General features: G+C 63.6%; 50 protein-coding genes (2 of these 50 cut by a window edge). 31 read left to right on the top strand and 19 right to left on the bottom strand.

Features of this window, described 5'->3' with window-relative positions; genetic code table 11:
• The 7 genes from DMX12_RS02760 to DMX12_RS02730 form a co-directional block, all read left to right on the top strand.
• Positions 1–994: the 3' end of a 2-oxoglutarate dehydrogenase E1 component gene (locus DMX12_RS02760; protein WP_029886713.1), read on the top strand. It extends 1,838 nt beyond the left edge of the window; only the last 994 of its 2,832 coding nucleotides appear in the window; the start codon falls outside the window, past its left edge; it ends in the stop codon at positions 992–994.
• Positions 995–1,036: 42 nt separating this feature from the next.
• Positions 1,037–2,260, top strand: coding sequence for a 2-oxoglutarate dehydrogenase complex dihydrolipoyllysine-residue succinyltransferase (gene odhB, locus DMX12_RS02755; protein ID WP_054881175.1), 1,224 nt, complete (start codon positions 1,037–1,039; stop codon positions 2,258–2,260).
• Between the two features lie 96 nt (positions 2,261–2,356).
• Entirely contained in the window at positions 2,357–3,793 is a 1,437-nt protein-coding gene (lpdA, locus tag DMX12_RS02750) for a dihydrolipoyl dehydrogenase (RefSeq protein ID WP_009684703.1), read from the top strand.
• 172 nt (positions 3,794–3,965) lie between these two features.
• Positions 3,966–5,132, top strand: coding sequence for an ADP-forming succinate--CoA ligase subunit beta (gene sucC / locus DMX12_RS02745; RefSeq protein ID WP_003254205.1), 1,167 nt, complete (start codon positions 3,966–3,968; stop codon positions 5,130–5,132).
• Positions 5,132–6,016 carry a succinate--CoA ligase subunit alpha gene (sucD, locus tag DMX12_RS02740; RefSeq protein ID WP_003254203.1) on the top strand — a complete coding sequence of 295 codons (885 nt, stop codon included), beginning with the start codon at positions 5,132–5,134 and terminating at the stop codon, positions 6,014–6,016. The genes sucC and sucD overlap by 1 nt, the downstream gene beginning before the upstream one ends.
• A 461-nt stretch (positions 6,017–6,477) precedes the next feature.
• On the top strand, positions 6,478–7,791 hold the full coding sequence (brnQ, locus tag DMX12_RS02735) for a branched-chain amino acid transport system II carrier protein (RefSeq protein WP_054911494.1): 1,314 nt from the start codon (positions 6,478–6,480) through the stop codon (positions 7,789–7,791).
• 217 nt (positions 7,792–8,008) lie between these two features.
• Entirely contained in the window at positions 8,009–8,758 is a 750-nt protein-coding gene (locus DMX12_RS02730) for a DUF599 domain-containing protein (RefSeq protein ID WP_009684701.1), read from the top strand.
• 64 nt (positions 8,759–8,822) lie between these two features.
• On the opposite strand, the gene DMX12_RS02725 is transcribed toward DMX12_RS02730, so the two are convergent.
• Positions 8,823–9,086, bottom strand: coding sequence for a hypothetical protein (locus DMX12_RS02725; RefSeq protein ID WP_009684700.1), 264 nt, complete (start codon positions 9,084–9,086; stop codon positions 8,823–8,825).
• A 152-nt stretch (positions 9,087–9,238) separates the two neighbouring features.
• Between DMX12_RS02725 and DMX12_RS02720 the strand changes: the two genes are divergently transcribed.
• The 4 genes from DMX12_RS02720 (at position 9,239) to DMX12_RS02705 (ending at position 12,957) form a co-directional block, all read left to right on the top strand.
• Positions 9,239–9,715 (top strand): PaaI family thioesterase, encoded by a 477-nt coding sequence (locus DMX12_RS02720; protein WP_029887684.1) that lies wholly within the window; start codon positions 9,239–9,241, stop codon positions 9,713–9,715.
• Positions 9,712–10,194 (top strand): PaaI family thioesterase, encoded by a 483-nt coding sequence (locus DMX12_RS02715; RefSeq protein ID WP_110676127.1) that lies wholly within the window; start codon positions 9,712–9,714, stop codon positions 10,192–10,194. The genes DMX12_RS02720 and DMX12_RS02715 overlap by 4 nt, the downstream gene beginning before the upstream one ends.
• A gap of 69 nt (positions 10,195–10,263) precedes the next feature.
• Positions 10,264–12,168: a molecular chaperone HtpG gene (htpG, locus tag DMX12_RS02710; protein ID WP_029887686.1), complete on the top strand. Its 1,905-nt coding sequence runs from the start codon at positions 10,264–10,266 to the stop codon at positions 12,166–12,168.
• A 63-nt stretch (positions 12,169–12,231) separates the two neighbouring features.
• Positions 12,232–12,957, top strand: a complete 726-nt coding sequence (locus DMX12_RS02705; RefSeq protein ID WP_009684696.1) for a dienelactone hydrolase family protein — start codon at positions 12,232–12,234, stop codon at positions 12,955–12,957.
• A 105-nt stretch (positions 12,958–13,062) separates the two neighbouring features.
• On the opposite strand, the gene DMX12_RS02700 is transcribed toward DMX12_RS02705, so the two are convergent.
• On the bottom strand, positions 13,063–13,926 hold the full coding sequence (locus DMX12_RS02700; RefSeq protein WP_110676125.1) for a pirin family protein: 864 nt from the start codon (positions 13,924–13,926) through the stop codon (positions 13,063–13,065).
• A gap of 117 nt (positions 13,927–14,043) precedes the next feature.
• Here DMX12_RS02700 and DMX12_RS02695 point away from each other — a divergent pair, with 117 nt between their 5' ends.
• Entirely contained in the window at positions 14,044–15,048 is a 1,005-nt protein-coding gene (locus DMX12_RS02695; protein ID WP_047149581.1) for an amidohydrolase family protein, read from the top strand.
• 498 nt (positions 15,049–15,546) lie between these two features.
• On the opposite strand, the gene fabB is transcribed toward DMX12_RS02695, so the two are convergent.
• The 5 genes from fabB to DMX12_RS02670 form a co-directional block, all read right to left on the bottom strand.
• The gene (fabB, locus tag DMX12_RS02690; RefSeq protein WP_029887743.1) at positions 15,547–16,767 is read right to left on the bottom strand and encodes a beta-ketoacyl-ACP synthase I; all 1,221 of its coding nucleotides are present in this window, start codon (positions 16,765–16,767) and stop codon (positions 15,547–15,549) included.
• A gap of 11 nt (positions 16,768–16,778) precedes the next feature.
• Complete coding sequence (gene fabA, locus DMX12_RS02685; RefSeq protein WP_008089108.1) at positions 16,779–17,294, bottom strand: 3-hydroxyacyl-[acyl-carrier-protein] dehydratase FabA; 516 nt, start codon at positions 17,292–17,294, stop codon at positions 16,779–16,781.
• A gap of 208 nt (positions 17,295–17,502) precedes the next feature.
• Complete coding sequence (locus DMX12_RS02680) at positions 17,503–19,437, bottom strand: ATP-binding protein (RefSeq protein WP_110676123.1); 1,935 nt, start codon at positions 19,435–19,437, stop codon at positions 17,503–17,505.
• Positions 19,434–20,324, bottom strand: a complete 891-nt coding sequence (locus DMX12_RS02675; protein ID WP_110676122.1) for an ABC transporter substrate-binding protein — start codon at positions 20,322–20,324, stop codon at positions 19,434–19,436. The genes DMX12_RS02680 and DMX12_RS02675 overlap by 4 nt, the downstream gene beginning before the upstream one ends.
• On the bottom strand, positions 20,324–22,471 hold the full coding sequence (locus DMX12_RS02670) for a TonB-dependent siderophore receptor (protein WP_174824168.1): 2,148 nt from the start codon (positions 22,469–22,471) through the stop codon (positions 20,324–20,326). Before DMX12_RS02670 ends, DMX12_RS02675 begins: the two co-directional genes overlap by 1 nt.
• Before the next feature lie 157 nt (positions 22,472–22,628).
• Here DMX12_RS02670 and DMX12_RS02665 point away from each other — a divergent pair, with 157 nt between their 5' ends.
• The 14 genes from DMX12_RS02665 to DMX12_RS02600 all read left to right on the top strand — a co-directional run bounded on the left by DMX12_RS02665 (position 22,629) and on the right by DMX12_RS02600 (position 36,644).
• Positions 22,629–23,654, top strand: coding sequence for an NAD(P)H-dependent glycerol-3-phosphate dehydrogenase (locus DMX12_RS02665; protein ID WP_110676118.1), 1,026 nt, complete (start codon positions 22,629–22,631; stop codon positions 23,652–23,654).
• Positions 23,655–23,678: 24 nt separating this feature from the next.
• On the top strand, positions 23,679–24,026 hold the full coding sequence (locus DMX12_RS02660; RefSeq protein ID WP_029887739.1) for a DUF4389 domain-containing protein: 348 nt from the start codon (positions 23,679–23,681) through the stop codon (positions 24,024–24,026).
• A complete protein-coding gene (gene sixA, locus DMX12_RS02655) occupies positions 24,023–24,481 on the top strand; it encodes a phosphohistidine phosphatase SixA (protein ID WP_110676116.1) in 459 nt (152 codons plus the stop codon). The genes DMX12_RS02660 and sixA overlap by 4 nt, the downstream gene beginning before the upstream one ends.
• A gap of 131 nt (positions 24,482–24,612) precedes the next feature.
• Positions 24,613–25,008: a hypothetical protein gene (locus DMX12_RS02650; protein ID WP_110676169.1), complete on the top strand. Its 396-nt coding sequence runs from the start codon at positions 24,613–24,615 to the stop codon at positions 25,006–25,008.
• 71 nt (positions 25,009–25,079) lie between these two features.
• On the top strand, positions 25,080–25,868 hold the full coding sequence (locus DMX12_RS02645; RefSeq protein WP_110676114.1) for an alpha/beta fold hydrolase: 789 nt from the start codon (positions 25,080–25,082) through the stop codon (positions 25,866–25,868).
• Positions 25,865–26,719: an alpha/beta hydrolase gene (locus tag DMX12_RS02640; RefSeq protein WP_009683168.1), complete on the top strand. Its 855-nt coding sequence runs from the start codon at positions 25,865–25,867 to the stop codon at positions 26,717–26,719. The genes DMX12_RS02645 and DMX12_RS02640 overlap by 4 nt, the downstream gene beginning before the upstream one ends.
• A gap of 108 nt (positions 26,720–26,827) precedes the next feature.
• Entirely contained in the window at positions 26,828–27,622 is a 795-nt protein-coding gene (locus DMX12_RS02635; protein ID WP_110676112.1) for a DUF4892 domain-containing protein, read from the top strand.
• Positions 27,623–27,634: 12 nt separating this feature from the next.
• Positions 27,635–28,687 carry an AI-2E family transporter gene (locus DMX12_RS02630; RefSeq protein ID WP_054904242.1) on the top strand — a complete coding sequence of 351 codons (1,053 nt, stop codon included), beginning with the start codon at positions 27,635–27,637 and terminating at the stop codon, positions 28,685–28,687.
• Between the two features lie 175 nt (positions 28,688–28,862).
• Complete coding sequence (kdpF, locus tag DMX12_RS02625; protein ID WP_033690477.1) at positions 28,863–28,952, top strand: K(+)-transporting ATPase subunit F; 90 nt, start codon at positions 28,863–28,865, stop codon at positions 28,950–28,952.
• A 9-nt stretch (positions 28,953–28,961) separates the two neighbouring features.
• Positions 28,962–30,656, top strand: coding sequence for a potassium-transporting ATPase subunit KdpA (gene kdpA, locus DMX12_RS02620; protein WP_110676110.1), 1,695 nt, complete (start codon positions 28,962–28,964; stop codon positions 30,654–30,656).
• A gap of 9 nt (positions 30,657–30,665) precedes the next feature.
• On the top strand, positions 30,666–32,720 hold the full coding sequence (gene kdpB / locus DMX12_RS02615; RefSeq protein WP_110676107.1) for a potassium-transporting ATPase subunit KdpB: 2,055 nt from the start codon (positions 30,666–30,668) through the stop codon (positions 32,718–32,720).
• A 10-nt stretch (positions 32,721–32,730) separates the two neighbouring features.
• Positions 32,731–33,294 (top strand): potassium-transporting ATPase subunit KdpC, encoded by a 564-nt coding sequence (kdpC, locus tag DMX12_RS02610; protein ID WP_110676105.1) that lies wholly within the window; start codon positions 32,731–32,733, stop codon positions 33,292–33,294.
• Between the two features lie 3 nt (positions 33,295–33,297).
• On the top strand, positions 33,298–35,952 hold the full coding sequence (locus DMX12_RS02605) for a sensor histidine kinase KdpD (RefSeq protein WP_110676103.1): 2,655 nt from the start codon (positions 33,298–33,300) through the stop codon (positions 35,950–35,952).
• Positions 35,949–36,644: a response regulator gene (locus DMX12_RS02600; protein WP_009683157.1), complete on the top strand. Its 696-nt coding sequence runs from the start codon at positions 35,949–35,951 to the stop codon at positions 36,642–36,644. The genes DMX12_RS02605 and DMX12_RS02600 overlap by 4 nt, the downstream gene beginning before the upstream one ends.
• 101 nt (positions 36,645–36,745) lie before the next feature.
• Here DMX12_RS02600 and DMX12_RS29740 read toward each other — a convergent pair whose 3' ends face one another.
• From DMX12_RS29740 to DMX12_RS29380, 10 genes are all read right to left on the bottom strand, one after another.
• The gene (locus tag DMX12_RS29740) at positions 36,746–37,516 is read right to left on the bottom strand and encodes a DUF6708 domain-containing protein (RefSeq protein WP_232108642.1); all 771 of its coding nucleotides are present in this window, start codon (positions 37,514–37,516) and stop codon (positions 36,746–36,748) included.
• A 138-nt stretch (positions 37,517–37,654) separates the two neighbouring features.
• Positions 37,655–38,434, bottom strand: a complete 780-nt coding sequence (locus DMX12_RS29735) for a DUF6708 domain-containing protein (protein WP_232108643.1) — start codon at positions 38,432–38,434, stop codon at positions 37,655–37,657.
• Positions 38,434–41,613 (bottom strand): T6SS effector BTH_I2691 family protein, encoded by a 3,180-nt coding sequence (locus DMX12_RS02585; RefSeq protein WP_110676098.1) that lies wholly within the window; start codon positions 41,611–41,613, stop codon positions 38,434–38,436. The genes DMX12_RS29735 and DMX12_RS02585 overlap by 1 nt, the downstream gene beginning before the upstream one ends.
• The gene (locus DMX12_RS02580; RefSeq protein ID WP_110676094.1) at positions 41,610–42,569 is read right to left on the bottom strand and encodes a hypothetical protein; all 960 of its coding nucleotides are present in this window, start codon (positions 42,567–42,569) and stop codon (positions 41,610–41,612) included. The genes DMX12_RS02585 and DMX12_RS02580 overlap by 4 nt, the downstream gene beginning before the upstream one ends.
• A 166-nt stretch (positions 42,570–42,735) precedes the next feature.
• Positions 42,736–43,641 carry a LysR family transcriptional regulator gene (locus DMX12_RS02575; RefSeq protein ID WP_047149926.1) on the bottom strand — a complete coding sequence of 302 codons (906 nt, stop codon included), beginning with the start codon at positions 43,639–43,641 and terminating at the stop codon, positions 42,736–42,738.
• Between the two features lie 144 nt (positions 43,642–43,785).
• The gene (locus tag DMX12_RS02570) at positions 43,786–44,619 is read right to left on the bottom strand and encodes an alpha/beta hydrolase (protein WP_054911512.1); all 834 of its coding nucleotides are present in this window, start codon (positions 44,617–44,619) and stop codon (positions 43,786–43,788) included.
• A gap of 11 nt (positions 44,620–44,630) precedes the next feature.
• On the bottom strand, positions 44,631–46,958 hold the full coding sequence (locus DMX12_RS02565) for a TonB-dependent siderophore receptor (protein ID WP_236184267.1): 2,328 nt from the start codon (positions 46,956–46,958) through the stop codon (positions 44,631–44,633).
• Positions 46,959–47,023: 65 nt separating this feature from the next.
• Positions 47,024–47,953 (bottom strand): DUF4880 domain-containing protein, encoded by a 930-nt coding sequence (locus DMX12_RS02560; RefSeq protein WP_110676091.1) that lies wholly within the window; start codon positions 47,951–47,953, stop codon positions 47,024–47,026.
• Positions 47,950–48,459: a sigma-70 family RNA polymerase sigma factor gene (locus tag DMX12_RS02555; RefSeq protein ID WP_082416093.1), complete on the bottom strand. Its 510-nt coding sequence runs from the start codon at positions 48,457–48,459 to the stop codon at positions 47,950–47,952. Before DMX12_RS02555 ends, DMX12_RS02560 begins: the two co-directional genes overlap by 4 nt.
• 131 nt (positions 48,460–48,590) lie before the next feature.
• Entirely contained in the window at positions 48,591–48,758 is a 168-nt protein-coding gene (locus DMX12_RS29380; RefSeq protein WP_009683150.1) for a DUF6026 family protein, read from the bottom strand.
• A gap of 201 nt (positions 48,759–48,959) precedes the next feature.
• Between DMX12_RS29380 and gnd the strand changes: the two genes are divergently transcribed.
• The 5 genes from gnd (at position 48,960) to DMX12_RS02530 (ending at position 54,439) form a co-directional block, all read left to right on the top strand.
• Entirely contained in the window at positions 48,960–49,943 is a 984-nt protein-coding gene (gene gnd / locus DMX12_RS02550) for a phosphogluconate dehydrogenase (NAD(+)-dependent, decarboxylating) (RefSeq protein WP_029887475.1), read from the top strand.
• Positions 49,940–51,445 (top strand): glucose-6-phosphate dehydrogenase, encoded by a 1,506-nt coding sequence (gene zwf, locus DMX12_RS02545; protein WP_110676089.1) that lies wholly within the window; start codon positions 49,940–49,942, stop codon positions 51,443–51,445. Before gnd ends, zwf begins: the two co-directional genes overlap by 4 nt.
• Before the next feature lie 140 nt (positions 51,446–51,585).
• Positions 51,586–53,382 (top strand): glycoside hydrolase family 15 protein, encoded by a 1,797-nt coding sequence (locus tag DMX12_RS02540; protein ID WP_110676087.1) that lies wholly within the window; start codon positions 51,586–51,588, stop codon positions 53,380–53,382.
• 80 nt (positions 53,383–53,462) lie between these two features.
• Entirely contained in the window at positions 53,463–53,819 is a 357-nt protein-coding gene (locus tag DMX12_RS02535) for a VOC family protein (RefSeq protein WP_110676084.1), read from the top strand.
• Complete coding sequence (locus DMX12_RS02530) at positions 53,819–54,439, top strand: TetR/AcrR family transcriptional regulator (protein ID WP_110676082.1); 621 nt, start codon at positions 53,819–53,821, stop codon at positions 54,437–54,439. The genes DMX12_RS02535 and DMX12_RS02530 overlap by 1 nt, the downstream gene beginning before the upstream one ends.
• Positions 54,440–54,515: 76 nt before the next feature.
• Here DMX12_RS02530 and preA read toward each other — a convergent pair whose 3' ends face one another.
• Positions 54,516–55,790, bottom strand: a complete 1,275-nt coding sequence (gene preA, locus DMX12_RS02525; RefSeq protein ID WP_054911519.1) for an NAD-dependent dihydropyrimidine dehydrogenase subunit PreA — start codon at positions 55,788–55,790, stop codon at positions 54,516–54,518.
• Positions 55,790–56,899, bottom strand: partial view of an NAD(P)-dependent oxidoreductase gene (locus DMX12_RS02520; RefSeq protein ID WP_110676080.1) — the 3' portion only. The gene runs 258 nt beyond the window's last position; only the last 1,110 of its 1,368 coding nucleotides appear in the window; its start codon lies beyond the right edge, outside the window; its stop codon occupies positions 55,790–55,792. The genes preA and DMX12_RS02520 overlap by 1 nt, the downstream gene beginning before the upstream one ends.

Here is a 56,899-nt window from a genome sequence, read left to right as displayed (position 1 = left end):
GTTCGAAGGTCACCCGATCCGCATGACCGGCCAGGACATCGGCCGTGGCACCTTCTCGCACCGCCATGCAGTGCTGCACAACCAGAAGGATGCCGGCACCTATGTACCGCTGAAGAACCTGTTCCCGGGCCAGCCGATGTTCGAGCTGTACGACTCCTTCCTGTCGGAAGAAGCCGTGCTGGCCTTCGAATATGGCTACTCGACCACCACGCCGAACGCGCTGGTGATCTGGGAAGCCCAGTTCGGCGACTTCGCCAACGGTGCGCAAGTGGTCATCGACCAGTTCATCACCAGCGGCGAGCACAAGTGGGGTCGCCTGTGCGGCCTGACCATGCTGCTGCCGCACGGCTATGAAGGGCAGGGCCCGGAGCACTCCTCCGCGCGCCTGGAGCGTTACCTGCAGCTGTGTGCCGAGCACAACATCCAGGTCTGCGTGCCAACCACGCCGGCGCAGATCTACCACCTGCTGCGTCGTCAGGTCATTCGCCCGCTGCGCAAGCCGCTGATCGTGCTGACACCGAAGTCGCTGCTGCGTCACAAGCTGGCCGTTTCGACCCTGGAAGACCTGGCAGAAGGCTCGTTCCAGACCGTGATCCCGGAAATCGACAACCTCGATCCGGCCAAGGTCGAACGCCTGGTCCTGTGCGGCGGCAAGGTCTACTACGACCTGCTGGAGAAACGCCGTGCCGAGGGCCGCGAAGACATCGCCATCGTGCGTATCGAGCAGCTGTATCCGTTCCCGGAGGACGACCTGGTCGAAATCCTGGCGCCGTACACCAACCTCAAGCATGCCGTGTGGTGTCAGGAAGAGCCGATGAACCAGGGTGCCTGGTACAGCAGCCAGCACCACATGCGCCGTATCCTGGGCCGCCACAACAAGGCGCTGGTCCTGGAATACGCCGGCCGCGACGCTTCCGCCGCGCCAGCTTGTGGTTACGCTTCGAAGCACGCCGAACAGCAGGAAAAACTGCTGCAAGACGCCTTCACTGTCTAACGCCTTCGCGCACCTGAAACCGAATTTAAGGAAATACAGATAATGGCTATCGAGATCAAAGCCCCAACCTTCCCGGAATCGGTTGCCGATGGCACCGTTGCCACCTGGCACAAGAAGCCGGGCGAAGCCGTCAAGCGTGACGAGCTGATCGTCGACATCGAGACCGACAAGGTCGTCCTGGAAGTGCTGGCTACCGCTGACGGCGTGCTGGGCGACATCGTCAAGGGCGAGGGCGACACCGTCCTGTCCGACGAGGTGCTGGGTTCGATCGTTGAAGGCGGCGCTGCTGCCGCACCTGCCGCCGCCGCTGCACCTGCCGCTGCACCCGCTGCGGCAGCTGCCGATGCTGGTGAAGACGACCCGGTCGCCGCCCCGGCTGCGCGCAAGCTGGCCGAAGAAAACGGCATCGACCTGGCCAGCGTTGCCGGTACCGGCAAAGGTGGTCGCGTCACCAAGGAAGACGTGGTTGCAGCGGTTGCCAACAAGAAGTCGGCACCTGCCGCTGCGCCGGCTGCCAAGCCTGCTGCCGCTGCTGCTGCCCCGGTGGTCACCGCTGCTGGCGACCGCACCGAGAAGCGCGTCCCGATGACCCGCCTGCGTGCCAAGATCGCCGAGCGCCTGGTAGAAGCCCAGTCGAGCATGGCCATGCTGACCACCTTCAACGAAGTGGACATGACCGAAGTCATGGCCCTGCGTTCGAAGTACAAGGACCTGTTCGAGAAGACCCACAACGGCGTGCGCCTGGGCTTCATGTCGTTCTTCGTCAAGGCTGCCACCGAGGCGCTGAAGCGCTTCCCGGCGGTCAACGCCTCGATCGACGGCAACGACATCGTCTACCACGGCTATGCCGACGTCGGCGTCGCGGTGTCCAGCGACCGTGGCCTGGTGGTACCGGTACTGCGTAACGCCGAATCGATGAGCCTGGCCGAAATCGAAAACGGCATCGCCACCTTCGGCAAGAAGGCCCGTGACGGCAAGCTGTCGATCGAAGAGATGACCGGTGGCACCTTCACCATCACCAACGGCGGTACTTTCGGTTCGATGATGTCGACCCCGATCGTCAACCCGCCGCAGGCCGCGATCCTCGGCATGCACAACATCATCCAGCGCCCGATGGCCGTTAATGGCCAAGTGGTGATTCGCCCGATGATGTACCTGGCGCTGTCCTACGATCACCGCCTGATCGATGGCAAGGAAGCGGTAACCTTCCTGGTCACCATCAAGAACCTGCTGGAAGATCCGTCTCGCCTGCTGCTGGACATCTAATCGCGCGGCTGTAAGCTGCGAGCGGCAAGCTTCAAGTCGAAGCCTGTCTGTCTCGCAGCTTGCAGCTTGCTGCTTGAAGCTCAAAAGGAATCTTTTATGACCCAGAAATTCGACGTAGTGGTAATCGGTGCAGGTCCTGGCGGTTATGTCGCTGCCATCAAGGCCGCACAACTCGGTCTGAAGACTGCCTGTATCGAGAAGTACACCGACGCCGAGGGCAAGCTGGCCCTGGGCGGCACCTGCCTGAACGTCGGTTGCATTCCTTCCAAGGCCCTGCTTGACAGCTCCTGGAAGTACAAGGAAGCCAAAGAAAGCTTCAACGTGCATGGCATCTCCACCGGTGAAGTGAAGATGGACGTTGCCGCGATGGTTGGCCGCAAGGCTGGCATCGTCAAGAACCTGACCGGTGGCGTGGCCACCCTGTTCAAGGCCAACGGTGTTACTTCGATCCAGGGCCACGGCAAGCTGCTGGCGGGCAAGAAGGTCGAAGTCACCAAGGCTGACGGCACCACCGAAGTGATCGAAGCCGAGAATGTGATCCTGGCCTCCGGCTCGCGCCCCATCGACATTCCGCCAGCGCCTGTCGACCAGAACGTCATCGTCGACTCCACCGGCGCCCTGGAATTCCAGGCCGTACCCAAGCGCCTGGGTGTGATCGGTGCTGGCGTCATCGGCCTGGAGCTGGGCTCGGTATGGGCTCGCCTGGGCGCTGAAGTCACCGTGCTGGAAGCCCTGGACACCTTCCTGATGGCTGCCGACACTGCCGTGTCGAAAGAAGCCCAGAAGACCCTGACCAAACAAGGCCTGGACATCAAGCTGGGCGCGCGCGTGACCGGCTCGAAAGTCAACGGCGACGAAGTCGAAGTCACCTACACCAACGCCGAAGGCGAGCAGAAGATCACCTTCGACAAGCTGATCGTTGCGGTCGGCCGCCGTCCGGTGACCACCGACCTGCTGGCTTCCGACAGCGGCGTGACCATCGACGAGCGTGGCTACATCTACGTCGACGACCACTGCGCGACCAGCGTGCCGGGCGTCTATGCCATCGGTGACGTGGTGCGTGGCCTGATGCTGGCGCACAAGGCCTCGGAAGAGGGCATCATGGTGGTTGAGCGCATCAAGGGCCACAAGGCCCAGATGAACTACGACCTGATCCCTTCGGTGATCTACACCCACCCGGAAATCGCGTGGGTCGGCAAGACCGAACAATCCTTGAAGGCCGAGGGTGTTGAGGTTAACGTAGGCACCTTCCCGTTCGCGGCCAGCGGCCGTGCGATGGCGGCCAACGACACCGGTGGTTTCGTCAAGGTCATCGCCGACGCCAAGACCGACCGCGTGCTGGGTGTACACGTGATTGGCCCATCGGCTGCCGAACTGGTGCAGCAGGGCGCAATCGCAATGGAATTCGGCACCAGTGCCGAGGACCTGGGCATGATGGTCTTCAGCCATCCAACCCTGTCCGAAGCGCTGCATGAAGCAGCGCTGGCTGTGAATGGCGGCGCCATTCACGTGGCCAACCGTAAGAAGCGTTAATCATAAGAAACCACGGCGGGCAGCCCGTCGTGAGTCTTGCGTGCATGACTCACCGCGGAACGTCCGCCGGACCGGATCACATGGGATAAGCCGGGGTCAACGGTCACAGGTGGCGCGGCGCCAGTAATGGCGCAGCGCCGAAGCGCAGTACCTAACGAAGACGGTAAAAAGCATGAATCTTCACGAGTATCAGGGTAAGCAGCTGTTCGCTGAGTACGGCCTGCCAGTTTCCAAGGGTTTCGCAGTCGATACCCCTGAGCAAGCTGCAGAAGCCTGCGACAAGATCGGCGGGAACGAGTGGGTAGTCAAAGCCCAGGTTCACGCGGGTGGTCGCGGTAAAGCGGGCGGCGTCAAGCTGGTTCGCAGCAAGGAAGACGCCAAGGCGTTCGCTGCACAGTGGTTGGGCAAGAATCTGGTTACCTACCAGACCGATGCCAACGGTCAACCCGTCTCCAAGATTCTGGTCGAATCCTGCACTGACATCGCCAAAGAGCTGTACCTGGGCGCTGTAGTCGATCGTTCGAGCCGCCGCATCGTGTTCATGGCCTCCACCGAAGGTGGCGTGGACATCGAGAAAGTCGCTCACGAAACGCCTGAGAAAATCCTCAAGGCCACCATCGACCCACTGGTCGGCGCACAGCCGTTCCAGGGTCGCGAGCTGGCATTCCAGCTGGGCCTGGAAGGCAAGCAAGTTCAACAGTTCGCCAAGATCTTCGTAGGCCTGGCCAAGCTGTTCAAGGATCACGACCTGGCACTGCTGGAAGTGAACCCGCTGGTGATCAAGGCCGATGGCGACCTGCACTGCCTCGATGCCAAGATCAACATCGACGCCAACGCCATGTACCGTCAGCCTAAGCTGAAAACCTTCCACGACCCGTCGCAGGACGACGCCCGTGAAGCCCACGCTGCCAAGTTCGAACTGAACTACGTTGCCCTCGAAGGCAACATCGGCTGCATGGTCAACGGTGCCGGCCTGGCCATGGGTACCATGGACATCGTCAACCTGCACGGCGGCAAGCCGGCCAACTTCCTCGACGTTGGCGGCGGTGCTACCAAAGAGCGCGTTACCGAAGCGTTCAAGATCATTCTGTCCGACAGCAATGTCGCGGCCGTTCTGGTCAACATCTTCGGCGGCATCGTTCGCTGCGACATGATTGCCGAAGGCATCATCGGTGCAGTGAAAGAAGTCGGCGTCAAGGTTCCGGTCGTCGTTCGCCTTGAGGGCAACAACGCCGAACTGGGCGCTAAAGTACTGGCAGAAAGCGGTTTGAACATCATTGCGGCAACCAGCCTGACCGACGCTGCTCAACAAGTTGTCAAAGCTGCGGAGGGCAAGTAATGAGCGTCCTGATCAATAAAGACACCAAAGTCATCTGCCAGGGCTTCACCGGCTCGCAGGGTACTTTCCACTCCGAACAGGCCATCGCCTACGGCACCAAGATGGTCGGCGGCGTAACCCCAGGCAAGGGTGGCACCACCCACCTGGGCCTGCCGGTGTTCAACACCGTCAAGGAAGCCGTGGAAGCTACCGGCGCTGATGCTTCGGTCATCTACGTACCGGCTCCTTTCTGCAAGGACTCGATCCTGGAAGCAGCCTTCGGCGGCATCAAGCTGATCGTCTGCATCACCGAAGGCATTCCAACCCTGGACATGCTGGATGCCAAGGTCAAGTGCGACGAGCTGGGCGTGACCCTGATCGGCCCTAACTGCCCAGGTGTCATCACCCCGGGCGAGTGCAAGATCGGCATCATGCCTGGCCACATCCACCTGCCAGGCAAGGTCGGTATCGTGTCGCGCTCCGGCACCCTGACCTACGAAGCTGTGAAGCAGACCACCGACGCCGGCTTCGGCCAGTCGACCTGTGTCGGTATCGGTGGTGACCCGATCCCGGGCTCCAACTTCATCGATATCCTGAAGCTGTTCCAGGAAGACCCGAAGACCGAAGCGATCGTCATGATCGGCGAGATCGGCGGTTCGGCTGAAGAAGAAGCAGCGGCCTACATCAAGGCCCACGTGACCAAGCCTGTCGTTTCCTACATCGCTGGTGTTACCGCACCTGCGGGCAAGCGCATGGGCCACGCTGGCGCCATCATTTCTGGCGGCAAAGGCACTGCAGACGAGAAGTTTGCTGCGCTGCAGGACGCGGGTGTGAAAACCGTGCGTTCCCTGGCCGACATCGGCAAGGCCCTGGCCGAGCTGACCGGTTGGGAAGCCAAGAAGTAATACCGCTACACCCCCCACGCGCACAGAGGCCACCTTCGGGTGGCCTTTGTCGTTTGTGGCTCCTGTTCTGGCCTCTTCGCGGGCTTGCCCGCTCCCACAAGCTCTGAATACGGTGAGCCCTGTGGGAGCGGGCAAGCCCGCGAAGAGGCCAGAACAGGCACTGTAGATTTTTCGATGGGTTTAATAGGAATTTTCACACAGACGCGGCGTTTAAACCGAGGATAATTCCCTCTGTCTTCGGTCGCACAGACGACAAACATGTACGCACATCGGACAAGCAGCACTGTTCCAGTGCGTTTGACTGACAAAACGGTTACATTACGCGCTCACTCTGTGCCCGTACCCCAAAAGGGAACGACACGCTAAACGGGTCTGGCCTATCAAGCCGGGCAGCATTTCCCCTCATCCAAAGGGAAATCCCCTCTCGAATCCCGATTTCAGCAGTGTGGTACTACCTTAAAATGAAAGTTCTCAAAGGCCAGGATATCCTGGCGCTTGGCTTTATGACGTTTGCGCTTTTTGTGGGTGCAGGCAACATCATCTTCCCGCCTATCGTCGGCCTGCAGTCCGGCCCCCATGTGTGGATGGCGGCGCTGGGCTTCCTGGTCACGGCCGTAGGCCTGCCGGTCATCACCGTGGTCGCCCTGGCCAAGGTCGGTGGTGGCATGGATGCCCTGAGCAGCCCGATCGGCAAATTCTTCGGCGGCTTGCTGGCGGCTGTCTGCTACCTGTCGGTCGGCCCACTGTTCGCTACCCCGCGTACGGCGACCGTTTCGTTCGAAGTGGGTGTTGCTCCGCTGACCGGGGAAAGCCCGCTGGCGCTGTTCATCTACAGCCTGGTGTATTTCGCTGTGGTGCTGGCCGTGTCGATGTACCCCGGCAAGTTGCTCGATACCGTGGGCCGCTTCCTGGCGCCGTTGAAGATCATCGCCCTGGCCGTACTGGGCATTGCCGCCTTTGCCCTGCCGGCAGGGGGCATGGGTGACGCGCAGCCGGCTTATGCGGCAGCGGCCTTCTCCAAAGGCTTCTCCGATGGCTACCTGACCATGGATACCCTGGGGGCCCTGGTGTTCGGTATCGTCATCGTCAACGCCATCCGCTCGCGCGGTGTCGAGTCGCCGAAGCTGATTACCCGTTATGCCATCATCGCCGGCCTGATCGCCGGTGTCGGCCTGGCCCTGGTCTACATCAGCCTGTTCCGTCTGGGCGCCACCAGCCACGACATCGCGGCGGATGCCACCAATGGCGCGGCCGTTCTGCATGCCTACGTACAGCACACCTTCGGTTCGTTGGGCAGCGGCTTCCTTGCGGTGCTGATCGCGCTGGCCTGCCTGGTGACTGCGGTGGGCCTGACCTGCGCATGCGCCGAGTACTTCAGCCAGATCCTGCCGCTGTCGTACCGCGCCCTGGTGGTGATCCTGGCTGGCTTCTCGCTGTTGATTTCCAACCTTGGCCTGACCAAGTTGATCATGTTCTCGATCCCGGTACTTACCGCCATCTACCCGCCCTGCATCGTGGTAGTCGGCCTGAGTTTCGTGAAAGACCTGTGGCATTCGCCGACCCGTATCCTGGCGCCGGTCATGCTGGTGTCGCTGGTGTTCGGTATGGTCGATGCGATCAAGGGCAGCAGCCTTGCCCATATGCTCCCGGACTTCATGGCGCACCTGCCGTTGAGCGATGCCGGCATGGCCTGGCTGGTGCCATCGGTGGTGACCCTGATGGGCGCCGTCGCCTGCGACCGCATGCTGGGCAAGCCGCGCGAAGCGCTGGCCTGACGCGCCGGGCCAAGCCTTGGGGGCGGCACCGGCCACAAGCCGAAGGGTGCCCGCCCAAGGTGCAAGCTGCAGAGCCCCGTATCGGCAACGATGCGGGGCTTTTTTCTGGTCCACACCGGCAGTACGAATTTCAGCAGGAATGTGTGCCTTTTGCCGCTTGCCAGCGTCGAAACCCGGTCCCTATCCTTCAGGCACCTGGCCTTTTCGGGAATCCTGCATGAATTTCATCCAAAGCAACCTCAACAACCTGCTGGCCGTCGCCTGGTTCGCCCTGTGCTGGGGTGGCTATACCCGGTATGCGATCTGGAAAGGGCGCGACACCGCGTGCCTGGCCAGCGTGCTGCACCTTTACCGTGAAGACTGGATGCGGCGCATGTTGCTGCGCGATAACCGTATTGCCGATGCCAGCGTGATCGGCAACCTGGAGCGCAACGCGTCGTTCTTCGCCTCCAGCACCTTGATCATCCTGGCCGGTATCCTCACCGTGCTGGGGGCCTCCGACAGGGCGCTGTCGCTGCTGGCCGACCTGCCGCTGGTGCAGCAGACTTCGCAGGGCATGTCGGAGATCAAGTTGTTGTGCCTGGCCATGGTCTTCGTGTACGCCTTCTTCACTTTCAGCTGGTGCATGCGCCAATACAACTTTGCTGCCGTACTGGTTGGCTCGGCACCGATGATTGGCGAACGGCAGGTCAACGAACTGGAACGCAAGGCGTTCGCCTCGCGGGCAGCACGGGTGTTGTCGCTGGCGGCCAACCAGTTCAACCTTGGTTTACGTTCCTATTACTTCGGCATGGCCATGTTGAGCTGGTTCATCAGCCCGTGGTTGTTCATGGGCATGAGTGTGGGTGTTGTATTGATCTTGTACCGTCGGGAGTTCCATTCCGATGTGCTGGAGGTGATGGTCTTTACCCCCACGGATAGTGTCAGCAGCGAGCCATTGAAAGAGGGTGGTGTAGCAGTTAACTGAAACGATTAACCGTGAATTCAACGCAAAAAAAACCCGACAACGTCGGGTTTTTTTATCGGGCTGATTACTGCTTGGCAGGTTCTGCCGGCGCCGGAGTAGCCGGGGCGGCTTCTTCGGCAGCCTTTTGCTCGGCTTCAGCCTGATCTTTGGCAGCTTCGGCGTTTTCCTTGGCGGCGTCGTTCATTTTATCCTGAGCTTCGCCCATCTTTTCCTGGGCTTGCTCGGCATGTTCCTGCGCATCTTGGGCTTTGTCTTCGCTCGCTTTATCGCAAGCAGCCAGGCCCATGGCAGCAGCCAGCATCAGAGCAAAAGCAAATGGTTTACGCATGGGGGTGTTTCTCCTTGGTGTGATAAGTGACTTGTTCCTTCGAGTGCAGCCACTTGGAATAAGTTCAACGAAGGTTTCAGATATATAACGCCCCGTTCTACATGGACTTTTGAACCCACCTATGCCGTTTGGAAGGGACGTGGTAACAGCCTATGAGTGATGCGACCTTGATGTCCATGGCCGAGCGTTTTCTTTCGGCATTGAAACACTGCCAGTTGTTGCAGATGCGTGTGGCACAGGCTGATGAAACTGGCATGACGCTGGTCCTGCCCTGGTCGCCGGCCATTGTCGGCAACCCGCAAACCGGTGCCGTACACGGTGGGGCGCTGACAACGCTGATGGACACCACCTGCGGCATGGCCACGCTATGCGTACTGCCGCACTTCGAGGTATGCCCGACCCTGGATCTGCGCATCGACTACATGCACCCGTCGGTACCGGGCAAGGACATCCATGGGCATGCCCAGTGTTACCGGGTGACCCGCGACGTGATCTTCACCCGTGGCAGCGCCTACCAGGACGACCCCGAGCGGCCGATCTGCCAAGTGGTGGGTACGTTCATGCGGTTGGGCCCGCAGGTCAAGGGCGGCATCCGCTTCGGCAGCAGCCTGAAGGAGGGCGGGTCATGATTCCGCCTGCCATTCGCCAGCAACTCAATGCAGCACACGCGCAAGGTGACTACCGCCCCTTGCTGGCATTGATTCCTTACGCGGGGTTGATCGGCATCGAATGCGAGCGCGAGGGGGATGACCTGCTGTTCCGCCTGCCGGCCAATCCGGACACTATCGGCAACCCCCTCTTGCCCGCTATCCATGGCGGGGTGATTGCCGGCTTCATGGAGCTTTCGGCAGCGCTGTACCTGCTGATCTACAGCGACAGCGCCAGCATTCCGAAGATCATCGATTTCTCCATCGACTACCTGCGCGCCGGGCTGTTGTGCGATACCTACGCCCAGTGCCAATTGTGGCGCCAGGGGCGACGGGTGACCAACGTGGCCATTACCGCCTGGCAGGGCGACCGCCAGTCGCCGATTGCCACGGCCCGCGCGCATTTCAAGATCGAACCGCAAAAGCCCTTGAAATCATCCGGGCAGCCCCCATCTGCATGACATCCGCCGTTAAAGCAGGCTGTACCGCCCGCCAGGCGCCATTGCAATCAGATCGGAGTTTTGAAGACCATGAGTGTGGAGACTCAAAAAGAAACGCTTGGCTTCCAGACCGAGGTAAAGCAACTGCTGCACCTCATGATCCATTCCTTGTATTCGAACAAGGAGATCTTCCTGCGTGAACTGATCTCCAACGCCTCCGACGCCGCCGACAAGCTGCGCTTCGAGGCGCTGGCCAAGCCAGAGTTGCTGGAAGGCGACGCCGACCTGAAGATTCGCCTGAGCTTCGACAAGGAGGCGGGTACCGTGACCCTCGAGGACAACGGTATCGGCATGAGCCGCGAAGACGTCATCACCCACCTGGGCACCATCGCCAAGTCCGGCACTGCCGACTTCATGAAGAACCTCACCGGTGACCAGAAGAAGGACTCGCACCTGATCGGCCAGTTCGGCGTGGGCTTCTATTCCGCGTTCATCGTTGCCGACAAGGTTGACGTGTACAGCCGTCGCGCCGGCCAGCCGGCTGCCGAAGGCGTGCATTGGTCGTCCCGTGGCGAGGGTGAGTTCGAAGTCGCCACTGTCGACAAGCCCCAGCGCGGCACCCGCATCGTCCTGCACCTGAAGAAGGACGAGCAGGAGTTCGCCGATGGCTGGCGCCTGCGCAACGTGGTCAAGAAGTACTCCGACCATATCGCCTTGCCTATCCAGTTGCCGAAAGAGCAGGCGGCTGCCGAAGGTGAAGAGCAGCCGGCCGAAGAGTGGGAAACCGTCAACCGTGCCAGCGCCCTGTGGACCCGTTCGCGCAGCGACGTGAAGGACGAGGAATACCAGGAGTTCTACAAGCACATCGGCCACGACTTCGAGAACCCGCTGGCCTGGAGCCACAACAAGGTCGAAGGCAAGCTTGAATACAACTCGCTGCTGTATGTGCCGGCCCGCGCGCCGTTCGACCTGTACCAGCGCGAAGCGCCACGCGGCCTGAAGCTGTATGTACAGCGCGTGTTCATCATGGACCAGGCCGAGTCGTTCCTGCCGCTGTACCTGCGCTTCATCAAAGGTGTGGTCGACTCCAACGACCTGTCGCTGAACGTGTCGCGTGAAATCCTGCAGAAAGACCCGATCATCGACTCGATGAAGACCGCGCTGACCAAGCGCGTGCTGGACATGCTGGAGAAGTTGGCGAAGAACGAGCCTGAGCAGTACAAGGGCTTCTGGAAAAACTTCGGCCAGGTGCTGAAGGAAGGCCCGGCCGAAGACTTCGCCAACAAAGAGAAGATCGCCAGCCTGCTGCGTTTTGCCTCCACCCACGACGACAGCGGCGAGCAGAGCGTTGCCCTGGCCGACTACCTGGCGCGCGCCAAGGAAGGCCAGGACAAGATCTACTACCTCACCGGTGAGTCCTACGCGCAGGTCAAGAACAGCCCGCACCTGGAAGTCTTCCGCAAGAAAGGCATCGAAGTGTTGCTGCTGACCGACCGCATCGACGAGTGGCTGATGAGCTACCTCAACGAATTCGACGGCAAGGCCTTCGTCGACGTCGCACGCGGCGACCTGGACCTGGGCAAGCTGGACTCCGAAGAGGACAAGAAAGCCCAGGAAGAAGTCGCCAAGGACAAGGAAGGCCTGGTCGAGCGCCTGAAAGGTGCATTGGGTGACAGCGTGGCCGAAGTCCGTGTGTCGCACCGCCTGACCGACTCGCCGGCGATCCTGGCCATTGGCGAGCAGGACCTTGGCCTGCAGATGCGCCAGATCCTCGAGGCCAGTGGGCAGAAAGTGCCGGAGTCCAAGCCGATCTTCGAGTTCAACCCAAGCCACCCGCTGATCGACAAGCTGGACAACGAGCAGAGCGAAGACCGTTTCGCCGAGCTGTCGCATATCCTCTTCGATCAGGCGGCCCTGGCGGCCGGGGACAGCCTGAAAGACCCGGCAGCGTACGTTCGTCGCCTGAACAAGCTGCTGGTCGAGCTGTCTGCTTGAGTTGATGCAGAGGAAAGCCCGCTTCGGCGGGCTTTTTTATGACGAGTGCCAATGGAGTGCCTGATGAGCAAAGTAATCGTCGAATCGCTGGTGTATCACCTGTCCGGCCGAACCTACGAAAGCCGCCTGGTCTACGAGCCCGGGGCGCTGGGGCGCCCGGGCTTGGTCATGGCACCGAACTGGATGGGGATTGGCGAAGGTGCCGAACGCATCGCCAAGGAAGTGGCCGAAAAGGGCTATGTGGTGTTGCTCGCCGACCTGTATGGGCAGTCGGTGCGCCCGTCCAATGCGGACGAAGCGGGCGCAGCGATGATGCCGCTCAAGAACGACCGCGGCGAACTTCGCAAGCGCATGCAGGAGGCCCTGGCCCAGTTGCTGGGGCAGTCCAAGGCGCTGCTGGAGCCTGGCAAAGTTGCCACCTTCGGCTTCTGCTTTGGGGGTTGCTGTGCGCTGGAGCTGGCGCGCAGCGGCGCCGACTTGCGTGCGGCAGTGTCGTTCCACGGCACATTGGACACGCCGAACCCCGAGGATGCCAAGCGCATCAAGGGCTCGGTGCTGGTGCTGCACGGTGCATCGGACCCATTGGTGCCGAAAGAGCAACTGCCGGCATTCGAGGACGAGATGAATGCGGCCAAGGTCGACTGGCAGTTGCTCAGCTATGGCGGGGCCGTGCATTCGTTCACCGACCCTGGTGCCAATGTGCCGGGCAAGATGCAGTATGACCGACGCACCTCTGAGCGGGCGTTTCGTTCGATGCATAACCTGCTGACTGAAGTGTTCCAGCGCTGATCGCATAGTGGGGCTGCTGTGCAGCCCTTCGCGGGCTTGCCCGCTCCCACAACTCTCACCCTGTGGGAGCGGGCAAGCCCGCGAAGGAGCGCAAAGCCGCCCCAATCAGCGAGGCAACTCGATCCTCGAGCTCTCCCCCGGCACGACCGGCCAATCCCCCGCAGCCCATCTGGCCCTGGCCTGCTCGATCAGCGCCGGGTCACTGGCGACAAAGTTCCAGTTCATCCGCCGCGGCCCATCCAGCGGCGCGCCGCCAATCAGTACCAGCTGGCATTCACCTTGCGCACACAGCGTCACCTCTTCGCCCTCCGGCAGCACCACCAGGCTGCACGGCGCCACATCCTCGCTGTTCATCTGCAGTTCGCCCTCCAACAGGTACAGCGCCCGCTCCACGTGCTCGTTCGGCACCTGCAAGGTAGTCGCCGGTTGCATCTGCACCTGGGCATAGAGGGTAGGGGTCAGCACCGGCACCGGTGACGCCAGGCAGAACCCGGTGCCGGCAATCATGCAGATGCGCACCCCCAGGCTGTCGCTGACCGGCAGGCTGGCCGCAGGATGATGGCTGTAGCTGGGCGCGCCTTGTTCATGCTCACGTGGCGAGGCCAGCCAAACCTGCAAGCCGTGCAGGCTTGACCCTTTGGCCAAGGCGTCAGCAGGGGTGCGCTCGACGTGCGCCACGCCGCGACCGGCCGTCATCCAGCTGACGTCGCCGGGCAGCACCAACTGGTCCGAGCCCAGGCTGTCCTTGTGCTGAATTGCCCCTTCGAACAGGTAAGTCAGGGTTGAAAGGCCGATGTGCGGGTGTTGGCGGATGTCCATGCCGCGCCCGGGGGCGTAGGCGGTTTTCAGCATGTGATCGAAGAATACGAACGGGCCGACACTGCGGCACTGCGCCGCTGGCAGCGGGCGCAGAATCGGCTGGCCCTCGACCGACTCTGCACGGGGGCGAATGATCAGCGTGCTGCTCATGAGAAGGGCTCCAGGCAAGGGGGCAATGCCCAAGCATAACGGTTTGCCTGCTGTGCCTGAACCGTCTTCTGCACCGGCCGGTCTACCTTGTCTGATACCAGGAGAAGGGAGCTGCCCATGAATGCCAAAGCGCTGGCCTGCGCGTTACTGTCCGCTTGCTTGTGCCAAGCGGTACAGGCGCGTGACTACCGCTACAGTGACGCCCACCTGCACTATGTGGATTTCTTCCAGGAAAGCGAAGGGATGCCGGCATTGCTCAAGGCGATGGATGCGGCAGGCGTTGACCAGTCGATGATTTCCGGCATTCCGGTGGCCAAGAAGTGGCACGAAGACGAGCCCAAGCGCCCGCGTTACTACGCCGGTGATGATGCCGATGCTTACTGGTACAGTGCCACCGACACCTATGTGGCGGCCGCGCTCCAGCAGTTGCCACCGCAGCAGCGTAAACGCTTCCACCCGTTCCTGAGCGGGTTCAACCCGGTGGACAAGAACGCCGTAAGCCATATCGAGCGTATGCTCGATCTGTACCCGGGGCTATGGCAGGGCATCGGGGAGGTGTTTACCCGCCATGACGACCTGACTGCGTTGACCAGTGGCGAAACGCCGCGCGCCAACAACGAAGCCATGACCCGGATCTATCACCTGGCCGCTGAGCGCGACCTGCCAGTGCTGCTGCACTCCAACATCACCTCCAAGCGCGAGCGCAACCCGCTGTACCTGGCAGAAATCGAAGAGCCGCTACGCAATCACCCGCACACCCGGTTCATCTGGGCCCATGCTGGCAGCAGCATGGAGATACACCGGCATCAGACGCAGATGGACTTTTTACTGCCAGTGCTGACGCGGTTGCTGGAGGATTACCCGAACCTGTATGTCGATTTGTCGTGGAGTGTGCTGCAGCCGTATCTGCTGGATGACAAGGGTGTGCCGCGCAAGGAATGGCTGGCGTTGGTCGAGAAGTACCCGGAGCGGTTCATGCTGGGGTCGGATGTGGTGGGGCAGTTTGGCAGCCTGGGCGAGCAGATGCACGGGTTCAAGCCGTTTCTGGATGCGTTGCCGGAGGGGGTGGCGAACAAGGTAGCCAAGGAGAACTTCCTGGCTGTGTTGCCCAGGCAGAAGTAAGGGTTTACCAGTACTGACCTATCGCAGGCAAGCCAGCTCCAACAGGGATCGCATCAGGGCTGACAGGTGTTTGCCACAAGGTATGCAGCGCCTGTTAGAGCGAGCGCCGCCCGCGCGGCGCATCGCGAGCTGCGCTCGCTCCTACGTTTGTTTCGGGCCGATTATTCCTGTGGGATTTGCGCGCGAACGCCTTGGCGCATGCCTCAAAATCGCGTCGTACGAACAAGGCGGCCGCGCGCATCTGGCACAGGGGTTACTGGCCCGAAACAAACGTAGGAGCGAGCGCAGCTCGCGATGCGCCGCGCGGGCGGCGCTCGATCTCACAGGCGCTGAAGATGCTGCGGATACCCTTGCCAGAAACCATTCTCCCACAGGTACAGCGCAGCACTCAGGCCCTGTGCTGATCCTGTGGGCTTGCCTGCGACAGGGCCAGTACAGGCGACACAAAAGAAAACGCCCCGAACCAGTCGGGGCGTTTCTGATTACTGCCAGGGCGCCTTACTTGCCTTCCCAGCGCTTGAGCACCAGGGTGGCGTTGGTGCCGCCGAAGCCGAAGCTGTTGCTCATGACCGTGTCGATCTTGGCGTTTTCTTCGGTTTTGCGCAGGATCGGCAGGTCGGCCACTTCCGGGTCCAGCTCGTCGATATTGGCAGAGCCGGCGATGAAGTTGTTTTCCATCATCAGCAGGCAGTAGATCGCCTCGTGCACGCCCGCGGCGCCCAGCGAGTGGCCCGACAGGCTCTTGGTCGAGCTGATCTTCGGCGCCTTGTCCTTGAATACCTCGCGAACGCCTTTCATCTCGGCAACGTCACCGACCGGGGTCGAGGTGCCGTGGGTGTTCAGGTAATCGATCGGGGTGTCGACGGTGGACAGCGCCTGCTGCATGCAGCGGATAGCGCCTTCGCCACTCGGGGCAACCATGTCGTAACCGTCGGAGGTCGCACCGTAGCCGACGATTTCGGCGTAGATCTTGGCGCCACGGGCCAGGGCATGTTCCAGCTCCTCGACCACCACCATGCCGCCGCCGCCAGCGATGACGAAGCCATCACGGTCTGCGTCATAGGCGCGCGAGGCCAGTTCCGGGGTTTCGTTGCGCTTGGTCGACAGGGCGCCCATGGCATCGAACAGGAACGACTGGCTCCAGTGCTCTTCTTCACCGCCGCCGGCAAAGACGATGTCCTGCTTGCCCCACTGGATCTGCTCCAGTGCGGTACCGATGCAGTGAGCCGAAGTGGCGCAGGCCGACGAGATCGAGTAGTTGATGCCCTTGATCTTGAACGGCGTAGCCAGGCATGCCGAAACGGTGCTGCCCATGGTGCGCGTGACACGGTATGGGCCGACGCGCTTGACGCCTTTCTCGCGCAGGGTGTCCAGCGCTTCCATCTGGTTCAGGGTCGAGGCGCCGCCGGAGCCAGCCACCAGGCCGGTACGCGGGTTGGACACCTGCTCTTCGGTCAGGCCGGAATCCTTGATCGCGTCCTGCATGGCCAGGTAGGCGTAGGCAGCCGCGTGGCCCACGAAGCGGTAGACCTTGCGGTCGATCAGTTCTTCGAGGTTGAGGTCGATGGACCCGGAAACCTGGCTACGCAGCCCCATTTCCTTGTATTCCGGGTTGTAACGGATACCCGGACGGCTGTTGCGCAGGTTTTCGGTGACGGTAGCTTTGTCATTGCCCAGGCACGAAACGATGCCCAGACCAGTGATAACGACGCGGCGCATGCGAATAACCCTTAGAAATTGTCAGTGGAGGTGAACACGCCGACCCGCAGGCCTTCGGCGGTGTAGATCTCGCGGCCGTCAACGCTGACCGAGCCATCGGCGATGGCCATGTTCAGCTTGCCCTTCAGGACGCGTTTGATGTGGATGTTGTAGGTGACTTTCTTGGCGGTAGGCAAAACCTGGCCGAAGAACTTCACTTCGCCCGAACCCAGAGCGCGGCCGCGGCCTGGCAGGCCCTGCCAACCGAGGAAGAAACCGACCAGCTGCCACATGGCGTCGAGGCCCAGGCAGCCCGGCATGACCGGGTCGCCTTCGAAATGGCAGGCGAAGAACCACAGGTCCGGGGTGATATCCAGCTCGGCGACCAACTCACCTTTGCCGTACTTGCCGCCTTCTTCGCTGATGTGGGTGATGCGATCGACCATCAGCATGTTCGGCGCGGGCAGTTGCGCATTACCTGGGCCGAACAGCTCACCGCGACTGCAGCGCAGCAGGTCTTCCCGAGTAAAGGCGTGTTGTTTGGTCATGCGAGCTCCTCAATAACCCCCTGTGGCAGGGGATGAATCTTCCCGACCGACCCGAATAACCAACGGCTTCGGGGCGGTAGCCTACAGGTAGACTATTGCGTTGTGGTGAAAGTCACAGCGCACCTGGTGAAAGAAGTACAGGTGTGCACTGAAACGTCTATTTTCAGGGCCGATGAAGGTCCTGTCCAGTGTTTAAGACTGCCGCACTTTAGCATTTATCGCCAGTCGCGGTTGTCTGGCCGGGTAACCAGCGTTGCAGCACGCGCTGCAGTTCGCTGCGGCGCAAGGGTTTGCTCAGGTAGTCATCCATGCCGGCGGCCATGCATCGCTCGCGGTCGCCGTCGAGCGCGTTGGCGGTCAGGGCGATGATCGGCAGGCCTGTGCCGTTGTCCAGTTGGCGAATGCGGCGGGTGGCTTCATAGCCATCCATGTGCGGCAACCGGCAGTCCATCAGCACCGCGGCAAAGCGCTGGCGGCCCACCAGGTCGACCGCCTCGAGGCCGTCTGCAGCGGTGCACACCGTCAGCCCCAGGCTGCGCAGCATGGCTTCTATGACACTCTGGTTGACCGCATTATCCTCGACCAACAGCACCTTTTTCTGCTCGGCAGCCGCCGCCGGCGGGTCGAGTGGGTGCGGCGGTGGCGCCGGCGCCTGGCTGGCCAGGGCCAAGGGCATCTCCAGGGTGAACGTTGAACCCTGGCCCACGTGGCTCTCACCGCGCAGCTTGCCACCCATGCGCTCGGCCAGGGTGCGGGCGATCGACAACCCCAGCCCGGTGCCGCCATAGCGGCGGGAAATCGAGCTGTCCGCTTGCTGGAACGCGACGAACATCATTTCCAGGCGGTCGCTGTCGATACCGATGCCGGTATCACGCACGCTGCAGGTCAGCCAGATCAACTGCCGATCGACCACTTGCCAGCGGGCCTCGACCTGCACCTGGCCGCGTTCGGTGAACTTCAGCGCGTTGCCCACCAGGTTCAGCAGGATCTGGCGGATGCGCGTAGGGTCGCCGTTCACCTGCAACTGGCCGATGTCGGCCGGCAGTTGCAGGTGCAGCCCAAGGCCGCGTTGCTGGGCGCTGTGCTGGAAGGACTGGACGCTGCTGGTGATCAGCTCGCCGAGGTTGAAGTCGATGTGTTCAAGTTGCAGCGCGGCGCGTTCGATGCGCGAGAAGTCCAGAATATCGTTGATGACTTTCAGCAGGTGCCCGGTGGACTCGCTGGCCACGGCGGTGTAATCGGCCTGTTCGTTGCTGAGCGGGGTGGTTTCCAGCAATTGCAGCATGCCCATCACGCCGTTCATCGGGGTGCGCAGCTCGTGGCTCATCATCGCCAGGAAATCGGACTTGGCACGGTTGGCCTGTTCCGCCTCTTCGCGGGCCTGGATCAGCTCGGCAATGGTTTGTTGCTGTTCAGCGCTGGCCTGCTCCAGGGCGCTGGCCAGGTTGTTGATGTGGCGCGCCAGGTGGCCCAGCTCGCTGTCGTCTACCACCGGCAAGGGGGTGTTGTACTTGCCTTGCTGGATGGCCTTGACCGCGTGGCCCATGTCGCTGATCGGCTTGGCCAGGCTCAGGGCCAGGCGGCGAGCCAGCAAGAAGGTGAACAGCAGGGCGAACAGCGCGAGGATGCCCGCCTTGATCACGATTTCCTGCTGGCGCTGGCTGAACGCGTCATCGGACATGCCGACGATCACCCGGCCCAGGTAGTCGTCCCCGATGGCCGGGGTGTTGGCTTTGCCCTGTTGCAGAAAATCGTTGTCCAGGCGTATCTGCTGCAGGCGGATGGGCGCCTGGAACACTTCGACCTGCTGCGCGCGGTTGGCGCTTTCGTCGGACTGCTCCACGTAGACCAGGATGTGGTTGCGGCTGTCCTGTACCTCCAGGAAGCGGACGTGCGGGATGCTGAGGGTGGCCCGCATGAGCCCCTCGAGCACTTCGTTGTTACCGGAAATCACCCCGTACTCCGACGCGGGTGCCAGCTGGTTGGCGATCAATTGCCCGGTGTGGTTGAGTTCCTGGCGCAGGTCCTGGATACGGACGAAGGTAAAGAAGCTGATCAGCAGCAAGGTCAGCAGCAGCGCGGGGCCAAGGCTGATGATCTGGGTGCGGGTGTGAATGTCCCAACTCAGGCGTTTGCTGCTCATGGGGTGGGTTCTCCTTCGGCCAGTACCTGGGCGGCGGCGTTCGGATCGATCGGTTCAAGGCCCAGGGCCCGGGCCACTTGCTGGTTGCCGCTGACGCTGTAGCGCTTGGGGTAGAGGCTGCGCGGCCAGCGCGCCGAGGGCTGGTCGAGCAATTGGTCGAGTTCCGCCAGCCAGTCGTCCTGGTCGCTGTAGGTGCTGGCCAGTGCGCCGGCGCGGACAAAACCGGCGTTGGGGCCGATCAGCGCCATCTGCCGGCCATAGCTGCTCAGCAGCAGGTTCTTCGCCGTCTTGGAGTTGTACAGGTCAGGGTCGTCCAGCCCCAGCAGGACATCGCTGTTGCCCAGCAGGTGCTGCAATGGCCGGTTGTCGCGCGGGTCGGACCAGTCCTGGGCCACGATTTCCAGGCCCAGCGGCCGTGCCGCATGGCGCAGTTCCTCGAGCAGAAACCCGCTGTGCTGGCCGTACAGCACGCCGATACGCCGTGCCTGGGGCAGCAAGTAACGCGCCAGGCGCAACTGACGGGCCGGTGGCGCGTCATTCCACAGGAAGGTGAGAAACGCCGGGCGCGACTTTCCCAGGCGCTGCTCAGCCTGAACCCGGCTGACGCGCATGACCAGGGCCGGTGGCCCGACGGTTTCGCTCAGGCGCCAATCGAGGGCAGCGTTGTCGAGCAGGATCAGGCGCTGGTCGGCCTTGAGTTTGCCTGGTGATGGCAAGTCGGCGGTGGTCTGGAAGTGCACATGGTCGTGCGGCCTGCGGTTTTCCAGCGCCGCCACGAAGCTGCGGATGCCGGGCTGGTCCTCGGCGCCGATCAGCAGGATCTCGCTGGCCGACAATGGGCCCAGCGGCCACAGGCACAGTACCAGCAGGCGCAACAGCAGGCTCATCAGAACTCCAGCTCCGCGCTGACGCTCAGGCGGTGGCGGCTGTCGTAGCGGTTCTGGGCTGCCGTGGTCGGTTCATCGTCCAGGCGCTGTTGCCACAACGCCGCCAGCTCCAGGTTGCTGCCATATACCCGGAAACGCTTGGCCAGGCGCAGGTCCAGGCGCTCGTAGCGGTACGCGTTGAGGGCATCGTCGCCGTAGTAGAACAGCGCGCTCGACCAGCCGGCGCCCCAGTCGCGCATCCACCCGGCCGAGCCGCTGTTGCGGGCGCTGAGGCGGCGATCGTCGGGGTTGCTGGCCCAGGCATCGACATAGGCGTAGGTCAGGCGCAGACGGTCGCGCAGGGTCGGGCGCCAGTCCAGTTGTGCCTCGCTGCCGCTGAAGCGGGCCTTGTTGGCGTTGCTGGCGATGTACTGGTTGTTGCGCAGCGGCTCGCTGATCATGCCGGTGATCTCGTCGTAGAACAGCTTCACGTCCATGCTCAGGTCGATGTCGCTGAAATAGCCGTTGTAGCCCAGTTCGCGCGAGCGCATGCGCTCTTGCTCGAGGTCGCCGGGGCCGCGGGTCTTGACGAAGTATTCGCCGTTTTGCAGGCCGAATGCATTGGGCGTGAGGTTCTTGACCGTGTAGCTCCAGTTGACGTTGTTCTCGAACATGTCGGGCGAGCGCACGGCCTCGGAATACACCGCACGCAGGCCATGGCGCGGGGTGATCAGGTAGTTGACCGCCACACGCGGGGTCAGCGAGTTGCCGGACAGCTGCGAGTCCTCGAACATGGCGCCGCCCTGCAGGATCCAGTGCTCGTCGGCGCGCCATTCCAGTTGCCCGAACAGGCGCCAGGTCTGGTCGTCGACGCTGCCGTTGAAGTAGGTCTGCGAATCGGCCCGGTCATAGCGGTAGTTCATGCCGCTGAGCAGGCGCAGGCTGTCGGTCAGGCTCAGGGTGTCCTGGATTTCCAGGTCGTAGCGGGTTTCGCGGGTACTCTGGTCAACATCGCCGCATACCTGTTGCTTGCCGCCGTTCTGCCATTGCTCCTGCACTTTCTGCAAAAGCCCTTGCAGGGCCGGGTCGTTCGTGGCCAGGGGGGCACCTGTGGCAATGCCGCGCGCCACGCTTTCGGCAAAGTCCGGGTTCAGTTGCCAGAGCTGGGTCAGCTCGGGGCTGAACGACTGCACCGCATCACAGGCGCGCCACACTTGCTGGCGGTCAAAATGTTGCGCCGAGGCCTGAACATAAAGGCTGTGTTCAGCGCTGAATTCCTTGGTCCAGCGCAGCGAGCCGGCGTAGTCCTTGGCGTTGACGTCGGCGTTGTTGCCGGCTTCGTACTGCTGGAAAACCGGCTGGTAGGTGTAGGGCCGTTGATTGCTGCCTTCTTTGGCCGCAAGTTGCCATTCCAGGGTCTGGTCGGTGGCCAGGGTATGACTGGCGCTGAGGTTGAAGCGGTTCAAACGGCGGCTGTCGCGGTAGTCCTGGCCGAACTGGTTCTCGTCGAAGCCGTCGTCGCGCTGGCCCGATACCGACAGGCGCATGTCGCCGCCCTCCCAGCCGAAGCCGTGGCTAAGGTAATAGTCGTTGATGCCATCCTCGCCGCGGGTCAGTTTCATCCGCGTGCCATGGCTGTCGGCCGGGTTGCGGGTCAGGATGTTGACCACGGCCATCAGCGCGTTGGCGCCATAGCTGACCGTGTTCGGGCCACGGAACACCTCGATACGCTCGATATCCTCCATGGCCAGGGGAATGTCGCTCCAGTCCACCGTGGCCAGGCCGGCACGGTACACCGAGCGGCCATCGATCAGCACCTGCATGCGCCGCGCGTCATTGGCGTTGCTGCCATGGTAGTTGACCGTGGGCTGGTTGCCGGCGCCGTAGCCGATCATCATGCCCGGTACCAGGCGCAGCAGCTCGGGGATGTCACGGGCACCGCTGGCGCGGATCAGTTCGCTGTCGATGACGGTCATGCTGCCCGGCACCGCTGCCGGCGACTGTTTCAGGCGCGTGGCGGTCAGAACCTGGGGCAGGTCGGTGTTGTCGATGAACAGATCCTCGGCCACGGCCGGGCTACCGAGCAGGGCGGTCAATATGAGCAGACGCGGGAAAGGGGGCGTGCCAGGGAACACAGAGCAGCCTTGTCTCAGGATGGAAACAGGCATGGTAACCGACCTTGGCGCAATTGCCAGTGACCCGCCTCAAGCTTCTGGCTGCAGGCATGCCGTGCCAGGCTTTTCTCGCTGCCGGTAGCTCGAAGCTTGCAGCTTGGCTTTATAATGCGCCGGTCGCCACTTAATTTATGGCTTTAACGGATTGAATATGACTGAACAGCAACCTGTTGCAGTTCTGGGCGGCGGCAGCTTCGGCACCGCCGTGGCGAACCTGCTGGCGGAAAACGGTGTGCCGGTGCGCCAATGGATGCGCGACCCGGCCCAGGCCGAGGCCATGCGTGTCAATCGTGAAAACCCGCGCTACCTCAAGGGCATTCGCCTGCACGACGGGGTGGAACCGGTCAATGACCTGCTGGCCACCTTGCAAGCCAGCGAGCTGGTGTTCGTGGCCCTGCCATCCAGCGCATTGCGCAGCGTGCTGGCGCCGCATGCCGAGCTGTTGCGCGGCAAGGGCCTGGTCAGCCTGACCAAGGGCATCGAGGCGCAGAGCTTCAAGCTTATGAGCCAGATCCTCGAAGAGATCGCCCCCCAGGCACGCATCGGCGTGTTGTCCGGGCCCAACCTGGCCCGCGAAATTGCCGAGCACGCGTTGACTGCCACGGTAGTGGCCAGCGAACACGAAGCGCTGTGCCAGCAGGTGCAAACGGTGTTGCACGGGCGTACCTTCCGCGTTTACGCCAGTGCCGACCGTTTTGGCGTGGAGCTGGGCGGGGCGCTGAAGAACGTTTATGCGATCATCGCCGGCATGGCCGTGGCCTTGGGCATGGGCGAAAACACCAAGAGCATGCTGATTACCCGTGCCCTGGCCGAAATGACCCGCTTTGCCGTCAGCCTGGGCGCCAACCCCATGACCTTCCTGGGCCTGGCCGGGGTCGGTGACCTGATCGTCACCTGTTCGTCCCCCAAAAGCCGCAACTACCAGGTGGGTTTCGCACTGGGGCTAGGCCAGAGCCTGGAGGAGGCCGTCACCCGCCTGGGCGAAGTGGCCGAAGGCGTCAACACGCTCAAGGTGCTCAAGGCCAAGGCCCAGGAGGTGCAGGTGTACATGCCGCTGGTGGCGGGCCTGCATGCCATTCTGTTCGAGGGCCGCACGCTGAACCAGGTCATCGAGCACCTGATGCGTGCCGAGCCCAAGACCGACGTCGATTTCATTTCCATCAGCGGCTTCAACTGAGCCGAACAGAGCAAGGAGCGGTACATGAACGATACCCCGGAGCGCGCCCAGCGCGAGTCGATCATCCTGCGGGTGCTGTGGATGCTGGTGTTCCTGGTGGTTTGGCAACTGGCTGAATTGCTGTTGGGCGGCCTGGTGCTGGTGCAACTGGTCTACCGCCTGGTGTATGGCGCACCCAGCGCCAGCCTGATGAATTTCGGCGACAGCCTGAGCCAGTACCTGGCGCAGATCGGCCGTTTCGGCACTTTCCATACCGACCAGAAACCCTGGCCGTTCGCCGATTGGCCAGCAGCGCGTGCGCCGGAAGGCGAGGCGCCGCACGCCGTAGCCCCGGCCCCGCACCCTGTGCGTGACGAGGAGCCCAAGCTGTGAAACTGTGGGTACTGCGCCACGGTGAGGCCGAACTGCGGGCCAACAGCGATGCCGAACGGCGCCTGACTGCGCATGGTCGCGAGCAGGTGGTGCGCAGCGCTGCCCACCTGCTGGGGCAGCCATTGCAGGCGATCATCGCCAGCCCTTATGTGCGGGCCCAGCAGACTGCGGCGCTGGTGCATGAGACCCTGGGGTTTGCCGAGCCGCTGCGCACCGTGCCTTGGCTCACACCAGAGGCCGATGTGCAGCAGGTCATCGGCGAAATCGAGCGGCTGGGGCTGCAGCATGTGCTGCTGGTCAGCCATCAGCCGCTGGTGGGCAACCTGGTCGGGCTGCTGCAGCATGGCCACCTGCAACAGCCAGCGGCCATGAGCACGGCCAGCCTGGCTCAGCTGGAAGGGGAATGGCCCCTGGCCGGGCTGATGACCCTGAAGGCGCTCAACGCCCCTGCCTGAGCTTGCGGGGGCCTGAGGCCCCCGCACATTCCGAGATGGCAACTGACATTTTTGCCAGTTGTCGCGCGCCTCGACTGCTTGATAGCGTTGCCCGAAAACCAGCAGTCAGGGAGCGATGCATGAGCGGTGCGATGTGGGAGCTGCTGTGCTCCCTGGACCTGCAACCCACCATAGACCAGGTTGACCAAGGCGTTTCGCTGGACTTCGCCCAGTACAGCCTGCTGCGCGAGGCTGCCGACGCCAAGTTCTACCAACTGATGCGCAAGGTCGAGGGTTATACGGTGCCGGGGCCGATCGCCCGGCAACAGAGCGAGCACGACCTGCAGACCCTGCAGGATGCCTGCCTGCGGGTATCCCATCTGCTGCAGTCCAGCTGCCTGGCCCTGCGCCGGCTGCAGCTGGATTACCAGGACCAGCGCCTGGCCCGTGAGGCGCTGCAGAGCCAACTGGCCTACATGCAGGCCTGCCTTCGCCGTTCACTGGAGAGTTTCGACCACGCTTCATGGCCTGATAGCCGCCGCCGATGACCTTTCCGGGCATTGCCGAACCGGCTCGCCATGCCGACAATGGGCCATCATTCCCGTCCGGATCAGGCGCCATGTCGCAGCAGATCTTTTTCGCCCATGCCAACGGTTTTCCCTCGGCCACCTACGGCAAGCTGTTCGCCGCGTTGGCGCCGGACTATCAGGTCCAGCACCTGGCTCAGCACGGCCATGACCCGCGCTTTCCAGTGGATGACAATTGGCAGAGCCTGGTCGATGAATTGCTGCACCACCTGGCGCAGCAGGAGCAGCCGGTGTGGGGCGTAGGCCATTCGCTGGGTGGGGTTTTGCACCTGCACGCGGCGTTGCGCTGCCCCGAGTATTACCGTGGGGTAGTCATGCTCGACTCGCCGGTGCTGACCCGTGCAGACCAATGGTTGCTGCGCACCGCCAAGCGCTTCGGCTTCATCGACCGCGTCACCCCGGCCGGGCGCACCTTGGGGCGCCGTCAGCTTTTCACGGACCGCGACAGTGCCCGTGAGTACTTCGCCGGCAAGTCCCTGTTTCGCCAATTCGACCCCGACTGCCTGGACGCTTACATAGAGCATGGCCTGCAGGCGATGGAGCAAGGCCTGCAACTGCGCTTCGACCCGGCCACCGAGATCAGCATCTACCGCAGTATCCCGCATACCAGCCCCGCCCCGGCGCGACAGTTGCAGGTGCCGCTGGCCATGGTGCGCGGTGACCGCAGCAGGGTCATCCGGCGCCACCATGCCCTGGCGGTGCGTGGCATGCCGCAAGGGGAGTACCACAGTGTGCCAGGGGGCCACATGTTCCCGTTGGAGCGGCCTGCCGATACCGCCAGCCTGCTCAAGGGCCTGTTCGACCGCTGGGGCCAGGCATGAGCGCGCAGGTCGAGGAAGTTCGCCTGAGTTTGGGCCACATCGAACTGGCCGCACACCTGTTCGGGCCTGTGGACGGTCTGCCGGTGATCGCCCTGCATGGCTGGCTGGACAACGCCAACAGCTTCGCCCGCCTGGCGCCGCTGTTGCGCGGCTTGCGCATCGTTGCCCTGGACCTGGCCGGTCATGGCTATTCGGAGCACCGCCCGCCAGGGGCCAGCTATGCCCTGGCCGACTACGCCCACGATGTACTGCGGGTTGCCGAGCAACTGGGCTGGCAGCGTTTCGCCCTGCTGGGCCATTCGCTCGGCGCCATCATTGCGGTGCAAGTGGCCGGTGCGTTGCCGGAGCGGGTCAGCCACCTGGCCTTGATCGACGGCGTTATCCCACCCACCGGCGCCGAGCAGGATGCCGGTGAGCGCCTGGGCATGGCGTTGCTGGCGCAGCTGCGCCTGGATGGCAAGCGCAAATCGGTGTACACCACCCTCGAGCAAGGTGTGCAGGCGCGCATGAAGGGCATGGTCGCGGTAAGCCGGGAAGCGGCCGAACTGCTGGCGCAGCGCGGGCTGATGCCGGTGCCCGGGGGCTACAGCTGGCGCAGCGACAGCCGCCTGACCCTGCCTTCGCCGTTGCGCCTGAGCGACGCCCAGGCCATGGCCTACGTGCGCCGGGTGAATTGCCCGGCGCAACTGGTGATTGCCGCCGACGGGATGCTGGTGCGCCATACCGCATTGCTGGAGCAGCTACCCTTTGAGCAAATGACACTGCCGGGTGGCCACCACCTGCACTTGAACGATGAGCAGGGCGCGGCCCTTGTCGCAGACTGTTTCAATCGCTTCTTTGGCTTTGCTTGACTTGCACCGGACAAGTGTCGAGGCTTGGCGGGTTGAAAGGGAGACAACCATGCAATTGCCAGACAACCTGGAGCTTCACCTCGGCGCACGGCGCCGCCTGGGTCGCCGATGAACGCGCCCCTGTCCATCCGCACCGTTGCAGCTGCCTGCCTGGCATTGGCCAGCCCGCTGCTGTGGGCTGGCAGCCTGCCGGTGCCTGCAGACGCCAACGTGGTCGACCAGCGCCCGGCCGTGGAGCAGGAGCGCGTCTACCCGCTGGGCCCATTGCGCAAGATCAGCGGTCGCCTGCGGGTTGACGACAAGGTCGAAAGCCGTGGCCAGGTCAGCTCGGTCACCTACGAGCTGCCGGTCGAACGCACCGCCCGCGAAGCCTTCACCAGCGCCCGCGAGGCGCTGCAGCGCGACGGCGGCTACCCGCTGTTCTGGTGCCAGGGCCGCGATTGCGGCGAGGCCAGCCTGTGGGCCAACGAGGTGTTTGCCAATGCCCGCCTCAACGGGGGCGACGAACAACAGGCGTTCATTCTGCTGCGCCGTTCGGCAGAACAGGCCGACACCCTGGTTGCGTTGTACAGCGTTACCCGCGGCAACCGCCGTGCGTATTTGCATGTGGAAGAGTTCGTCGCCGACAGCCCGTTGGGCGACTTGCTGCCCACGGCGGCCACGGTGCTGCGTGAAATGCGCGATACCGGCAAGCTCGACTACCCGGACCTGGCGGCACCCCAGCCTGCCTGGGCCAACCTGCTGGCACGCAGCCTGAACCTCGACAGTACCCTGCGTGCCAGCCTCAGCGGCGTTCAGGCCGAAGCCTGGCGCGAGGCGCTGATCAAGGCCGGGGTGCGCAACGGTCGCCTTGAAGTGGGCACTGCGCCCACCACTGGCTTGCACCTTGAACTGATTCGTTGAGCGGGTGCTGCGATGGTCAACAATGATCGCCTGCTGGTCCAGATTCTGCTGCTGGCGTTGCTGGGGGCCGGCCTTTGGGTCATGGCGCCGTTCATATCGGCATTGCTGTGGGGCGCTATCCTGGCCTTTGCCAGCTGGCCGTTGATGCGCCTGCTCACACGGGTGCTGGGGGGGCGCGAGACCCTGGCGGCCAGCCTGCTGACCATGGCCTGGATCCTGATCGTGGCGCTACCGCTGGTGTGGCTGGGTTTCAACCTGGCCGACCACATCCGTGATGCCACCGCGTTCGTCCGTGACGTGCAGGTCGACGGCCTGCCAGATGCCCCGGCCTGGCTGGGGGGCTTGCCGTTCGTGGGCGAGCGCCTGGTCAGCTGGTGGCAGTCGCTGGACCAGCAGGGGGCAGCCTTGCTGGCCTCGGTCAAACCGCACCTGGGGCAGGTTGGCAACTGGTTGCTGGCGCGCAGCGCGCAAATCGGCAGCGGCGTGCTGGAACTCACACTCAGCCTGGTGTTCGTGTTCTTCTTCTACCGTGACGGGCCGCGTTTGTCGGCGTTCGTGCTGCGCCTGCTGCACCGCTTGATGGGCGAGCGTGCCGCGTACTACCTGGAGCTGGTGGCCGCCACCGTGCAGCGTGTGGTCAACGGGGTGATTGGTACCGCCGCGGCGCAAGCGCTGTTGGCGTTGATCGGTTTTCTGATCGCCGGCGTGCCGGGGGCCATTGTGCTCGGCCTGGTGACCTTCATGCTCAGCCTGATTCCCATGGGGCCGCCACTGGCCTGGATCCCGGCCACCGCCTGGCTGGTGTGGAAGGGCGAGTACGGCATGGCGGTGTTCCTCGGTATCTGGGGCACGTTCGTCATCAGTGGCGTGGACAACGTGCTCAAGCCCTACCTGATCAGCCGGGGCGGCAACCTGCCGCTGGTCATCGTACTGCTGGGCGTGTTCGGCGGCCTGCTGGCGTTCGGCTTCATTGGCCTGTTCATCGGGCCTACCTTGCTGGCGGTCGGCTACAGCCTGTTGCTGGACTGGAGCCGTAACGCCGTAGAGCAACCGCCCCAGCACTAGCCTGTACGGGCCCGCTTCGCGCAGGCTTGCGCGAAGCGGGCCGCGCCGCTGCCTCGACACCCTGATCTTTACGCATTCTTTATACCCCTCGCTGCCCCTCCATCTCGTTCCTTTACACCCCTTCCTCGGACAATTCCCCAAAGCGGCCCAAGCCGCATCTCGGGGAGAACCACACATGAACATGCTCGACGGGCTGTCACTGCTACTGGCAGTGGCCTTGGCGTTTTATCTGCTGGTGGCGCTTTTGCGCGCCGATCGCGGCTAAGGAGCGGCCATGCACAGTTACGACTACGCCTTGCTCCTGGCATTCTTCGCCCTGGTGCTACTGCCGGCACCCTGGCTAGGGCGTTTCTATTTCAAGGTCATGGAAGGCCAGCGCACCTGGCTGTCACCCGTACTCGGCCCGGTCGAGCAGGCTTGCTACCGGCTGGCAGGGGTAGACGCGCGCCAAGAGCAAAACTGGCGCCAGTACACCCTGGCGTTGCTGAGCTTCAACCTGGCCGGCTTCCTGCTTTTGTTCACGGTATTGCTGTTGCAGGGCTACCTGCCCCTCAACCCGCAGCACCTGCCTGGCCAGGAATGGTCGCTGGCATTCAATACCGCCGTCAGCTTCGTCACCAATACCAACTGGCAGGCTTACAGCGGCGAGGCGTCGGTCAACTACCTGAGCCAGATGCTTGGCCTGACGGTGCAGAACTTCGTCAGCGCCGCCACGGGCCTGGCCGTGCTGGTCGCGCTGTGCCGCGGTATTGCCCGGCGTAGCAGCGCAACGCTGGGTAACTTCTGGGCCGACATGACCCGCGCCACCCTTTACGGCTTGCTGCCGCTGTGCCTGTTGCTGGCGCTGCTGCTGGTATGGCAGGGCGTGCCGCAGACCTTTGCCGACTATGCCCACGCGTTGACCCTGCAAGGTGCCGACCAGAGCATCCCGTTGGGCCCGGCCGCCAGCCAGATCGCCATCAAGCAGCTGGGCACCAACGGCGGCGGTTTTTTCGGCGTGAACTCGGCGCACCCGTTCGAGAACCCCACGGCCTGGAGCAACCTGTTCGAGGTGGCATCGATCATCCTCATTCCGGCGGCCCTGGTGTTCACCTTCGGCCACTACGTCAAGGACCTGCGCCAGAGCCGCGCCATCCTTGCCTGCATGCTCGCATTGTTCCTGATTGGCGGCAGCACGGCGCTGTGGGCCGAGCACCAGCCCAACCCGGTGCTTGCAGGCGAACAGGTCCAGCAGAGCGGCCCCATGGAAGGCAAGGAAAGCCGCTTCGGGACTACCGCTTCGGTGCTGTGGACCGTGACCACCACTGCCGCATCCAATGGCTCGGTCAATGCCATGCACGACAGCCTCAACCCGCTGACTGGCATGGTGGCGATGGTCAACATGATGGTCGGTGAGGTGATTTTTGGCGGCGTCGGCGCGGGGCTGTACGGCATGTTGCTGTTCGTGTTGATCGCCGTGTTCCTGGCCGGGCTGATGATTGGTCGTACGCCGGAGTACCTGGGCAAGAAGCTGCAGGCACGTGAGGTGCAGTTGCTGGTGGCCACGCTGCTGGTGATGCCGCTGGGTGTGCTGGTGCTTGGCGCCATCGCTGCCAGCCTGCCGGGCCCGGCAGGGGCGGTCAGCAACCCGGGGGCGCATGGTTTCAGCCAACTGCTGTACGCCTACACCTCGGGTGCCGCCAACAACGGCTCGGCGTTCGCCGGGTTCGGTGCCAACACGGTGTACCACAACCTGATGATCGGCCTGGCCATGCTGATCGGCCGCTTCGGCTACATCCTGCCGGTACTGGCTTTGGCCGGCAGCCTGGCGGCCAAGAAGGCCGCGCCCCTTGGGGGCAACAGCTTCCCCACCCACGGCCCGCTGTTCACCGGCCTGCTGCTGGTGACCATCCTGCTGGTCGGTGGCCTGACGTTTCTGCCGACCTTGGCCCTTGGGCCGATCGCCGAACATTTGAGCCTGGGTTTTTGAGGATCGACCATGAATATGCCCATTCCTGAAATGAAAGCCCGGCACAGTGCCAAAGACCAGACCCGGTTTGCGGCGCTGTGGCGCCCAGCGCTGGTACAGGCCTTGGTCAAGCTCGACCCACGCCAGTTGCAGCGCTCGCCGGTCATGCTGGTGGTGGCGGTGACTGCGCTGCTGACCACGGTACTGTGTTTTGCCCCTGGCAGTGGCGTCAGCCGCGGCGTGGCCGTGCAGATTGCCATGTGGCTGTGGTTCACCGTGTTGTTCGCCAACTTTGCCGAGGCCCTTGCCGAAGGGCGCGGTAAAGCCCGCGCCGACAGCCTCAAGGCCGGCAGCCAAGGCTTGACCGCCCAGCGCCGTCAGCGTGACGGCCACTATGAAACGGTAGCTGCCGGCGCCTTGCGCAAAGACGATGTGGTGCGTGTGGTGGCCGGTGAAATGATCCCCGCCGATGGTGAGGTGCTCGAAGGGATCGCCGCGGTCAACGAGGCTGCGATCACGGGTGAGTCGGCGCCGGTCATTCGTGAATCCGGTGGCGACCGCTCGGCCGTCACCGGTAACACCCGGCTGGTTTCCGACTGGCTGCTGATCCGCATCACCAGCAACCCGGGCGAGTCCACCCTGGACCGCATGATTGCCCTGGTCGAAGGTGCCAAGCGGCAGAAAACCCCCAATGAAGTCGCCCTCGACATCCTGCTGATCGGGCTGACGCTGATCTTCCTGATCGTGGTGGTGACCTTGCAGCCATTCGCCCACTTCGTCGGCGGCAGCGTGCCGCTGATCTTTCTCGCTGCCTTGCTGGTGACGTTGATCCCCACCACCATCGGTGGCCTGTTGTCGGCCATCGGCATTGCCGGTATGGACCGGCTGGTACGGTTGAACGTGATCGCCCGCTCGGGCCGTGCCGTGGAAGCGGCCGGGGACGTGCATACCCTGATGCTCGACAAGACCGGCACCATTACCTTCGGCAACCGCCGTTGCAGCGCACTGCACGCCGCGCCGGGCGTAACCGCACGGGAACTGGGGGAGGGTGCCCTGCTGGCCTCGCTGGCCGACGATACCGCAGAAGGCAAGTCGATCGTCGAGTACCTGCGTCAGTTGCATGCCGTTGTCGAGCCCCCTGCCGGGCACTACGAAGCCGTGGCGTTCAGTGCCGAAACGCGCCTGTCGGGCATCGACTTCCAGCAGCGCCGCTACCGCAAGGGGGCCGTCGATGCGGTGCTGGCATTCGTCGGCATGCAGCGCCTGGACATGCCGCCAGCGCTGGCCCGTGAGGTTGAACGCATCGCCCAGAGCGGTGGCACGCCCTTGCTGGTGTGCCTGGACAAGCGCCTGCTTGGGGTGATCCACCTCAAGGACGTGGTCAAGCCTGGCATCCGCGAACGCTTCGCCGAATTGCGCAAGCTGGGTATCCGCACCGTGATGGTGACCGGTGACAACCCGTTGACGGCTGCTGCCATCGCAGCGGAGGCCGGGGTGGATGATGTGCTGGCCGAGGCCACGCCGGAGAAAAAGCTGGCGCGCATTCGCCAGGAGCAGAACGAGGGCCGCCTGGTGGCCATGTGCGGCGACGGTGCCAACGACGCCCCGGCGCTGGCCCAGGCCGACGTGGGCATGGCCATGAATGACGGCACCCAGGCGGCGCGCGAGGCGGCCAACATGGTCGACCTGGACAGCGACCCGACCAAGCTGCTGGACGTGGTGCAGGTCGGCAAGCAGTTGCTGGTGACCCGGGGGGCGCTGACCACCTTTTCCATCGCCAATGACGTGGCCAAGTATTTCGCCATCCTGCCGGCGCTGTTCGCTGCCATCTACCCGCAGTTGGGGGTGCTCAACCTGATGCACCTGGCCAGCCCGCAAAGCGCGATCCTCTCGGCCATCGTGTTCAATGCCCTGATCATCGTCGTGCTGATTCCTTTGGCGCTACGGGGTGTGCGGGTCCAGGCGGCCAGCGCTGCCCACCTGTTGCGGCGCAACCTGTTGATCTACGGGCTGGGCGGCATCGTGGTGCCGTTTGCCGGCATCAAGCTGATCGATCTGTTGCTCAACGCCCTGCACCTGGTCTGAGGAGGCCACCATGAACGCTTATCTACGCCCTGCCTTGAGCCTGGCCTTGACGATGACCTTGATCACTGGCGCGCTATACCCGCTGGCGGTGACCGGGGTCGCCCAGGTGGCTTTCCCGGTACAGGCCAACGGTAGCCTGGTGCGCGATGACCACGGCCAGGTGCGGGGTTCGGCCCTGATTGCCCAGAACTTCCAGGGCGATGGCTGGTTCCATTCACGGCCTTCGGCAGGCGCCTACGCCACCGTGGCCAGCAGCGCCAGCAACCTTGCGCCGAGCAATCCGGCGCTGGTGGAGCGGGTCCAGGGCGATGCGGCGCTGCTGTACCAGGCCCAGCAAGGGCCGGTACCGCAGGCGCTGCTGACCACCTCGGGCAGCGGCCTGGACCCGCACCTGCCACCGGCGGCGGTGGCCTACCAGATTCCCCGGGTCGCAGCGGCGCGGCAGTTGCCCGTGGCGCGCTTGCAAGCCTTGCAGGAAGAGGCCACCCTCAGGCCATTGATCGGCCCGCCGGTGGTCAATGTGCTGGCGTTGAACCGGGCCCTGGAAAAACTCGCCAGCAAGAGCAAAGGATGAAACATGAGTGATTCCGCGCGTGCAGACGCGTTGTTGGCTACCCTGCCGCGCACCGGCCGTGGCCGGCTGAAGGTGTTCCTCGGTGCTGCGCCGGGGGTGGGCAAGACCTTCGCCATGCTGCAAGCCGCGCATGCCCAGCAACGCCAGGGCGTGCAGGTAGTGGCCGGGGTGGTCGAAACCCACGGCCGTGGCGAAACCGAGGCGCTGCTTGCCGGCTTGTTGCAGCAGCCCATGCTGCGCAGCCAGTATCGGGGGGTCACCCTTGAGGAAATGGACCTCGACGGCCTGCTCGCGTGTGCGCCAGCCTTGGCACTGGTCGATGAGCTGGCGCACACCAACGCCCCCGGCAGCCGCCACGCCAAGCGCTGGCAGGACGTGCAGGAGCTGCTGGCCGCGGGCATCGACGTGTACACCACGGTCAATGTGCAGCACCTGGAAAGCCTCAACGACAAGGTGCGCGACATCACCGGCGTGCACGTGCGCGAAACCTTGCCTGACTGGGTGCTGCAGGAAGCCTTCGAGCTGGTGCTGATCGACCTGCCACCGCGTGAGCTGCTGGAGCGCTTGCGTGAAGGCAAGGTGTACGTGCCCGAGCAGGCGCGGGCCGCCATCGATGCGTTTTTCTCGCAAACCAACCTCACCGCTCTGCGCGAACTGGCCATGCAGACGGCCGCCGCCCAGGTCGATGCCGACCTGGCCCATGGCTACCGCCAGCGCGGGCAGGCAGCCCCCGCGTTGCGCGGCCGGCTGCTGGTCGGTGTGGATGGCGATGACCAGGCCGAGCGCCTGGTGCGTCACGCCAGCCGCGTGGCCCAGCGCCGCCACTTGCCGTGGAGCCTGGTGCACGTGGACAACGGCCGTTTGCGTGACGAGGCAGCCCGCCAGCGCCTGCAGGCGGCCCAGCAACTGGCCGAGCGCCTGGGAGGCGAAGTGGTGTTGCTGCGTGCCGGTGAAGTGGCGCGCACGCTGATCCAGCATGCGGCCGAGCGGCGCGCCAGCCTGGTACTGGTCGGCCAGTCGCGCGACCGTGTGCACCGGCGCTGGTTCGGTGCAGGGGTGGCTGCCCGGCTGTTGCGTGAAAGCCATGGGCTGGAAATCAACGTGCTGGACCGCGATGTACAGCCCTCGGCGCCACGTTCGGCGGTGCGCCGGGTGTGGGTCTGGCGGCACTACCTGCTGGCGTTGCTGGCCACCGGGATGGCCGCAGGCCTGGCTTGGGCCGTGTCGAGCGTGCTGGCACTGCCGAACATCTCGCTGGTGTTTCTGGCCGCGGTGCTGCTGGTGGCGGTACGCAGCAGCCTGGGGCCGGCCCTGGCCTGCGCGGCACTGTCGTTCCTGGCGTATGACTTTCTGTTCATTCCGCCCAATTTCTCGTTCAGCATCCAGCGCGAAGAAGATGTGCTGACGCTGGTGTTCTTCCTGCTGATGGCCGCCCTTACCGGCAACCTGGCCGCCCGCCAGCGCCGCCAGTTGCAGGCGCTGCGCGAAACCCAGGCGCAGACCAGCCAATTGCTCGACCTGTCACGCAGGCTGACGGTGGCCACTGACCGCCAGGCCGTGTTCAACGCCGCCGGGCAGCACCTGGGCGGCTGGCGCGACCTGCAAGTGTGCCTGCTGCAGCGCACTGCCGATGGCCAGCTGCAGGTGGCCAGCGGCGAGCACCAGGGCTTCAGCGCCACCGAGCGGGCCGCCGCCGATTGGGCCTGGCAACACGGGCAGGCCGCCGGGCACGGCAGCGACACCCTGCCGGAAGGGCGCTGGTGGTGGTGGCCACTGGCGGTGGATGAGCAACCGCTGGCGCTGTTGGGAGTGCGCCCACGCTCAGGGCAGCCGCTGAGCGACCCGCGTCGGCGCCTGCTGATCGCCCTTGGCCAGCCGCTGGCCCAGGCCCTGGCCCGTGCCCGCCTTGCCGAACAACTGGAAGCTGCGCGCTTGCACGGCGAGACCGAGCAGCTGCGCAGTGCCTTGCTGGCTTCGGTGTCCCACGACCTGCGCACCCCATTGACGGCCATGCGCGGCAGCATCGACAGCTTGCTGGCGCTGGGCGAAGCGATTCCGCTCGACGACCGCCGCGAGCTGTTGGAGGGCACCCGCGACGAGGCCGAGCGCCTGGACCGCTACATCCAGAACCTGTTGGACATGACACGCCTGGGGCACGGTGGCCTCAAGCTGGCCCGCGACTGGGTGGCGCCAGCCGATATCGTTGGCAGTGCGCTCAACCGCCTGCGCGTGGTGTTGGCGCCGCTTCGCGTGCACACCGACGTGCCCGTCGATCTGCCGCTGCTGTTCGTGCATGCGGCATTGATCGAGCAGGCATTGGTCAATGTGCTGGAGAACGCTGCGCGTTTCTCGCCGGCCAATGGTCGGCTGGAACTGCGGGTGGCGGTGCAGGACGAGCGGCTGTGCCTGACCGTGAGCGACCAGGGGCCGGGCATTCCCGTGGGCGACCGCGAAAAGATCTTCGACATGTTCTACACCGCCGCCCGTGGCGATCGCGGCGGGCAGGGGACTGGCCTGGGCCTGGCCATCTGCCAGGGTATGATCGGTGCCCATGGCGGGCAGATCCTGGTGGGCGAAGGCATTGATGGCCAGGGCACCGGCATCACTTTATGCTTGCCGCTGCCCCCGCAACCTGCAGCCGAAAGTGAAAGCCCATGAGCCAGCCCGCCACCCTGTTGGTTATCGACGATGAACCGCAGATCCGCAAATTCCTGCGTATCAGCCTGGCCTCGCAAGGCTACAAGGTGCTCGAGGCGGCTACCGGCGCCGAAGGCTTGGCCCAGGCGGCCCTGGGCAAGCCGGACCTGGTCGTGCTGGACCTGGGCCTGCCTGACATGGACGGCCAGCAGGTGTTGCGGGAGCTGCGGGAATGGAGCTCGGTCCCGGTGTTGGTGCTGTCAGTGCGTGCCAGTGAGCTGCAGAAGGTCGATGCGCTGGATGGTGGGGCCAACGACTATGTGACCAAGCCGTTCGGTATCCAGGAATTTCTCGCCCGGGTCCGTGCGTTGCTGCGCCAGGTGCCGCAAGCCGGGGGCTCGGAAGTGAAGGCCAGCTTCGGGCCGTTGACGGTGGACTTCGCCTTCCGCCGGGTAACCCTGGAGGGCGTGGAGGTGGCGCTGACACGCAAGGAGTACGCGCTGCTGGCGTTATTGGCCGGGCACCCGGGGCGAGTGATGACCCAGCAGCAGTTGCTCAAGGATATCTGGGGGCCCAGCCATGTGGAGGATACCCATTACCTGCGCATCGTGGTCGGGCACCTGCGCCAGAAACTAGGCGATGACCCTACGGCGCCACGCTTCATTATCACCGAGGCGGGGGTGGGGTACAGGTTGGTGGCGCCTGTTGCCTAGCGGTAAGTCGCGCTGGTTGCGGTTGGATCACGCAGCGCCGACCACGCGGCTGCCTGGGGTGGAACAGGGTCTTCGCCCGGTGAATTGAGCATCGGGTGACTTCAAGGGGCTGTTCTTGACTCCAGGTCCATTTCGGCTGGCCATTCCACTTTAGGGGCAAGACGCAGGGCGAACTCACACCAGAGTACGTCGTTGTGATCCTTCGGCTCCCCAGGTGGGGGTAAGGCGCTGGGGCCATGCTGCATGTAAGTGCAGACGTAAGCCCAGGCATGCTGATCCGCCCCCATGGTACTCAGGGGAAACCGGTCGATGACGTTGTTCGTTCCGGGTGCGACGATGGACAGCACCACCCCACATTTGAAACTGGGCGCACCGTTTCCCGGCACGCCACGGTAAAGCCAGCGCTCGGCGCGCACTTGCGACCAGTCGTAGCAGACTGGCTCGACTTTCCAGGTTCCGAAAGGCTTCCACCAACAGTCTTTGAAGTTGTAGGCATAGATTTTTTTTCGTTTCCGGTTGAAACGAATAGGTTCGTCGCGAGGGGGGCATATGCACCTTCGAATTAAAAAAACACACGCCCATGTTTCGAGGATCAGCGAAAGAGTGCCAATGAATACTTGCTCAGAATCGAGATATGCAAAACTTTTTATCATGTCGAAAGGAAGTGTTGAAATGATGAAAATTGCAGGTAATGTAAAGAGGATTACTAGTTCCCTAGCCCAGCTTATAGCTCTAGATAATTCAAGATAGATTGAATCTTGATGATTTGGAGATTTGTCACCTAAGCCTGGCTCAGTTGTACACGGGTCATCAGGAAGAGGGAGGTCCTCCTTCCAGAAAGTGCAGGGAGGATTAAGCAGCGGGCGAGACATTGAAAGATGCTCCAGAAGCGATTAATTTTTTATCGATTTTTACGAAGCTCGATTGGTCGTATCTGCAGGGTGAGTACACAAGCAAGCGCTCAATGCCCTCCAGGTTGTTGTTGTCCCAGCATCGAGTTAACTCATTGCCTAATTACCTCGAGATGCTGTTCTGGACTCCCGATCCATTTCGGCCGGCCACTCGACTTTAGGGGCTAGCCGCAAAGCGAGTTCACACCAGAGTACGTCGTTGTGATTCTTGGGCTCCCCAGGTGGGGGCAAGGCGCTGGGGCCATGCTGCATGTAAGTGCAGATGTAAGCCCAGGCATGCTGATCCGCCCCCATGGTACTCAGGGGAAACCGGTCGATGACGTTGTTCGTTCCGGGTGCGACGATGGACAGCATGACCCCCCATTTGAAAATGGGGGCACCGTTTGGAAGCATGCCGCGCTGAAACCATCGCTCGGCACGGACTTGTGACCAGTCGTAGCAGACTGTCTCGACCTTCCAAGTTCCGAAGGGATTCCACCAACAGTATTTGAAGTTGTAGGCATAGATCTTTTTTCGTTTACGGTTAAAGCGAATAGGCTCGTCGCGAGGGGGGGATAGGCTAATGCGAATGAAGAAGGCAGATGCCCATATTCCGCCGGCTAGCAGCAAGACGCTAATAAGTATGAGCTCAGAATCAAGAAGTTCAGAAATCTGTATTATATTAAGAGGGAAGGTGGCAGTGAAGATAATCATAGGAAGTGAAAAAAATAACATCAATTCCCTGGCTCCGCCCAAAGGCCTAGCTATTTCGAGATAGGTCATATCTTGGTGATTAGGAGATTGATAACTTAAGCCAGGCGCAGTTGTGTTTGAGGTGTCTGGCAATGGAAGGTCTTCCTTCCAGCCTTTGCAAGGAGGGTTCAGCAGCGGGCGAGACATTAAAATATGCTCCAGGCTGAATTCATTTTGTTCTCGATTATCACCACTTTAGCGTAGCTCGATTTATCGTTTCTGTTAGGCCAGTAGGCGAGCGTCAACTCAACTTTCTCTATGTTGTGGTTGTCCAGAAGCGGGAGTGAACCAGTAATGTGAATTGTTCTGTAGATGGATTTGAGAGTAAAGTATTTATCTAGGCTTCCAAAGTCAGCGAGAACGCCGCCCAAATCACTTGGGATGTGTTCGATTTTACCAGTATCCGAGCTATAGGCAGCGATACAGCGTTGTCGATCAACACCTGCTGGGATAATTGCGAGATGCCATTCGTATTTCGTAAGTTCGGAGGTGGCACTCGGCAGCCTAAGATCTACGTCGAGATAAAAACCCGTTGCAACAGAATTTCCGTCATTGAGCAGTGCCCCTGCTGAATGTGGCGTTTGTGCGGTGTGAGAGGATTGGAACCTCGTTCTGATCGACACGTAAGCATGTAGACCAATGACTGCTGCATTGAATGCCCTTACCGCGTTGCTAAGGTCCTGTTCGTCGATCCAGCGTCGATGCCCCTCTGGCTTTCCCCATTTACTATGTCGGGCCCACAACTCCAGCAATGAGGACTCATGGTTGTTGGCGATCGTCGCCAGCGTGTAGGCCGCCAGTCCAATTAAAACCATACTGCCTAAGACGATGAGAAAAGGGGCTCCCAATAAGGCAGTATAAATGCCTAAGCTAGCAGAGACAGCAGCTGCTCCGGCTGCGCCCATATAGTTGAAGCTCGCTGACTCATCACCTTCACGGCCAGTTCGAAGGCCGGCATTCCAGTACTGCACGGCATCCATAACACCAGCCATCGCCGCGATGCCGCCGCCGTACCGCGCCATACTGATGCCCAAACCCGCCGTTAGTATCTGCCCAGGGCGCTGTGTACGTGCGAATACCTGCGCAACAACCAGTCCTGCGGCCTCAACACTGGCACCCAGCACCCCCAGCGATGAAGACCAGACCGCCGCCTGCGCCTCGGGGTTGTGCTGATGGGTCTGCTGTAACGCCCGGTAGTTTCTACGCAGGCTGTCCTGCTGAAACCACAGCCCGCCCAGCGCAAGCAGCAGGCCGACGCTGCCCGTACCGGTCGCCGCATCCCGCAGGCTACGCATTGCATCGCTGGCCACGCTTTGCGCCGCCATCGAACTGATCTGCAGCCCGGCAGACACCTGTGCCTTTACCGAGGCTGCACCGATCGCCACAGTGCGCACCAGCGCGCCGAAACCTTCGGCCGTCGACGTTTTCAGCTGGACCAACCGTGCCTGTAATTGCTCGGCGCTCTCGAAGGTCCACAGCACCACGTCGATCATCTGGTTGCGGTTACCGACCGCGGCGATATTGATTGCGCCGCTCAGCACCATGGCGCGGACCTTGCGCCCCACAGGGTCGCGGAACTGCTGGTCGACCTGCTGCAGAAATGCATCGGTACGGATTCGCAGGGCCTCGTCGAGCACGCTCAGGTACTCGCCGACAGTCAATGAAACGCGCAGCGGGGTTACGTGCTGCCCGGCATACAGCGCGAAAGCCGCCCGGTGCACATGGCCGACCAGGGTGCGGCTGCGTTCGCTGAGGTGCTGGGCGAGCGTATTCCCTGCGCTGGTGGTCGCGGCCAGCAGTTGACCGACGGCATCCTGCAGCGGCTTGACCATCAGCAACTGGCCCTCGGGGGTGCCAGCGAGGGCTTTGATGATGTCGTAGACCTTGCCGAAGTCGTCGCCTGACAAGCCGCCGATCACGCGCTGCAGCAGCGTCTGGTTCCTGGCCATCAGCGCCTGGTACAACAAGCTGTGCTCGTCTTCCAGCAGGTGCTGCCAGACGAGCTGCGTCATACCCAGCGGCTGACCTTCCTCGGGCATCAGTTCGCTAGGGCCCCCGGCTAGGCAGTCGGCCATCATCTGGATGAAGTACTCGACCGAGACCGGGTCGGCAGCGTCGTAGTCGAAGCGACCGATCTGGTGAAACGCCGGCTGGGCGTAGTGCAGCGCGTACAGCTGGCCAACCTGGTCGATCATCGACTGCCAGTGGTTCAGTTCACGGTCGTAGCCAGCCTGGAACGCCGCGCGGGCGCTTTCGTCGTAGCGCGCTTGCAAGCGGTCCCGGGCCTGCTCCTGGTTGCGAGCGGTGTTGCGGCGGGTCTGCCTTGCGATATCCACTGGCGGCAGGTGCGCCTTGATGCCGACGGGGCTGTCGTTCCACTGTTCGACCTGGCGTGCCTCACGCTCAGCTGCCTCGGCGCCCTGTGCGGCGGCCGTGGCAGCATGCAGTTGCTGGATGCCCAGCAGCGCCTGGGAGGTGAAGTACTCGAAGTGCCGCTGCGGCTGCGCGCGCCATGCCTGCATGGCCTGGACCCAACCTGTGCGCTGGGCGTTCAGTTCCACCACCATGCCGACGGGGTCGGGCAAGGTCAGCGCCAGCACACCGTTTGGCAATTGTTCCCGAGCAATGACGGTACGCAGATAGTTGTGGGTTTCGGACCACCGACCCAAACGGCTGTAGAAGCCGTGAGCACTCGTGAACCGGGCCGATGAAAAGGTGGAGAACTCGAGCACGCCCTCCATGCCGAAGCGGAAACTGTCGGTCATGGCGATGCCGAGGCTGGCGGGGTCGTTGCGTGCACGGTGCAGGTCGACTTCGACGAAGCGGGCGAGGGTGGCCGGGTCTGACTGGGCGATGCCTTTGCGGTAGCGGTCGAGCACGGTGCGCGGCCACGGATCGTTGGCGAAGGCAACCCAGGCGGTGCGGTACAGCGACGTGTCGATGTTGATGAACGAGGCGATGACGTCATGGCCTGCGGTGGCACACCATTTGGGCAATGGCCTGGGCGGCCCCAGCGGCATCTGCGATACCGGAAACCGCTGCAAGGTGGCATCGGCCGCCACTGCGTAGGCCTGCCAGGTGGCCTGGTCGAGCAGAACGTAAACGTAGCCCTGGCGCAACAGGCGGAGCTGGTCGGTGTGCATCGGGTGGTAGGTGATTTCGCTGTCACTGGCCCAGCGAAACAGGTGCCCGGCATCGGGGCGCGGGGCATAGGCCTCGCGCAGCAGCAGGATGGGCAGGCCAATACGCCCGCAGGCGTTGCAGCCGCCGTGGCTGTTGGGGATTTCTTCCTGCATGGCGGCATGGATGGTTGCACTGATGCTCATGAGTAGCCTCCTGCCTGCGGCAGGTCGGCAACGATGCGTGCCCAGGCACTGTCGCCGTAGCGGGCGAAGCAGGCGGCCAGGCGTTGCTGGCCAGCCACCGCCTGTGCCACGTCGCGCTGGATGGTCGGGTGCTGCAGCAGCAACGGGTGGACCATGAGCAGGTGCAGGCACATGCACTGGATATCGCCACGGTCGCGCAGGCCCTGCTTGAAGGCCCTGATCATCAGGTTCATGACATGGACGGGCGCGTTGGCCGGCAAGCCGGATGAGCCTGGGCATTGGCCACGGGTGGCGCCAGTTTGCGCGGTCGCCAGGCGATGCCAGGCACTGAGCAGTTGAATGATCTGTGGCGCGACGTTCTGGGTTGCGCGGACTTCACGGGTGATGCGCAGCTCGCCAGCCGGCGATGGCCGTTCGAGCACCGTGCAACTGCCGCAACCATCGGGATGCAGCCAGCTGCGAATCGGCCCGAGTACTGCGCCAGCATTGTTCAGGGTGACGCGCAGCAACGCCAGCCTCACGGGTTCGTACCAGGCCGTGATGCCATGCGGGGCGGGCTGATGCAGCACATGGCACTGCTGGCTGATATGCCGGGCAATGGCTTCGGCGGGTTGATCGCTGAGCAGCCAGGCACACACGTAGTGCCAGGTGGCCGTAGCCTCACGGGCGGCGTAGGTTGCGCTCAATGCGGCCAGAGCGCCGCACGCCTGGCCGGGGCGGGCCAGCCGCACCAGCGCAGGCCAGCGTTCAGGGGCCTGCACCAGGCCGCTGCTGTCGATGCGCGTTACGGCGTCACTGCCCAGCGCCTTGGCCAGCATGGCGATGTCCAGCGGGTGCCCGCTCTGGCAGCCAGCGAAGGGGGCCAGCAGCAGGTAAAAGGCTTCATCGGGGTGGCGGTGCCGGTGCGCGAAGTCATCCACCGACTGCTGGTAGCCGCGTGCGGCTTGGCTCGACATGAGAAGTTCCTTTTCTTCTGGATGGCGAGCGCGAATCTAGCGAGGAATCGCTTCAGTGGGCAGTTACTGGAGTCTTAGCGGGCTGTAAGAATTTTCTTTTTTTTTGAATCAGGCCGCACCGTGCCGCCGGCACCCCTTGGCCTGCCCGGCGCTGGGCGAGCGCCGTTCAGGCCCTGGGCGGCTCTGCCTCGAAGCACTGGCGCATGACGTCCAGATAACGGCGGGCGCCCAGGCCCAAGGGGCGTGCCTTGAGCCAGATGATGTCCACCCACAAGCGCAGGCGGCTGGCCATGTTGTCGAAGCGCACTTCGGCCAGCGCGCCGGATGCAATCAGCGGTTCCACCAGGGGTTGTGGCAGGTATGCCCAACCCAGCCCGGACTGCACCAGATCCAGGGTGGCCAGGTAGCTGTCGGTCAGCCAGATGCGCCGCGACAGCACCATGCGCGGGTCTGAGCCGGTGGGCTTGCCCGAAGCCACGATGATTTGCCGTTGCTCGGCGAAGGCTTCTTCGGGCAGCGGCGTGCCGCTGTTCTGCCCGGCCGGATGGCGCGGCGAGGCCACCGCAACCAGCAGCTGGCTACCGGCTTCGAGGAATGACTCGCGCTCATCGATGCCTGGCCGCTCGAACACCAGTGCCAGTTGCACGCTGCCTTCGTGCAGCAGGCGAATGGCCTCGGTCTGGGTGGCCGAGCGCACTTCCACTTCCAGGCTGGGAAACGCCTGGGCGAGGGTTTCCAGTGGCTGGCTCCAGCGCCCGGTCTGCAGTTCGGGCGCCATGGCGATGGTCAGGCGTTTCTCCAGGCCCTGGTGCAATTGCAAGGCCTGGGCGTCGAGCAGATTGAGCTGGCAGATCACTTGCCTGGCTTGAGGCTCCAGGGCCAGGGCGGCGCTGGTGGGCAGGGCCTTGCGCGTTGCCCGGTCGAACAGCGGCAGGTCCAGTTCGGCCTCGAGTTGAGCGATTGCCATGCTCACCGCGGACGGCACCCGCCCCAGCTTGCGGGCGGCGGCGGAGAACGAGCCGGCATCCAGTACTGCGAGGAAGATTGCCAGGGATTCGCTGGAGAAGGCCATGTTCGCTGAACCTGATGTGGGGGCGTTGGTAGCCAATGGTAATGGATGGGGTGGTCCAGTGGAGCATTCGGGTTTTACGGTGCTTGCGGGAAGGAGCGCCGCCGCCGCGCTGCGGCGCTCTACCTCACAGGTTCGCAAAGGCGCTCAGAACCTGCGCGTGCTCATCAGCTCATCCAGCACACGGGCAGCGACGCGGAACGGCATCGACATGTGGTCCTCGCCGGCTTCGAGCTGGAAGTCACTGCGCAGCCCATATTGCGACAACGCCTCAAGCCTGGTTTGCAAGGCCCGGGCATCCTGAATCTCCTGTGCCATTTCGCGGTCACCCATCAGCAAGGTCAGGCTGCTATGGGTCAGCACCAGCTGCCCGGCATGCGCCTTTTGGCTGAATGCCCGTTCATGCGCCAACAGGTAGCGGTCCCGCCACCACAAGCTGGGGCTGATGGCGACCACATGCTGGAACAGCTGTGGGCGGGTGAACAAGGTGTAGACGCCGAACATGCCGGCAAACGAATGCCCGACCAGGCTGCGTTGGTCCTGATCGACCTTGAAGCGCGCATTCACCCTGGGCATCAGACGCTGTTCGATGAAGTCGAGAAACAGGTCCTGACCGCCTTGTGGCGGGGTGTTCCGTTCCGGCGGCTGTGGCGGTGACAAGTCGAACGCGCGCCGTTCGAAATCCAGCGGCGTCGCGCTTGGGTAGCCTATTGCGACCAGGACCGACCCGCGCAGGCGCTCCTGCGCGCGCTTGGCCGCGTGAAACGCCGGGAAGTAGGCGTTGCCGTCCAGCAGGTAGATCACCGGGTAGCCGCCGGTCCACGGTACATCGCCCTCCGGCAGGCTGATCATGATCCGGTATTCCCGCCCTGCGGCGCTTTTCATCGTCCATTGCTCGGTGCCATCCAGGGCCACCGGCTGCGCATGGGCAACCTGGGCGAGCAGCAGCGCCGCCAGCCCGGCAAACAGTGTGCGTAGCATGCGTAGCCCCCTTACCAGCGGTAGCTCAGGCTGGTGACCACGCTGCGCGCTTCACCCCGGTAGCAATAGCCTTGCTGGCAGTTGATGTAACGCTTGTCGAACAGGTTGCGGGCATTCAAGGCCAGGCGCACGCCGTCCAGGCCACCGCCGAAGTCGTAGTGCACGCCGGCATCGACCAGGGTGTAGCCCTCGTTCTTCACGGTGTTCTGGGCGTCGCCGTAGTTGCTGGCGGTGTAACGTGCGCCACCTGACACCCCCAGGCCCAGCGGCAGGCGGTAGTCGAGCCACAGCGAGGCCAGGTGGCGCGGAACGTCGAGCGGCTGCTTGCCTTCGTTGCCATCGTTGCTTCGGGTGACTTTGGCGTTGTTGTAGCTGTAACTGGCAGTCATCTTCAGCCGCTCGCCCAGGTCCGCCACTGCCTCCAGTTCCAGGCCCCTGGACACTTGCTCACCGGTGGCAATACTGTTGATCGGGTTGGCCAGGTCGCGGGTCAGCACGTTCTTCTGGGTCAGGTGGTAAAGCGAGGCGGTCAGCAGGGTCGTGCTGCCGGGCGGTTGGTACTTCAAGCCCGCTTCGTACTGTTCACCCTCGGTCGGCTTGTACGCACCACTGCCGCTTTGCGGCTGGAACGAGGTGGCGTAGCTGGCATAAGGTGCGATGCCGTTGTCGAACAGGTAAAGCACGCCGACCGAGCCCGTGGTGGCCGAATCGCTGGTCTTGCGGTTGATGCCGCTGAGGTTGTCACTGCGGCGCACATGCACCACGTCGCGGCGCAGGCCGGCCGACAGGCGCCATTGGCCCAGGTCCACCTGGTCCTGCAGGTACAGGCCGGTGCGTTGTTCCAGGCCGTCTTCGTCTGCCAACGGCGTGCCGGGCCTGGCCACAGGCTGGTGGTAGTCGGGGGCGAAGCGGTCGATCGAAGGTGCCGGGCCACTGGCATACAGCAGCGAGGTGTCGATCCAGCCATAGTCCAGGCCGGTCAGCAGGGTGTGGTGCAGCGCACCGGTATCGAAACGGCTGACCAGGCGGGTGTCCGCCGACAGTGTCGACATGTCTTCGTATACCCCCACCGCATAGCGGTCGAGGATGTGCCCCTCACGCTCCTGGTAGGGTTGCAGGTACTGGTTGGTGGTGTCGACCTGGCCGTAGCGCAGGTTCTGCTGCACGCTGAACGTGTCGTTGAAGGCATGCTCGAATTCGTAGCCGAAAGTCCATTGCCGTTGCTGCAGCTTGTCGAAGTATTCGTCGCCTTGCCAGAAGTTGGTCAGGTGCTTGCCTTGTTGGTACAGCATTGGCGAAGCGGCGGTTTCGCGTTCCTGGTAGCGCGCCAGCAAGGTCAGGCTGGTGTCCGGGTCGAGCTGCCAGGTGAGCGAAGGGGCGATCATGCGCACATCGTTGTTCAACTGCTCGATGTAGTTCTCGGCATCGCGGTAAACCCCGACCACCCGGTACAGCACATCGCCTGCCGGGTCCAGCTTGCCGCCCAGGTCGAACTGGCCTTGCTGGTGGTTGTAGTTGCCTGCCTGCACCTGCACTTCGTTGCGAGCCTGCAGGCTCGGGCGCTTGCTCACGCGGTTGATCATGCCACCCGGGCTGATTTGCCCGTACATCACCGACGACGGGCCCTTGAGTACCTCGATGCGTTCCAGGCCATAGGCCTCGGTCTGGTACAGCGATAGCCAGCCGCTGCCGGGCTGGCGCAGGCCGTCGAGGAAGTCGGCAGCCATGGTGGTGTCGAAACCGCGGACGCTGATGGTGTCGAAGCGTGGGTCCAGCCCCGAGGCCCCCACCCGCACGCCAGCGGTATAGGCGACGGCATCCTCGACGCGATCAACCTTTCGGTCGGCCATCTGTTCGGCGGTTACCACACTGACGCTTTGCGCGGTCTCCAGGATCGGGCGGTCCGTCTTGGTCGCGCTGCTTGCATTGCTGGCGAAATAACCGGGTACGGGGGCGAAAGCGCTTTGCGAGGCGCTGGCATCGATGCTGATCGGCTCCAGTTGCAGGCCGGTATCCTCGTGCGCGGGCAGCACCACATAGCCCGAGCTGGTTTTTTGCGGCACCAGGCCGCTGCCCTCGAGCAGTTGCGCCAGGCCGTCATCCAGGGAACCTCCGCCGGCAAGGCCTGGGCTGTTCAAGCCCTGGACGGCTGCCGGCGAGAACGACAGGGTGATACCCGAGCGCTCGGCAAAGCGGCTCAAGGCCTGCCCCAATGGGCCTGCCGGTACGCTCGGCGCGGTGGCCGGCGCGGCATGGCTGCTGGCAGCCAGCAGCGACAGCGCCAGGCACACGGCGCGGGACAAGGGGCGAGAGGGGAAGGGCAGGCGGACAGGTAACATGCGAGGGTCCATTCAGGGAGTGATCTGCCCTAACCGGATCAAACGGCAAAGTCCGCCATTTTTTTTCAAGCCTGCGCCACCACGCGCACCCACCAGCGTGTACGTTGCTCAACGCGCACCGGCAGCAGGTGGGTGAGGTTGCCGAGCAGAACGTCTGGCTGGTCCAGGCGGAAGACGCCGGACAGGCGCAGGTCGGCGAGGCGCGGTTGGCAGTGCAGCCAACCGCGGCGGTAACGCCCTGCTTCGAAAAGGAAATCGGCCAGGCGGATGTCGTCGACCACCAGCAAGCCGCGCGCCCATGCGAATGGGTTTAGGGGGCCGGGGCCCAGGCGGGTGAGCTTGCCAGGGTAGAGTGCCAGGCCCTGGCCGGCAGCCACGTGCTGCTCACCGGTGGCGGTTGTCACCCGCACTTCGCCGTGCTCGACATGCAGTTCACTGTAACCTTCACGCTCGCGCAGCGCCGCCCGTGCCTGCCTGGCGTGGCACAGCCCATGGGCGCATTGCACGCGCCAGTCATGGCCATCGACCAGCAACTCGCCGCTGCGCAAGCGAGCCTCGCGCTGGCTCACGTCCACGGCACTGTCGGTATTGAGCTGCAGTTGCAGGTCAGTCGCCAGCTGCCACTGTCGGCGTTGCCCAACCTCGGTGGCAAAGTCACTGCGCCAGGCCTGTGGCGTGTTGGCGAGCAGCAGCGTGGCGCTGCCTGCGGCAAGCCCCAGGCCGAGCAGCTTCATGGCACGCCGGCGGCTCAGGTCCACTTCGGCCTGGCGCAGCACGGCAGCCGTGTGAGTGGACCCGGGCAACGGCTCGGCATGAAAGTGCCCGCAGACCTGCTGCATGCGCCGCCAGGCCAGTTCGTGGCGGGCATCGCGCAAGCGCCAGGCCTGGCACTGCTTGAGCAGTTCGATATCCCCCGGCTGGCGGCGCAGGCGCAGCTGCCATTCGATGGCCATGCGCACGATGTTTTCCGGCAGGCGCTCTGCGCTGGCCGTCACTCGAAGCACACCCGGTAGCAGTGCAGCAGCGCCTGGGCGACATGGCGCTCCACCGTACGCCCGGATACCCCAAGTTGCTCGGCAACCTGCGCGTGCGTCAGGCCGGCCAGCTGGTAAAGCAGAAAGGCTTCGCGCACAGCCGGCTTGAGCCCATCGAGCAGCTGCGCGATACGCTCCAGGCATTGCAGTGCTTCGTGGCGTACAGCCGGTGAGGGGTAGCTGGCATCGGGCAGTTGTGCCAAGGCTTGCAGGTAGGCACGTTGCAGGGCATCGCGCCGCCAGTGGTCCACCACCAGGCCACGGGCGATGCGCGCCAACAATGCACGAGGGGCTCGGGCGCTGATCGGTTGGTTGCGCACCAGCAGGCGTACGAAGGTGTCCTGGGCCAGGTCTGCCGCCTGCTGCGAACAGCCCAGCGAACGCCTCAGCCAGGCGTGCAACCAACCGCGTTCGTTGTGGTACAGCGCTTCGAGCGGAATGATCGCATCCGTTTCATGCATAGCCATGCAGCGCCCCTGAAGCGAAAGGATGGAAGAAAAGCGCGCACCTTAAACGCGAATCGTTCCCAATTCAACTTTTTCCGAGGGCTGGGGCTGCAGCGTGGGAGCGCAGGACTCCCACCGAGGGCGGGGGAAAATCAGAGGTCGATGGCTTTAGCCGCGATGCGTGCCTGGTCCAGCAACACGTTCAGCTCGGCGACCTGTTGGCGCAATTGGTCACGTTCGTCTTTGAGTTTACGCAGCTCATCACGGCGCACGGAGACATAGAGGGTCTGGGTTGGGGTTGCAGGCATCAAGGTACCCATGAGCACACCTCGCGGTTTTGGCTGGTGACAATTCAAAGCGTAGACGCTTCTCGCGGGCGCATTTTGAATTCTTTCACAAGCCTTGGGAACTTTTTTGTTTATCGTGGTCTTGCCGTTCGTCGCTGAACCCTCGGGCGGCATGCTGGACTAACCTGAACAGCTGGACTGTTGTCATCTATTTCGAAAGGGGAGCATCGGCTCATGCAACTGGGAATCGTCGGGCTGGGCCGCATGGGCGGCAATATCGCAAGGCGCCTGATGCGCGCTGGCCACCGCACCGTGGTGCACGACCGCAACCGCGAGGCGGTTACCGGCCTTGAAGGCGAGGGCGCCCAGGGCGCACACGACCTTGGCGCGCTGGTGCAAAAACTGAAAGCGCCACGCGCGGTGTGGGTGATGCTGCCGGCTGGCGAGCCGACCGAGCAGACCATCGCGCAACTGGCCGAGCTGCTGGAGCCGGGCGATGCCATCATCGACGGCGGCAACACCTTCTACAAGGACGACATGCGCCGCGCCGCCGAGCTGGCCAAGCGTGGCCTGCATTACCTGGACGTAGGTACCTCTGGCGGGGTATGGGGCCTGGACCGCGGCTACTGCATGATGATCGGTGGCGAGAAGGACGTGTTCGAGCGCCTGGAGCCGCTGTTCAAGGCGTTGGCACCGGGTGTAGGCGACATTCCGCGCACCCATGGCCGCAGCGGCGAACACCAGCGCGCCGAGCATGGTTATATCCACGCTGGCCCACCGGGCGCCGGCCACTACGTGAAAATGGTGCACAACGGCATAGAATACGGCCTGATGCAGGCCTATGCCGAAGGCTTCGACCTGCTGCGCAGCAAAGGCGGCAACGAACTGCCGGAAGACCAGCGCTTCGACCTCGATGTGGCCGAAATCGCCGAGGTATGGCGCCGGGGCAGTGTGGTCACCTCGTGGCTGCTCGACCTCACCGCCGATGCGCTGGTGGCCGACCCGCAGCTGTCGCAGTTCAGTGGCTCGGTGTCCGACAGTGGCGAGGGCCGCTGGACCATCGATGCCGCCGTGGAGCAGGCAGTGCCGGTACCGGTCCTGTCCAGCGCATTGTTTGCCCGTTTCCGCTCGCGTCAGCAGCAGGGCACCTACGGTGACAAAGTGCTCTCGGCCATGCGCCTGGGCTTCGGTGGCCATGTCGAGAAAAAAGACGAATGACTAAAAAGAGCACTCCGGCCGCACCCCCCTGCACGCTGTTTCTGTTCGGCGCCAATGGCGACCTGGTCAAGCGCTTGCTCATGCCTGCGCTGTACAACCTCAGCCGCGACGGTTTGCTCGACCGCAACCTGCGCATCGTTGGCGTTGACCACAACCCTGCCACGGCCGAGGAGTTTGCCGCACGCCTGCATGCGTTCATGGCCGAGCGGGACAAGGGCGGCGAAGGCGCCGCCCAGTGCCTGGACGAAAAACTCTGGGCGCGGCTGGCCAAGCGCCTGGACTACCAGACGGGCGATTTCCTCGACCCGGCCACTTACCAGGCGCTGGGCAAGCGCATCGACAAGACCAGCCACGGCAACGCCATCTTTTACCTGGCCACCTCGCCGCGTTTCTTCCCTGAAGTGGCCCAGCGCCTTGGCGAGGCCGGCTTGCTCGACGAGTCTGCCGGCGGCTTTCGCCGGGTCGTGGTGGAGAAGCCGTTCGGCACCGACCTGGCCAGTGCCGAGGCGTTGAACGCCTGCCTGCTGAAGGTGATGGGCGAGCGGCAGATCTACCGTATCGACCATTACTTGGGCAAAGAAACGGTGCAGAACATTCTGGTCAGCCGGTTCTCCAATGGGTTGTTCGAGTCGTTCTGGAACAACCACTACATCGACCATGTGCAAATCACCGCCGCGGAAACCGTCGGTGTCGAGACGCGGGGTGGCTTCTACGACGCCACCGGCGCCTTGCGCGACATGGTGCCCAACCACCTGTTCCAGCTGCTGGCCATGGTTGCCATGGAACCGCCGGCAGCGTTCGGCGCCGACGCCGTGCGCGGCGAAAAGGCCAAGGTGATCGGCGCCATCCGCCCGTGGTCGGCGAAGATGGCGCTGAAGCATTCCGTGCGGGGCCAGTACAGCGCCGGCAAGCAGGGGCGCAAGCACCTGCCCGGCTACCGCGAGGAGGCCAACGTCGCGCCCGACAGCCAGACCGAAACCTACGTGGCGCTGAAGGTGATGATCGATAACTGGCGCTGGGCGGGGGTGCCGTTCTACTTGCGTACCGGCAAGCGCATGAGCGTGCGTGACACCGAGATTGCCATCTGTTTCAAGCCGGCACCGTACGCGCAGTTCCGCGAGTCGGAGCTGGAGCGGCCCAAACCCAACTACCTGAAAATCCAGATTCAGCCCAACGAAGGCATGTGGTTCGACCTGCAGGCCAAGCGCCCCGGGCCGGAGTTGGTAATGGAGAACGTCGAGCTGGGCTTTGCCTACAAGGACTTCTTCAAGATGACCCCGGCGACCGGCTACGAGACCTTGATCTATGACTGCCTGACCGGTGACCAGACCCTGTTCCAGCGGGCCGACAACATCGAGAACGGCTGGCGTGCCGTGCAGCCGTTCCTCGACGCCTGGGCCAAGGGGGGCGAGGTGCACGAGTACCCGGCGGGTGAAGATGGCCCCGAGGCGGGCAATGACCTGCTGAGCCGGGACAAGCGGGAATGGCACCGATTGGGGTAACAGGTTTTTCGGCGTGTGCCGGCCGCTTCGCGAGTGACCCCCCTCTGACAGGGGCTGCACAACCCCTTGGGCGGTGGGGCCCTGTGGGGCGGGTTGACAAGCGAAAGGGCCAGCACAGGCAACCACTTTAAGGAAACGCGATGCCCGCCCACATAGAAGATTACGCCCTGTTGGGCAATTGCCGCAGCGCCGCCCTGGTCAGCCGGGATGGCTCGCTCGACTGGCTATGCCTGCCACGCTTCGACGCCCCGGCGGTGTTCGCCGCCTTGCTGGGCAGCGAAGAAAACGGCCGCTGGCGCCTGGCCCCTTGCGACCCGGTCGAGCACTGCAGCCGGCAGTACCTGAACGACACGCTGGTGCTGGAAACCACGTGGGTCACTGCCACTGGCCGGGCCCGCGTACTCGATTTCATGCCGCTGGGTGACGTCAACGCCGTGGTGCGCATCGTCGAAGGCCTCTCGGGCGAAACCAATTTCGAAATGGACCTGGTCATGCGCTTCGACTACGGGCGCAGCGTGCCATGGGTCGAACGCCTGGACCCGCTCACCCTCAGCGCGGTGGCCGGCCCCGACCGCCTGATCCTGTGCAGCACCGTACCGCCCCATGCCCGCGACCACCACACCGGCGCGCGCTTTCGCGTGGCGGCCGGCCAGCGCCAGGTGTTCAGCCTGCGCCACCAGCCCTCGCACCTGCCGGTGCAGCCCGGCTGCGATGCCGACGCGGCCCTGGCCCATACCTGCGAGCACTGGCAGGCGTTCGCCGACCGCTGCCCTCAGGTAGGCCCCTACAGCGCACTGGTCCGTCGCTCGTTACTCACCCTGAAAGCCATGACGTATGCCCCCACTGGCGGCATCGTTGCGGCCGTCACCACGTCGTTGCCGGAACAACTCGGCGGCGAGCGCAACTGGGATTACCGTTTCTGCTGGCTGCGCGACGCCACCATGACCTTGCTGGCATTCATGAACCTGGGCTATTTCGACGAGGCCCAGGCCTGGCGCGAATGGCTGCTGCGCTCGGTGGCCGGCAACCCCGAACAGATGCAGATCATGTACGGCCTGGGTGGCGAGCGCGACCTGCAGGAATACACCTTGCCCTGGTTGCCGGGGTACGAGCACTCGCAACCGGTGCGGGTGGGCAATGCCGCGTCGGCCCAGGCGCAGCTGGATATCTATGGCGAACTGGCCGATGCCATGAGCCAGGCAATCAAGGGCGGCTTGCCGCGCCATCCGCGTAGCGCCGCCATCTCTCGGCTGATCCTGCCCTATGTGGAGCGTATCTGGCGCGAGCCGGACGAGGGTATCTGGGAGGTGCGCGGCGGCCGCCAGCAGTTCGTGCATTCCAAGGTGATGGCCTGGGTGGCGTTCGACCGCGCTGCCGGCTTGGCAGACACCACCGAAGAAGGCCGTGAGCATGGCCAGCATTACCGCCAGGTGGCCGACCAGATCCGCCGTGAAGTGTGTGAGCAAGGGCTCGACAGCAGCGGCAGTTTCTTCGTTCAGGCCTATGGTTCGCACGAGATGGACGCCAGCCTGCTGCAGATCGCCCTGACCGGCTTCCTGCCTGCCGATGACCCGCGCTTTCTGCGCACGCTGGAACAGATCGAGCAACGCTTGCTGAAAAACGGGTTGCTGATGCGCTACGACAGTGACAGTGCCGGGGATGGCCTGACCCCGGGCGAAGGTACGTTCCTGGTCTGCTCGTTCTGGCTGGCCGACGTCTACATCCTGCTGGGCCGGATGGCGCAAGCGCAAGCGTTGTACGAGCGTTTGACAGGCCTGTGCAACGACGTGGGCCTGCTGGCCGAGCAATACGACCCGGCCTGCCAGCGGATGCTTGGCAACTACCCGCAGGCGTTCAGCCATATCGGCATCATCAATACCGCCCTGAACCTCCAGCAGGCCCGCTGCCCGGCCCGCGACCGGGCCAGTTGCGATTGAGCCGGCTGCACCGAATTTGTGCACGCTCCGGCAACCGAGCGGGGTAGACTAGGTCAAATCTCATTCGGCAAGGAGCGTCCATGGGTATCCGCGGTTCGGATCGGCAGATCGACAACATCGAGTTCAATGTCAGCGATATCGCACGCAGCAAGGCGTTCTATGGGCATGTTTTCGGCTGGCGCTTCACCGACTACGGGCCAACCTACAGCGAATTCAGCGACGGCCGCCTCACGGGCGGCTTTACCGCGGGTGAGCCGGTGCGCCCGGGGGGGGCGCTGATCATCCTTTACGCCGATGACCTGCAAGCCACGCAGCAGCGCGTGACCGCGGCGGGGGGCAGTATCAGCCGCGCGACCTTTGCCTTCCCCGGGGGGCGGCGTTTCCATTTCATTGACCCGGACGGTCATGAACTGGCGGTGTGGACGGCTCAAGCCTGATGGCCAATCACAAGATCGAAATTCGCCGGCGCAACGTTGGCAAGATCCTGCAAGCGGCGGAAAAGGTGTTCGCCGAAAAAGGCTACGGCGCGACCTCCATGGGCGATATCGCCGAGCAGGCCGAACTGCCGCGTTCCAACCTGCATTACTATTTCAGCACCAAGGACGATCTGTTCCGTGCGGTGCTGCAGGACCTGCTGGATGTGTGGAAGCAGGACGCGCTGTGTTTCGAGAATTTCGACGACCCAAGGGTGGTGCTGACCAGCTACATCCGCGCGAAAATGGGGCATTCGCGGTCACGGCCGCTAGGCTCGAAGATCTGGGCCGAGGAAATGCTGCATGGGGCACCGGTGCTGGGGGGCAACCTGGATGACAGCCTGGTGCCGTGGGCCAAGCTGAAGGAGGCGAAGATCCGCCGCTGGGTGGAGGAGGGGCGCATTCTGCCGGTCGAGCCCTCGGCGCTGCTGTACATGATCTGGGCCTCGACCCAGCATTACGCCGACTTCGGTTACCAGGTGCAGTTGCTCAACGGCGGCGATGAACTGTCGGACCTGGCGTTCGAAAGTGCGGTGCAAACGGTGACCAGTGTGATCCTGCGGGGGATTGGCCTGGAGCCGTGACCGGCCATGCCTGCCGCGCACGGTCTTTTTGCTGCCCACAAAAAGGCCGTGCCAGTGCGGCAGGCGCCGGTCTACATCAGCTCGCTTCGCGGTAGGGGTTGCGCGGGTCCTGGGTCCAGTTCAGGTAAGGCTTGCCAGTGTCCTGCGCCTGCATGTCGATGCAGTTCTCCACCGGGCAGGTGATCTGGCACAGGTTGCAGCCCACACATTCTTCCTCGATCACGCTGTAGGCATGCGTACCGTCTGCCTTCAGCGTACTGGCGATGGCCTGGTGCGAGGTGTCCTCGCAGGCGATGTGGCAGCGACCGCAACCGATGCACGCCTGCTGGTCGATATGCGCCACCGACTTGTAGTTGATGTCCAGGTACTTCCAATCGGTGGTATGCCCTACCGCCTGGCCACGGAACGCCTCGATGTTGGCGTGGCCGTGCTGGTCCATCCAGCGGGCCAGGCCGTCTTTCATGTCTTCAACGATGCGAAAGCCATGCAGCATGGCCGCCGTGCACACCTGCACCGCGCCGCTGCCCAGCGCCATGAATTCGGCCGCGTCGCGCCAGTTGCCGATGCCGCCGATGCCGCAGATCGGCAGGCCATGGGTGGCCGGGTCACGGGCAATCTCCGCCACCATGTTCAGGGCGATCGGCTTCACCGCCGAGCCGCAGTAACCGCCATGCGTGCTCTGGTCACCGACGATGGGGTGGGCGACCATGCGGTCAAGGTCGACGCTGGTGATCGAGTTGATGGTGTTGATCAGCGACACCGCATCGGCCCCGCCGCGATGCGCAGCCCGTGCCGATTGGCGGATGTCGGTGATGTTCGGCGTCAGCTTGACGATCACCGGCAGCGAGCAGTGCTGCTTGCACCAGCGGGTGACCATTTCCACGTACTCCGGCACCTGGCCGACCGCCGCGCCCATGCCGCGCTCCGGCATGCCATGCGGGCAGCCGAAGTTCAGCTCGATGCCATCGGCGCCGGTGGCTTCCACCAGCGGCAGGATGAACTTCCACGACGCTTCCTCGCACGGCACCATCAGCGACACGATCAACGCGCGGTCGGGCCAGTCCTTCTTCACCTGGGTGATTTCGCGCAGGTTGATTTCCAGTGAACGGTCGGTGATCAGTTCGATGTTGTTGATGCCCTGCACCTGGCGGTTGGCGCCGTAATGGGCCGAGTAGCGCGACGAGACGTTGACCGCGGCCGGGTCTTCGCCAAGGGTCTTCCACACCACGCCACCCCAGCCGGCTTCAAAGGCGCGGACCACGTTGTAGGCTTTGTCGGTGGGCGGCGCGGACGCCAGCCAGAACGGGTTGGGGGCCTTGATCCCGGCGAACACGATAGACAAGTCGGCCATTACGCTGCCTCCACGTTGAGCATGAGTTGGGCATGGATGGCTTCGGCGGCCACTTTGCCGTGTTGTACGGCCTGAACGGTGAGGTCCTGGCCCAGCGCGGTGCAGTCGCCACCGGCGTATACCCCTGGCAGGCTGGTCTGCATGTTCACGTCAACGCGAATGCGCTCACCGTCGCGGGCCAGTTGTGCGGCCACAGGGTCGGCGAGGCTGCTGTCGTCGAAACGCTGGCCGATCGCCTTGAAGATCGCGTCGGCGGCCAGTTCGAAGGTTTCGCCGGTGTCGCGCAGGCGGCCGTCGGCCAATTCGGTACGGGCAAAGAGCATGCCGCGTACGTTGCCGGTGTCATCCAGCAGCACGCTGTCGGGGCGGGCCCAGGTGTGCAAGCGCACCTGGTTGGCCTTGGCGATGTCCTGCTCGTGCCCGGTGGCCCCCATGTCGGCGTGGCCACGGCGGTACACCAGGTTGACGTCGCGGGCACCCAGGCGGCTCATTTGCACCGCCATGTCGATGGCGGTGTTGCCAGCACCGATCACCAGGCAGCGCTCGGCCAGCGGCAGTTGGCTGAGGTCGTCTGCCTGGCGCAACTCGCGGATGTAAGCGGTGGCGGCGAGCAGGCCGGGGGCCTCTTCATCGGCCAGCCCCAGCTGGCGCACGGCATTCAGGCCCAGGCCAAGGAACACCGCATCGTATTGGTCGCGCAGTTCGCCCAGGCTGAGGTTGCCCCCCAGGCGCTGGCCATGGCGCAGCTCGATACCGCCGATGCCCAGCAGGAATGCCACTTCCCGCTGGGCATAATCGTCAACCAGCTTGTAGCGGGCGATGCCGTATTCATTGAGGCCACCTGGCTTGTCACAGGCTTCGAACACCACCACGTCATGGCCATGCATGGCCAGCCGGTGTGCGCATGCCAGCCCCGCAGGGCCAGCGCCGACCACCGCAATGCGCTTGCCCGTGGCCGGTGAACGCTGGAACGGGTGGTCGCTGAACTGGGCATTGTCCAGGGCGTAGCGCTGCAACTGGCCGATCAGTACCGGGGCGCATTCCTGCGCGTTGTTGCGCACACACGCTTGCTGGCACAGGATTTCGGTCGGGCAGACGCGGGCACAGCT

The organism is Pseudomonas sp. MB-090624 (genome assembly GCF_003205245.1).
GTDB lineage: Bacteria > Pseudomonadota > Gammaproteobacteria > Pseudomonadales > Pseudomonadaceae > Aquipseudomonas > Aquipseudomonas juntendi.
This window is presented reverse-complemented; position numbering and strand designations above follow the sequence as displayed.

Coding starts and splice junctions, on each gene's coding strand:
- DMX12_RS02555 (WP_082416093.1), bottom strand. CDS start 48,459: ATGGCTATGCATGAAACGGATGCGATCATTCCGCTCGAAGCGCTGTAC.
- DMX12_RS02580 (WP_110676094.1), bottom strand. CDS start 42,569: ATGTCGAGCCAAGCCGCACGCGGCTACCAGCAGTCGGTGGATGACTTC.
- DMX12_RS02630 (WP_054904242.1), top strand. CDS start 27,635: ATGGTCAACAATGATCGCCTGCTGGTCCAGATTCTGCTGCTGGCGTTG.
- DMX12_RS02730 (WP_009684701.1), top strand. CDS start 8,009: ATGAATTTCATCCAAAGCAACCTCAACAACCTGCTGGCCGTCGCCTGG.
- DMX12_RS29735 (WP_232108643.1), bottom strand. CDS start 38,434: ATGTCTCGCCCGCTGCTGAACCCTCCTTGCAAAGGCTGGAAGGAAGAC.
- gnd (WP_029887475.1), top strand. CDS start 48,960: ATGCAACTGGGAATCGTCGGGCTGGGCCGCATGGGCGGCAATATCGCA.
- DMX12_RS02535 (WP_110676084.1), top strand. CDS start 53,463: ATGGGTATCCGCGGTTCGGATCGGCAGATCGACAACATCGAGTTCAAT.
- DMX12_RS02660 (WP_029887739.1), top strand. CDS start 23,679: ATGAACGATACCCCGGAGCGCGCCCAGCGCGAGTCGATCATCCTGCGG.
- sucD (WP_003254203.1), top strand. CDS start 5,132: ATGAGCGTCCTGATCAATAAAGACACCAAAGTCATCTGCCAGGGCTTC.
- DMX12_RS02700 (WP_110676125.1), bottom strand. CDS start 13,926: ATGAGCAGCACGCTGATCATTCGCCCCCGTGCAGAGTCGGTCGAGGGC.
- DMX12_RS02675 (WP_110676122.1), bottom strand. CDS start 20,324: ATGAGCCTGCTGTTGCGCCTGCTGGTACTGTGCCTGTGGCCGCTGGGC.
- sucC (WP_003254205.1), top strand. CDS start 3,966: ATGAATCTTCACGAGTATCAGGGTAAGCAGCTGTTCGCTGAGTACGGC.
- DMX12_RS02665 (WP_110676118.1), top strand. CDS start 22,629: ATGACTGAACAGCAACCTGTTGCAGTTCTGGGCGGCGGCAGCTTCGGC.
- DMX12_RS29380 (WP_009683150.1), bottom strand. CDS start 48,758: ATGGGTACCTTGATGCCTGCAACCCCAACCCAGACCCTCTATGTCTCC.
- DMX12_RS02720 (WP_029887684.1), top strand. CDS start 9,239: ATGAGTGATGCGACCTTGATGTCCATGGCCGAGCGTTTTCTTTCGGCA.
- brnQ (WP_054911494.1), top strand. CDS start 6,478: ATGAAAGTTCTCAAAGGCCAGGATATCCTGGCGCTTGGCTTTATGACG.
- DMX12_RS02680 (WP_110676123.1), bottom strand. CDS start 19,437: ATGAGCAGCAAACGCCTGAGTTGGGACATTCACACCCGCACCCAGATC.
- DMX12_RS02635 (WP_110676112.1), top strand. CDS start 26,828: ATGAACGCGCCCCTGTCCATCCGCACCGTTGCAGCTGCCTGCCTGGCA.
- DMX12_RS02600 (WP_009683157.1), top strand. CDS start 35,949: ATGAGCCAGCCCGCCACCCTGTTGGTTATCGACGATGAACCGCAGATC.
- DMX12_RS02670 (WP_174824168.1), bottom strand. CDS start 22,471: ATGCCTGTTTCCATCCTGAGACAAGGCTGCTCTGTGTTCCCTGGCACG.
- odhB (WP_054881175.1), top strand. CDS start 1,037: ATGGCTATCGAGATCAAAGCCCCAACCTTCCCGGAATCGGTTGCCGAT.
- DMX12_RS02585 (WP_110676098.1), bottom strand. CDS start 41,613: ATGAGCATCAGTGCAACCATCCATGCCGCCATGCAGGAAGAAATCCCC.
- kdpB (WP_110676107.1), top strand. CDS start 30,666: ATGAATATGCCCATTCCTGAAATGAAAGCCCGGCACAGTGCCAAAGAC.
- zwf (WP_110676089.1), top strand. CDS start 49,940: ATGACTAAAAAGAGCACTCCGGCCGCACCCCCCTGCACGCTGTTTCTG.
- lpdA (WP_009684703.1), top strand. CDS start 2,357: ATGACCCAGAAATTCGACGTAGTGGTAATCGGTGCAGGTCCTGGCGGT.
- DMX12_RS29740 (WP_232108642.1), bottom strand. CDS start 37,516: ATGTCTCGCCCGCTGCTTAATCCTCCCTGCACTTTCTGGAAGGAGGAC.
- DMX12_RS02705 (WP_009684696.1), top strand. CDS start 12,232: ATGAGCAAAGTAATCGTCGAATCGCTGGTGTATCACCTGTCCGGCCGA.
- preA (WP_054911519.1), bottom strand. CDS start 55,790: ATGGCCGACTTGTCTATCGTGTTCGCCGGGATCAAGGCCCCCAACCCG.
- DMX12_RS02695 (WP_047149581.1), top strand. CDS start 14,044: ATGAATGCCAAAGCGCTGGCCTGCGCGTTACTGTCCGCTTGCTTGTGC.
- htpG (WP_029887686.1), top strand. CDS start 10,264: ATGAGTGTGGAGACTCAAAAAGAAACGCTTGGCTTCCAGACCGAGGTA.
- kdpC (WP_110676105.1), top strand. CDS start 32,731: ATGAACGCTTATCTACGCCCTGCCTTGAGCCTGGCCTTGACGATGACC.
- DMX12_RS02650 (WP_110676169.1), top strand. CDS start 24,613: ATGTGGGAGCTGCTGTGCTCCCTGGACCTGCAACCCACCATAGACCAG.
- DMX12_RS02640 (WP_009683168.1), top strand. CDS start 25,865: ATGAGCGCGCAGGTCGAGGAAGTTCGCCTGAGTTTGGGCCACATCGAA.
- DMX12_RS02565 (WP_236184267.1), bottom strand. CDS start 46,958: ATGTTACCTGTCCGCCTGCCCTTCCCCTCTCGCCCCTTGTCCCGCGCC.
- DMX12_RS02540 (WP_110676087.1), top strand. CDS start 51,586: ATGCCCGCCCACATAGAAGATTACGCCCTGTTGGGCAATTGCCGCAGC.
- DMX12_RS02645 (WP_110676114.1), top strand. CDS start 25,080: ATGTCGCAGCAGATCTTTTTCGCCCATGCCAACGGTTTTCCCTCGGCC.
- DMX12_RS02715 (WP_110676127.1), top strand. CDS start 9,712: ATGATTCCGCCTGCCATTCGCCAGCAACTCAATGCAGCACACGCGCAA.
- kdpF (WP_033690477.1), top strand. CDS start 28,863: ATGAACATGCTCGACGGGCTGTCACTGCTACTGGCAGTGGCCTTGGCG.
- DMX12_RS02570 (WP_054911512.1), bottom strand. CDS start 44,619: ATGCTACGCACACTGTTTGCCGGGCTGGCGGCGCTGCTGCTCGCCCAG.
- DMX12_RS02725 (WP_009684700.1), bottom strand. CDS start 9,086: ATGCGTAAACCATTTGCTTTTGCTCTGATGCTGGCTGCTGCCATGGGC.
- DMX12_RS02605 (WP_110676103.1), top strand. CDS start 33,298: ATGAGTGATTCCGCGCGTGCAGACGCGTTGTTGGCTACCCTGCCGCGC.
- fabA (WP_008089108.1), bottom strand. CDS start 17,294: ATGACCAAACAACACGCCTTTACTCGGGAAGACCTGCTGCGCTGCAGT.
- DMX12_RS02575 (WP_047149926.1), bottom strand. CDS start 43,641: ATGGCCTTCTCCAGCGAATCCCTGGCAATCTTCCTCGCAGTACTGGAT.
- DMX12_RS02530 (WP_110676082.1), top strand. CDS start 53,819: ATGGCCAATCACAAGATCGAAATTCGCCGGCGCAACGTTGGCAAGATC.
- kdpA (WP_110676110.1), top strand. CDS start 28,962: ATGCACAGTTACGACTACGCCTTGCTCCTGGCATTCTTCGCCCTGGTG.
- fabB (WP_029887743.1), bottom strand. CDS start 16,767: ATGCGCCGCGTCGTTATCACTGGTCTGGGCATCGTTTCGTGCCTGGGC.